Source organism: Serratia sp. CY71090 (assembly GCF_052166845.1).
GTDB lineage: Bacteria > Pseudomonadota > Gammaproteobacteria > Enterobacterales > Enterobacteriaceae > Serratia > Serratia nematodiphila.
The window spans coordinates 115344-171273 of sequence record NZ_JBJNOA010000012.1 but is presented as its reverse complement, the minus strand read 5'-3'; the positions used below and the strand labels follow the sequence as shown (position 1 = coordinate 171273).

Genomic DNA, 55930 nt, shown 5'->3' with positions numbered 1-55930 from the left:
ACGTCGGTGTGCCAGTTGTCGTTGTCCGGCGGATTGTCGTCGTGAGTATCGAGCACGATGATCTCTTCCACGTCGGTGGCGTGCGGATAGACCGGATGGATATGCAGATCGCCGAAGCGCCCGGCCAGATCGCGCTGCTGCAACGGCGTGATCGGCTGGTTGCGGAAGAACAGCACCTGATGCTTGAGCAACGCATGATAAAGCTGTTCAAACTGGCCGTCGCCCAACGGCCGGGCCAATTCGACGTTTTCCACCAGCGCCCCGATGTAAGGCCCCAGCGGGGTGATATTCAGACGTTCGTTCATTGCTGTACTCCATGCCACGGGGTCAATCGGCGCTGCAGGGCGCGCAGCCCCAGCTCCAACCCAAATGCAATCACCGCAATCACGCCGATGCCGGCCAACACCACGTCGGTCGCCAAAAACTCACCGGCGGATTGCACCATAAATCCCAGGCCGCGCGTGGCGGCGATCAGTTCGGCGGCCACCAGCGTCGACCAGCCGACGCCCAGCCCGATGCGAATGCCGGTCAGGATCTCCGGCAGCGCGCTCGGTAGCACCACGAAACGCAGCACCTGCCAACGCGTGGCGCCCAACGCGCGGGCGGCGCGCACTCGTACCTGTGCCACGCTGCGCACGCCGGCCACGGCGGAGAGCGTCACCGGCGCGAAGATCGCCAGATAAATCAGCAAGATTTTCGAGGTCTCGCCGATGCCGAACCAAATCACCATCAGCGGCAGATAGGCCAGCGGCGGCACCGGACGATAGATCTCAATCAGCGGATCGAGGATGCCGCGCACCGTGTCGTTCAGCCCCATGGCGATGCCCACCGGAATGCCGACGATCACCGCCGCCAGCAGCGCCACCAAAATACGCCCCAGGCTGGCCGCCAGATGCTGCCATAGCGTGGCGTCCATAAAGCCTTGCGGGCTGGCGATGGTGATCAACTGATGCAGCACCTGCTGCGGCGCCGGCAAAAACAGCGGGCTGATCAGCTGCAGCGCCGTCACGCCCCACCAGACGATCAACACCGTCAACAACGTGGCGCCGCTCAACCAAACGTTGCGCGGCACGCTGAAACGGCGCGCCGCTTTGCCCTGCGGCTGCGCCGCGGCCTTCAGAGTGGAATGCAGGCTCATAGCAAGGCCTCGCGCTGTTGGAAAACTTTGCCCAGCACGTATTCGCGCTGCGCGATAAATTCAGGATCGGACTTGATGGCGCGGCAGGCTTCGCCGTCGGCATAGCGCTGGCCGAAGTTCAGCGACAGCCGCTCCACCACCTGCCCCGGCCCCGGCGACAGCAGTAACAGTTCACTGGCGAGGAACACCGCCTCTTCGATATCGTGGGTGATCAGCAGCACCTGTTTGCCGGTATCTCGCCAGATGGTCAACAACAACTCCTGCATCTGCTCGCGCGTGAACGCGTCCAACGCACCGAACGGCTCATCCAGCAACAGCAGACGCGGATCGGCGGCCAGGGCGCGGGCAATGCCGACGCGTTGGCGCATGCCGCCGGAAAGCTGCCAGATGAAGTGCTGTTCATAGCCTGCCAGCCCCACGCGCTGCAGCATCTGCTCCGCCACCTGGCGGCGCTGCGCCTTGCCGATGCCGGCCAGCTGCAGGCCGAACTCAACGTTGTCCACCACGTTACGCCACGGCAGTAAGCCCTCATGCTGGAACACCACGCCCCGTTCGGCGCCCGGGCCGTGAACGGGCGTTCCATCCAGCGTGATGCTGCCAGCTGAAGGCTCGATAAACCCGGCGATCAAATTCAGCAGCGTGGTCTTGCCGCAGCCCGATGGGCCGAGCACCACCACCAGTTGCCCGGCGGCGATCTGGAACGACACGTCACGCAGCGCGGGCCGCCCCTGATACTCTGCTGAAAGATGATTGACGTTTAGCATCCTGCTTCCTTACGACTGCGGCGCAGCCTGCACCTGTTTCACAAAACGGTCGGTGACGTAAGCGCTGTAGTCGCTGTCGACCTGCGGGATCTTGCCCTGCTGCTTGAGGAATTCGGCGGTATCGCGGATTGCCTTGTCCACCGGCTGGCCGAGTTGGGCGACCTGATCGGCCACCGGCAGATAACGGTTCCCCTTCACCAGTTCCGGCACCTGCGCTTCCGGCACGCCGCTCAGGCGCGCCAGCGTGCTGAGATGGCTCGGATCTTTAAGCCACTGTTCCGGTGCCGCCAGGTAGGCCTTTTGCGCCTGCAGGGCGCTGGCGGCAAAGGCGGTTACTACGTCGGGATGTTTCTCTGCGAAGTCTTTGCGCACCACCCACACGTCCAGCGTCGGTGAACCCCATTCGCCCACCTGCGCGGAGTCGGTCAGCACCTTGCCCTGTTTGGCCAGTTCGTTGACCACCGGCGCCCAGACGTAAGCGCCGTCGATGTCGCCGCGCTGCCAGGCGGCGGCGATGGCCGGCGGCTGCAGATTGAGGATCTTCACCTGTTCAGGCTTGATGCCCCAATGTTTGAGCGAGGCCAGCAGGCTGTAATGGGTGGTGGAAATAAACGGCACCGCAATGCGTTTGCCGATCAGATCCTGCGGGCTTTTGATGTCATTTTTCACCACCAGCGCTTCGGAGCTGCCGAGCTGCGAGGCGATGAGGAACACTTCGATGGGGAGTTTTTGGCTGGCGGCCACCGCCAGTGGGCTGGAGCCGATATTGCCGATCTGCACATCGCCGGAGGCCAGCGCGCGCAGCACGCTGGAACCGCTGTCGAACTTACGCCAGTCGACGGTCGCGCCGGACTGTTTGGCGAAGCTGTTTTCCGCCTGCGCCACCTTGGCCGGCTCCGCCGACGTCTGGTACGCCACGGTCACGTCCACCGCGTAGGCGCTGGCCGCGCTGAGCGACAACGCCAGCAGCGCCGCGTTGCGTAAAGAAAAGAGTTTGCCCGCCATGTTCCGCTCCGTTGATAAAAATCTGTTCAGTTGCTGACAGTTTTATCTGAGCGATGACGGGCGATAAAAGAATAAAAAAGTCTTCTTTATTACCTTAGGTAATATTAAAACGGATCACAGCGCGATCGTCCCGCGCAAGAACACGTGAGCGTAGCCGCCCAGCAGCGTGCGGTCCCCTTGCAGTTCGCAGAACAGCTCGCCGCCACGCGCCGAAATCTGCCGGGCGTGCAACCGATGGCGGCCGAGACGCGCCGCCCAGTAGGGCATCAGCGTGCAGTGCGCGGAGCCGGTGACCGGGTCTTCACCGCCGTCGAGCGTGAAATAGCGCGAAACGAAGTCCACGGTGTCACCCGGCGCGGTGACGATCACCGCGCGGCCGGCCAATGCGATCAGCGCCGGGATGTCCGGCCGCAGCGCGCGCACCTGCGCCTCGTTTTCAAGCACCACCAGCAGCGCTTTCGCCTGCCACACTTCCTGCGGCTGCACGCCCAGCAGCGCCGCGAGGCCCGCCGGTTCGGCGACTTTCTGCGGCGGCCTGGCGGGGAAATCAAGCACCAGCCGCTCCCCGTCCCGCTCATCGCGCTTGACGAACAGCTCGCCGCCGGCCGATCTGAAGCGAATATCCTTCAGCGCCGGGTTAACCGCGCTGAACATCACATGCGCCGCCGCCAGGGTGCCGTGGCCGCAAAGATCGACCTCGCGTTCCGGGGTAAACCAGCGGATGGCGGTCATGTCGCCGTCATCCCAGACAAAGCTGGTCTCCGACAGGCCGATCTCGTTAGCGATCGCCTGCAGCCGCTCCGCCGGCAGCGGCTGCGTCAGCAGGCAGACCCCGGCCGGGTTGCCGCGCAACCCTTCGCCGGTAAAGGCGACCACGTGATAATAGTTTTCCGCCATCGTTCACTCCTTAATGCCAGATCAGTAACACACAGGCTGCAGTCAACAACCCCATGGAAACGTTGAAGATAACCCAGGCCTTTTTACTGCGCAGCAGGCGGCCAATCAGGGTGCCGAACGCCAGCCAGATAATGCCGGCGACGATGTTCACCACCACAATGCCCAGCGCGATCGCCGCAATGGAACCGTTGTACTTATCGCCCGCCAGGCTGAAGCTCGCCACCGCCCCAAGCGCCATCAGCCAGGCTTTCGGGTTGAGGAACTGCAGCAGCCAGCCCTGATACAGCCGCACCGGCTGCGGTGGCGCCACGTCGGTTTCCAGCTTTTCATAGGCGGCGGTGGCGACTTTCCACGCCAGCCACAGCAGGTACAGGCTGCCGAGGATTTTCAGGATCAGGTGCAGCGACGGGTAGACCAGGATCAGGCTGCCGACGCCGAACGCCACCAGCAGCAAGATGCTTTGCATGCCGAGCATGATGCCGACCATCAGCCACAGCGATCGCATAAAGCCGAAGTTAGCGCCGGAGGTGGTCAGCAGCAGATTATTGGGGCCAGGCGTGATGGCGGCGACCCACAGGAAGCCCAGCATCGAAAGGAATAAACTCGGTTCCATGGCACGGGTGCTCCTCACCCAAGGCGCTTTTTTGCAGTATCATTGATAATTCTTGGTATTGAAGCTAACAGTGCGCTAGGGATCTCACAATAGCCGCCCACAACATTTTACTCAGCCTATGCCTAACACCTTTCGCCCTCTGACAGGGGCCAGTAACCCGCACCTGCAAACGCTGTTGCCGCGGCTGGTGCGCCGCCGCGTGTTATTGAAACCGCATTGGCAACGGCTGGAATTGCCCGACGGCGATTTCGTCGATCTCGCCTGGAGCGAGGATCCGGCGCAGGCGCGCGACAAGCCGCGCGCGGTGCTGTTTCATGGCCTGGAAGGCAGCTTCTACAGCCCCTACGCGCATGGCCTGCTCAACGCCTGGCGCGAGCGCGGCTGGCTCGGCGTGGTGATGCACTTTCGCGGCTGCAGCGGCGTGCCCAACCGCAAGCAGCGTATCTACCACTCCGGTGAAACCGAAGACGCGCGCTTCTTTCTGCGCTGGCTGCGCGATAGCTACGGCGAGGTGCCGACCGCGGCGGTAGGCGTTTCGCTCGGCGGCAACATGCTGGCCTGCTATCTGGCGCAACAAGGCGCCGACAGCCTGCTGCAGGCGGCGGTGGTGGTCTCGGCGCCGCTGATGCTGGAACCCTGCGCCTACCGCATGGAGCAAGGCTTCTCCCGCGTTTATCAGCGCTACCTGCTGGGGCAGCTGAAACAAAACGCCACCCGCAAGCTGTTGCACTACCCGGACACTCTGCCGCTCAAACTGTCACAGCTGAACGGGTTGCGACGCATCCGCGAATTCGACGACGCCATCACCTCGCGCATTCACGGCTTCAGCGACGCCACCGACTATTATCGCCGCTGCAGCGCCCTGCCGCTGTTGCCGTCTATCCAGACGCCGCTGCTGATCATCCATGCGAAGGACGACCCTTTCATGACCCCTGAGGTGATCCCCGACGTCGCCGGCCTGCCGCGCAATATCGAATATCAGCTGACTGAGTTCGGCGGCCACGTCGGCTTCGTCGGCGGCACGCTGAAAAAACCGCACATGTGGCTGGAGCATCGCATTCCGGCCTGGCTTTCCCCTTATCTGGACATTCCGACGTGATTATTCCCTGGCAAGAACTGGCAACCGACACCCTGAACAGCCTGATCGAATCCTTTGTGCTGCGCGAAGGCACCGATTACGGCGAACACGAACGCTCGCTGGAGCAGAAGGTGGAGGACGTGCGCCGCCAGCTGAAAAACGGCGAAGTGGTGCTGGTGTGGTCGGAACTGCATGAGAGCGTCAACATCATGCCGCGCGGCCAATTCCGCGCCGGGCAGGAAGAAATTTAGTGGCGCCCGGTTCTATGACTGACGGAAAAAATCAGGTAACAATGGGACATTGCAAACCAGCGCGCACCATTTTTTCCTGACATAGAGAGCGTCAACAAGAGCCACAATAATCCCCTGACGCCGGCGCATTCAACACGGAGTGACAACCATCATGTCTGCCAAACATCCCGTTATCGCGGTGACCGGTTCCAGCGGCGCCGGCACCACCACCACCAGCGTGGCGTTCCGTAAAATCTTCCAGCAGCTCAATATCCGCGCCGCCGAACTGGAGGGCGACAGCTTCCACCGCTATACCCGGCCGGAAATGGACGCGGCGATCCGCAAGGCGCGCGATCTGGGCAGACACATCAGCTATTTCGGCCCCGAGGCCAACGACTTCGGCCTGCTGCAGCAGAGCTTTATCGACTACGGCAAAAACGGCACCGGCCGTTCGCGCAAGTATCTGCACACCTACGACGAAGCGGTGCCCTACAATCAGGTGCCGGGCACCTTCACCCCGTGGGAGCCGCTGCCGGCGCCGACCGACGTGCTGTTCTACGAGGGGCTGCACGGCGGCGTGGTCACCGAGCACCATGACGTGGCCAAACACGTCGATCTGCTGGTCGGCGTGGTGCCGATCGTCAACCTGGAATGGATCCAGAAGCTGATCCGCGATACCGGCGAACGCGGCCATTCCCGCGAAGCGGTGATGGATTCGGTGGTGCGCTCGATGGAAGACTACATCAACTACATTACGCCGCAATTCTCGCGCACCCACATCAACTTCCAGCGCGTGCCGACGGTGGACACCTCCAACCCGTTCGCCGCCAAGGCCATTCCCTCACTGGATGAAAGCTTCGTGGTGATCCACTTCCGCGGCCTGGACCAGATCGACTTCCCCTACTTGCTGGCGATGCTGCAGGGATCGTTTATCTCGCACATCAATACGTTAGTGGTGCCGGGCGGCAAAATGGGGCTGGCGATGGAGCTGATCATGGCGCCGCTGGTGCAACGGTTGCTGGAAGGCAAGAAGATCGAATAAATGCGTTGAGCGCGGCGCCGGCCGCGCTCCGCCTCAATTACGCCGGTTGGCGGATCTCGAAGCTGTGGGTTACCGTGGCGGCCTTGTTGAGCATCAGCGCCACCGAACAGTATTTCTCCGCCGACAGGTTCACCGCACGTTCGACGATCTTGTCGGTCAGATCCTGGCCGGTCACGATGAAGTGCAGGTTGATATGGGTGAACAACCGCGGGGCTTCTTCGCGGCGCTCGGAGGTCAGCTTCACCTCGCAGTCACGCACGTCGTTGCGCCCCTTTTGCAGAATGGATACCACGTCGATCGCGCTGCAGCCGCCCACCGACATCAGCACCATCTCCATCGGGCTGGGCGCTTTATCACCGGCGTTGCCGTCCATCAGCACCTGGTGGCCGGAGGCCGATTCACCCAAAAACGTTAACCCTTCCACCCACTTAACTCTTGCCTGCATTCTGGTCACTCCGGTTGATTTCTTAAAATCAGAGTACGCTTTCGCATAGAAACAGGCAACGTAACCTGATGCTAATCATGCTGAAGCGAGACAACACGAGACACCCGCCTTACTCTGTGCTACAAACAGAGCCGCAATAAATCTTTCCGGGACACTGAATTTCAGGGAAACGCCCAGAGAAAGGCTCCTTTACCGGTATGTTAACAGAATGTAGCTTGCAGCGCTTACGGCAAGTTAATATGCTAGAGCGACAGCGTATTTTTATGACACGCCTCAAAACTTGCCGGTAGCCCTCGCTCATGACTGCGGCTACAGGCGGGTTTTACAGGGAACTCTGACCCCTGTGACACAAGGCAGCGATAACAACAGAGGATAACAGCGAATGGTTCTCGGCAAACCGCAAACAGACCCTACTCTCGAATGGTTCCTGTCTCATTGCCATATCCACAAATATCCATCGAAGAGTACGCTGATTCACCAAGGTGAAAAGGCCGAAACGCTTTACTACATCGTGAAAGGCTCCGTCGCGGTGCTGATCAAGGATGAAGAAGGTAAAGAGATGATCCTGTCCTACCTCAACCAGGGGGATTTCATCGGCGAGCTCGGATTGTTCGAAGAAGGCCAGGAGCGCAGCGCCTGGGTTCGCGCGAAAACCGCCTGTGAAGTGGCCGAAATTTCCTACAAGAAATTCCGCCAGCTGATCCAGGTGAACCCGGACATCCTGATGCGTCTGTCCGCCCAAATGGCGAGCCGCCTGCAGGTCACCTCCGAAAAAGTGGGCAACCTCGCCTTCCTGGACGTGACCGGCCGCATCGCGCAAACCCTGCTGAATCTGGCGAAGCAACCTGACGCCATGACTCACCCGGACGGCATGCAGATCAAGATCACCCGTCAGGAGATCGGCCAGATCGTCGGCTGCTCGCGTGAAACCGTTGGCCGTATTCTGAAAATGCTGGAAGATCAAAACCTGATTTCCGCCCACGGCAAAACCATTGTCGTCTACGGCACCCGTTAATCCCCGAAGAAACGGCGCAGTCTGCGCCGTTTTTTTATCTGCTCTCTGCCATGTGGCGCCGCCTGATCTACCACCCGGAAATCAACTACGCACTGCGACAAACGCTGGTGTTGTGCCTGCCGGTGCTGTTCGGCTTGTTAATAGGCCAGCTGCAGCTCGGCCTGATGTTCTCTCTGGTGCCCGCCTGCTGCAATATCGCCGGTCTGGACACGCCGCATAAGCGCTTCTTTAAACGGCTGATCGTCGGCGGCTCGCTGTTCGCCTTCAGCAGCGTGCTGCTGCAACAGGCACTGCTGTGGCACGTGCCGCTGCCGGCGCTGATGCTGGGCCTGGCGCTGCTGCTCGGCGTCACCGGCGAAATCAGCCCGCTGCACGCCCGGCTGTTGCCGGCGGCGCTGGTGGCCGCCATTTTCGCCCTCAGCACGGCCGGCACGGTCCCCCTCTGGCAGGCGCCGCTGCTGTACGCGATCGGCACCGTCTGGTACGGCTTATTCACCTGGTTCTGGTTCAAGCTGTGGAAAGAACAGCCAATGCGCGAGACGCTCAGCCAGCTCTATCTGGAGCTGGCGGACTATTTCGAAGCCAAATACTCGTTGCTGACCCAGCACACCGATCCGCAAACCGCGCTGCCGCCGCTGCTGGTACGCCAACAAAAGGTGATGGATCTGATCAGCCTTTTATACCAACAGCTCAATTTCCTGCCGCATGCCAACAACCTCGAACAAAAGCGCCTGCAGCGCGCCTTTCAGGTAGCGATGGATCTGCAGGAGCACATCACCGTCAGCCTGCATCTGCCGGAGGAAGTGCAAAAACTGGTGGAGCAGAGCCAGGCCGAAGCGATCATTCGCCGCAACGCTCAGGTGATCGCCGGCCGGCTGCGCGTGGTGGCGCACGATATTCTCTACCATCAACATTCGAAGCGCTTCTCCATGAGCCACGAACTGGCGGCGCTGGAAAAAATGGCGGCGCAGCATCCCGATAACCCGGTCGGCCAGTTTTGTTATTACCACTTCAGCCGCATCGCCCGCCTGCTGCGCACCCAGCATCCGCTGTATCGCCGCGATCTGATGCCCGGCCAGCACCGCCTGCCGTTTTGGCCGGCGCTGGCCAGCTACCTGTCGTTCAAATCCACCGCCCTGCGCAACGCCGCGCGGCTGGGGGTGACGCTGGCGGTCGGCAGCAGCCTGGGTGCGGTCTTCAACCTGCCGAAGCCTTACTGGATCCTGCTCACCATCATGCTGGTGAGCCAAAACGGGTATAACGCCACCCGGGTGCGTATTCAGCACCGTGCGCTGGGCACGATTGCCGGGCTATTGCTGGCGGCCGGTCTGTTGCAGCTGCAGCTGCCGGAAGGAGAAACGCTGAGCATCATGCTGGTGATCACGCTGCTGGCCTACCTGGTTTCGCGCAAGAACTACGGGCTGTCGGTGATTGGCTTTACGGTCACGGCGGTTTACACCCTGCAGCTGCTGGCGCTGAACGGCTCGCATTTTTTGGTGCCTCGTCTGATCGATACGCTGATAGGCTGCGTGCTGGCGTTCGGCGGCACCATTTGGCTGTGGCCGCAGTGGCAAAGCGGGCTGCTGCGCAAGAATGCCCATCAGGCGCTGGAGAACGATCAAGCCGCGCTGCGGCTGATGCTGAAGCAGCCGGAACCGGATGCCACCGCGTTGGCCTATACCCGCATGCAGGTCAACCAGGCGCACAACGCGCTGTTCACCTCGCTCAATCAGGCGATGCAGGAGCCGGGGTTCGCGTCGAATTATCTGGCGGACATGCGGCTGTGGGTCACGCACAGCCAGTTCATCGTCGAACACCTGAACGCCATGACCATTTTGGCGCGCGAGCACTACATGCTGACGCCGAAACTGGCGCAAGCCTATCTGCAAACCTGTGAAATTGCGCTGCAAAGCTGCCAGCAGCGGTTGGAATACGACGGCCCGAGCAGTGACAACAGCGGCATCATGCAGCCGCCGGATCTGCATCCGGACATGCCCGTCACCGAGATGGAACGTCATTTGCGGCGCATTTTGTCGCACCTGAGCGTGATGCACACCATTTCGTCGCTGGCCTGGCGCCAGCGCCCGCACCACGGCATCTGGCTCAAGCGCAAACTGCGCGATCAATAAGGGCGCGGCATGCCGCGCCCCGTTATTCGCCGCACGGGCTTCAGGCGTTGATCACATCCTGCACCGCCAGCTCGAACAGCACCATGCCAGCCTCGATGTCCTGCAGCTCCACCACCAGCGACGGCGCGAAACGGATCACGTTCGGCCCGGCATTGAGGATCATCAGCCCACGCGCGGCGGCGGCGGTGAGGAAATCGCGCGCTCTGCCGTGATAATGCGGCGTCAGCTCGGCGCCGAGCAGTAACCCCATGCCGCGAATGGCGGTGAAAATACCGTATTTATCGCCGATATCCTGCAAAGCCTGCACATACAGCGCGTGGCGCTGTTCGATGCCGCTCAGCACTTCCGGCGTATTGATCACATCCAACGCCGCCTCCGCCACCGCGCAGGCCAGCGGGTTGCCGCCGTAGGTAGTGCCGTGGGTGCCCACCTGCATCACCGACGCAATCTCTTCGGTGGTCAGCATGGCGCTCACCGGGAAGCCGCCGCCCAGCGCCTTGGCGGTGGTGAGAATGTCCGGCGTCACGCCATAATGCATATAGGCGAACAGCTTGCCGCTGCGCCCCATGCCGCTTTGCACTTCGTCGAACACCAGCAGCGCCTGATGTTGGTCGCACAGTTTGCGCACGCCTTTGAGGAAGCCGGCGTCGACCGGCGTAATGCCGCCCTCGCCCTGAATCGGCTCCATCACCACCGCGCAGGTGTGGTCGTCCATCACCGCTTTCACCGCCGCCAGATCGTTGAACGGCACGTGCACGATGTCGGCCGGCTTCGGCCCGAACCCGTCGGAATATTTGGCCTGCCCGCCCACCGACACGGTGAACAGCGTGCGGCCGTGGAACGCGTTATAGAAAGCGATGATTTTGGTTTTATAGGGGCTGTGGCGGGTGATGGCGTAATGACGCGCCAGTTTGAACGCCGCTTCGTTGGCCTCTGCGCCGGAGTTGGCGAAGAACACCCGATCGGCGAAGGTGGCGTCGATCAGTTTGCTCGCCAGGCGCAGCGCCGGTTCATTGGTAAAGACGTTGCTGGTATGCCACAGAGTCTCACCCTGACGTTTGAGCGCCTCGACCAGCGCCGGATGGCAGTGCCCCAGCGCCGTCACCGCGATGCCGCCGGAAAAATCGATGTACTCTTTTCCCTGCTGATCCCAGACCCGGCTGCCTTGGCCGCGCACCGGCACAAACTGGGCCGGTGCATAAACAGGCAGGATCACCTGGTCAAAGGTGCTGCGGCTCACTGCGGATTTTTCAGTCATTTTCGGCTCCACCCTGAAGGTTTTTCAGCGCTATCGTAATGTTAGATTGAAAACATAATCACGAAATATGCATAAAAAACCAATCAAGCGCAAACGCAAAACGCCTGACGAGCGAAAAAAACGCATCGGGATTAACGGTTGAGGAAGTTATCCAGCAGCTGATGGCCCTGCTCGCTGAGCACGCTTTCCGGATGGAACTGCACCCCTTCCAACGCCAAAGTGCGGTGGCGGATGCCCATGATCTCGTCGCGCACGCCGTCGCGTTCGCTCCAGGCGGTCACTTCAAAACAGTCCGGCAGCGTATCGGCTTTCAGCACCAGCGAGTGATAGCGGGTCACGGTCAGCGGATCGTTCAGGCCGCGAAACACGCCGACGCCCAGATGGCGAATGGCCGAAGTTTTGCCGTGCATCACCGCGCGGGCGCGCACCACCTCGGCGCCGAACGCCTGCCCCAGCGCCTGGTGCCCCAGGCACACGCCAAGGATCGGCAGTTTGCCGGCGAAATGACGAATGGCGGCCAGCGAGATACCCGCTTCGTTCGGGGTGCAGGGGCCGGGGGAAATCACCAGATGCTGCGGCGCCAGCCGCTCGATATCGGCCAGCTGCAGCTCATCGTTGCGCTTCACCACCACCTCGGCGCCCAACTCGCAGAAGTACTGGTAAAGGTTATAGGTAAAGGAGTCGTAGTTATCGATCAGCAGCAGCATGTCAGGTCCGGCAGAGAAAAACGCCGCCATAGTTTACTGATTTAACCCGCCGCTGCCGACGATAATTTCCGCTTACTTTTTACGGCCGCCGGTGATCGAGCCCAGCACGCCGCGCAGGATCTGGCGGCCGAGATCGCGCGCCATGCTCTTGGCGGCGGTCTGGACGATGCCGTCGCGCTTGCCGCCGCGCGGGCCGGTGGAACCGAACAACAGCTCGTTCAAACCATCCATCAGGCCGCCGCCCGCCTGCTGTTGTTGCTGTTGCGTCTGCGGTTGTTGCCCCTGCTGCGGGGTGCCGATGGTGGCGAAACCGCCCGACGACAGCTTCTCGTAGGCGGACTCGCGGTCAATCATGTCTTCATAGCGGCCATACAGCGGCGACTTGTTAATCGCGCTGTTCAGCCCTTCCGCGCCGAGCATGCCCATCTTGGATTCCGGCGCGATGACCATCGCCCGCTCCACCACGTTCGGCCGGCCCTTTTCGTCGAGGAATGACACCAGCGCTTCGCCCACGCCCAGCTCGGTGATCGCCGTTTCGGCATCGAAGGCCGGGTTGGCGCGCAGGGTTTGCGCCGCCGTCTTCACCGCCTTCTGATCGCGCGGGGTAAAGGCGCGCAGCGCATGCTGCACGCGGTTGCCCAACTGGCCCAGCACGCTGTCCGGGATGTCCAGCGGGTTCTGGGTGACGAAGTAAATGCCGACGCCTTTGGAGCGGATCAGACGCACCACCTGTTCAATCTTGGTCAGCAGCGCCGCCGGCGCATCGTTGAACAGCAGGTGCGCCTCATCGAAGAAGAACACCAGCTTCGGCTGTTCAGGGTCGCCCACTTCCGGCAGGTGCTCAAACAGCTCGGCCAGCAGCCACAGCAGGAACACCGAATACAGCTTCGGCTGATTGATCAGCTTGTCCGCCGCCAGCAGATTGATCACGCCGTGGCCGTTGGCGTCGGTTTTCATCAGATCGTTGATGTCCAGCATCGGCTCGCCGAAGAACTGGTTGGCCCCCTGCTCTTCCAGCGTCAACAACCCGCGCTGAATGGCGCCGATAGAGGCGGCTGAGATATTGCCGTACTGGGTTTGGAATTGTTTGGCGTTGTCGCCGACGAACTGCACCATGGCGCGCAGGTCTTTCATGTCCAGCAGCAGCAGCGCATTGTCATCGGCGATTTTGAACACAAGCTGCAGCACGCCGCTTTGCACCTCGTTCAGATCCAACAGGCGCCCCAGCAGCAGCGGCCCGAGATCGGAAATGGTGGCGCGGATCGGGTGACCCTTTTCACCGTAAATATCCCACGGGATAATGGTGCAGGCCTGCGGTTGCCAGTCGGTGACGCCAATCGCCGCCAGGCGCGCCTGCAGTTTTTCGGAAGGCACGCCCTCGGCGCCGATGCCGGACAGATCGCCCTTCACATCCGACAGGAACACCGGCACGCCGATGCGTGAGAACTGTTCGGCCATTTTCTGCAGCGTCACCGTCTTGCCGGTGCCGGTTGCCCCGGTGATCAAGCCGTGGCGGTTGGCCAACGCCGGCAAAATCACCAGATCCTGTTCCGGTTTTCCGTCTTTCATCGCCTTGGCGATAATCCGTGGTTCACTCATTTTCTGTTCCTTTGACGCTGACCGCAGCGCGAAACGCGCCTGTTGATGCAATAAAGCTATAAGCGCCGCGTAACCCCGTCAAGGACAAACAAAAAGGGCGCCGTCGGGGCCTGATGAATTCAGATTGTGCTTAGCGTCAGAGCGTCTTTGCTTGAACAATAAAGCACCAGTGTTATAGTGAGCATTACGCTGTATATACGAGGTAAATACCATGTCTGAATCTACCGTGGTAATCCGCGTGGATGACGAGTTAAAAACCGCTTTCGCCAGCGCGGCAAAGGCCGCCGATCGCACGGCTTCGCAACTGCTGCGCGATTTCATGCGCGAGTTTGTCAGCCGCCAGGCGCAGCAGGAAGAGTACGACCAGTGGTTAAAGGAAAAGGTCGAGGTGAGCCGCAAGGCGTTGCGTGAAGGCAAGTTCGCCGACGATGAAGAGGTGGCTGCTTATTTCGCCGAACGCAGAGCTAAATCAACGCAATAAAACACAAAAGGACTTTTGTGAAACTGACATGGACGGTACCCGCCATCGCCGATCGTCTGGCGATTTATGAATGGTTGGAACTTAAAAATCCGGCCGCCGCCGCAGAAAATGATGCAAAAATCGCTGACGCGGCGGCACGCCTCGTGCATCATCCTACCAGCGGGAAAACGGGTCGGATAGCCGGCACGCGCGAGCTGGTCATCTCCCCGTCCTATCTGTTGGTCTATGAATGGGCGGCTCAACGCGTCATCATATTGGCCATCGTGCATACTCGCCGCCGGTGGCCGCCGGCATAGTCACCCCCGCAGCCCCAGTTGCTCCTTCAGCGCTTTCAAATAGCGCCGGCTGACCGGCACCGGATCGCCGGCGGACATGATCATCTCTGCCGCACCGCCCTCTTCGAAGCGGATCTCGCGCACCTGCTCCAGGTTGACCAGATACTGCCGATGGCAGCGCACCAGCGGCGTACGGCTTTCCAGCGTGCGCAGCGTCAATTCGGTGAAACACTCCATGCCGTCGCTGCGCACCACGAATACCCCACTCAGCTTGGAACGGATCGCCAGCACTTCATCGAACCGCAGCAGATAGATGCGGCTGTGGCCGGTGCAGGGAATGTATTTCAGGTAGCCGGCGCTCTCATCCAGCGCCGTCACGTCTTGCGGCGCACTGCGCTGCCGCAGACGTTGCAGCGTCTTGCTCAGCCGCGTCGGCTCCGCCGGCTTCAGCAGATAATCGAAGGCGTGCTCCTCGAATGCCTGCACCGCGTATTCGTCGTAGGCGGTCAGAAACACGATGTGCGGCATACGGTTGGGATCCAGCATGCCGACCATTTCCAGCCCGCTGATGCGTGGCATCTGGATATCGAGAAACACCACGTCCGGCTGCAGCCGATGGATCTGGCTGATGGCTTCGATGGCGTTGGCGCACTCGCCGATAATCGAGATCCCCGCCTCGGCCTCCAACAGATGGCGCAGGTTGTCGCGCGCGGAAGGTTCATCGTCAACAATCAGTGCGTTTAACATCAGGCTGCCCTCTCCATAGGGACATTAAGCGTAATGCGGGTGTAGGCGTCCGGTCGGCAATCCACCTGCACGCCATAGCCTTCGCCGTAGCGCACGCGAATGCGTTTATCCACCAGGTTCATCCCCAGCCCGCTGCAGTTCGGTTTCGGCTGGAACAGCCCGGCGTTGTCCGTCACCTGCAACAGCAGATGCTCGCCTTCGCAGCAGGCGCCGATTTCGATACGGCCCACGCCCAACAGATGCGAGGTGCCATGCTTGATGGCATTCTCGACGATCGGCTGCAGCGAAAACGCCGGCAGCCGCGCCGCCAGCAGCGCCTCCGGCAGCGATACCGCAATCTCCAGCCGATCGGCGAAGCGCGCTTTCTCTATCTGCAGGTAGGCGTTCACATGTTCAATTTCGTCCGCCAGGCTGACTTCGTCATCCGAACGTTTGAGGTTTTTACGAAAGAAGGTCGAGAGGGACTGCACCAGATCGCAGGCGCGCTCGCCATCGCGGCGGATCACCGCCACCAGGGTATTCAAGGCATTGAACAGGAAATGCGGATTGACCTGCGCATGCAGCAGCTTGATCTCCGACTGCGCCAGCAGCTGCTTGTGGCGCTCGTACTGTCCGGCCATGATCTGCGCCGACAGCAGGCTGGCGATGCCTTCGCCCAGCGTACGGTTGATGGTGCTGAACAGCTGGCTTTTCGGTTCATACAGCTTGATGGTACCGATGACCCGCTGGTTTTCGCCGCGCAGCGGGATCACCAGCGTCGATCCCAGCTTGCAGGCCGGATTGATCGAGCAGCAGTAAGAGAGCTGATTGCCGTCGGCGTACACCACCTCGTTGTTGTCGATGGCGCGATGCGAATGCACCGAGGCGATCGGCGTGCCCGGCAGGTGGTGATCGTCGCCGATGCCGATAAACGCCAGCAGCTTGTCGCGATCGGTGATCGCCACCGCGCCGATGCCCAGCTCCTGATAAATCACCCGGGCGACCTTCATGCTGTTTTCCTGATCAAAGCCCTGCCGCAGGATGCCCTCGGTGCGCTCGGCGATCTTCAACGCCTTGGAAGAGAAAGCGCTGGTGTATTTCTCGAACATCGCGCGCCTGTCCAGCAGGATTTGCATAAACATCGCCGCGCCGACGGTATTGGCGATCATCATCGGCAGCGCGATGTGTTCCACCAGCTGCAACGCCTCGTTATAAGGGCGCGCCACCGCCAGAATGATCGCCATCTGCAGCACTTCCGCCACCAGCGCCACGCCGCCGACGAACAGCGGATTGAACAGCAGCTCGATGCGCCCCCGGCGCATGGCGATGCTGTGTACGATGCCGCCGACCAGCCCTTCCGATACCGTGGAGATCGCGCAGGCCACGTCGGTCATGCCGCCGAGCGTATACCGGTGCAGACCGCCGGTCAGCCCGACCAGAAAGCCCACCGACGGCCCACCCAGCAGCCCGCCCAGGACCGCGCCTATCGCACGGGTGTTGGCGATCGAATCCTGAATATGCAGCCCGAAGTAGGTGCCCATGATGCAGAACACCGAGAAGATCACGTAGCACAGCAGCTTGTGCGGCAAGCGAATGGTCACCTGCATCAGCGGAATGAACAGCGGGGTTTTGCTCAGCAGATAGGCGATAACGAGATAGACGCACATCTGCTGCAACAGCAACAGCACCTGGTTAAATTCATACATGGCAGCAACTCATCCAGAGACAACAAGGGGCGAACGCCGGATTTCCGGTCTGGTTATTGTCTGCCGATTAGAGCATGGGGCGCGGGAGAAAACAGTGATGAAGGCAAGGCTTCGGGAGGAAGGACGGCCGACCCCGGCGGGATCGGCCAAAAAATTTACGGCAGCACCTTGGCCGACAGAATCACCACCGGCTTGGTCGGCACATTCTGGTAAGGGCCGACGTTGCCGGTCGGCACCTGAGCGATCTTGTCCACGACGTCCATACCTTTCACCACTTTGCCGAACACCGCGTAGCCGAAGTCGCGCTGGCCGTGATCCAGGAAGGCGTTATCCGCCACGTTCAGGAAGAACTGGCTGGTGGCGCTGTCCTTGTCGGCGGTGCGCGCCATCGAGATGGTGCCGCGCAGGTTGCGCAGGCCGTTGTCGGCTTCGTTCTTGATCGGCGCCTTGGTGGATTTTTGCTGCATGTCAGCGGTGAAACCGCCGCCCTGGATCATGAAGCCCGGGATCACGCGGTGGAAAATGGTGTTGTTGTAGTACCCGCTGTTCACGTAATCGACGAAGTTCTGGGTGGAAACCGGTGCCTTCTGGCTGTCGAGCGCCAATTCGATATTCCCCGCCGAGGTCGTCAGCATGACATGGGTCTCACCGGCGGCGAGTGCGGCTGGTGCCACTGCGGACAGGGAACACAGCGCGACGAAGGTCACTAAAGTACGTTTGAACATTAACGGGTCCTTTCTCTGAGAGACAAACAACGGAAAAGCGCTTTGATTCTAAAGAGCTGTATCGGCAAGTGCCAGCCATTTACCTATATTTACCCAATTACGGGACATATCCTAGGCGGCCCTGAATTTTGCTGCGGAAAGTATGGGCGCAGAAGGCTTTTTTGCCAACCGCATCACGCATTTTTTGCCCCGTGCCGCCCCGGGGCGGTTTTTGCGATCTGCCTCCCAGTTTGCACACGCATTGTCGTTACTCTATATAAATGAGAGCGCTCTCATTATAAAAAGAACGGATATTGAAGCATCCCACGGCGGCATCGCCGCGCAACCCCTGGAGAAATGACGTGAGTGAATTGATGACTGAAGTCAGCCCCGAGTTTGAAAGCACCATCATGGAACTGCTGGTGTTCTCCGGCAGCGCGCGCAGCAATGCGTTGATGGCGTTGCGACAAGCGCGCGCCGGCGACTTCGCCGCCGCAGCCAAACACATGGCCGAATCCAAAGAGTGGGTGAAGAAAGCGCACCTGATCCAGACCGAGCTGATCGGCCTGGACGAAGGCTGCGGCAAGCTGGCGATCAACCTGATCACGGTACATGCGCAGGATCATCTGATGAACGCCATGGTGATCCAGGATCTGGCCGACGACATGATCGAGCTCTATCGCCGTCAGTCGCTGACGGAGGGCCGCCCATGAGCACGCTCAAAATCGCCGTGATTGGCGGCGGCAGCAGCTACACTCCCGAGCTGGTCGATGGGCTGATCCAGCGCATCGAGGAGCTGCCGGTCACCGAACTAGCGCTGGTGGACGTCGAGCCAGGCCGCCAAAAAGTGGAAACCATCGCCGCCCTGACGCGCCGCATGCTGGCGCGCCATGGGCTGGAACAGGTGAAGGTCAGCGTGCACTTCGCGCTGGACGACGCCATTCGCGGCGCCGCTTTCGTGCTGACCCAGTTCCGTGTCGGGCAACTGCCGGCGCGCGCCGCCGACGAACGGCTGGGCCTCAAATACCAGCTGCTCGGCCAGGAGACCACCGGCGTCGGCGGCTTCGCCAAAGCGCTGCGCACCATTCCGGTGATGCTGGATATCGCCCGTCGGGTGGAAAAGCTGGCGCCGGACGCCTGGATCATCAACTTCACCAACCCGGCCGGTATCGTCACCGAGGCGGTGTCTCGCTTTACCAAAGCGAAGATCATCGGCCTGTGCAACGTGCCGATCAGCATGCATCACATGATCGCCAACATGCTGCAGGCGCCTTACGCCGACGTGCAGCTGCGGTTCGCCGGCCTGAACCACATGGTCTGGGTGCATCAGGTCACGCAGCAGGGGCGCGACGTCACCGGCAAAGTGATCGACATGCTGTGCGACGGCGCGGCGCTGACCATGAACAACATCAAGGAAGAGCCCTGGCAGCCGGACTTCCTGCGCGCGCTCGGCGCGATCCCCTGCCCGTACCACCGCTATTTTTACCAGACCCGCGAGATGCTGGCGGAAGAGATGGCCGCCGCCGGCGAGCGCGGCACCCGCGCCGAGCAGGTGATGCAGGTAGAAAAAGAGCTGTTCGAGCTGTATGCCGATCCGCAGCTGAACACGAAACCGGAACAGCTCAGCTTCCGCGGCGGTTCTTTCTATTCCGAGGTTGCGCTGGAGCTGATTCGTGCTATCCATAATAATCTCGGCACGCAATTAGTGGTCAACACCGCAAACCGCGGCGCAATCCATGGCCTGCCGGACGATGCTGTGATAGAAATCAACTGTATCGTCGATGCCCAAGGCGCGCATCCGCTGACGTTCGGCCCGCTGTCGGAGCCGATGCAGGCGCTGACGCAGCAGGTGAAAGCCTACGAACGCCTGACCATCGAGGCCGCGGTGCACGGCGATCGCCGCAGCGGCTTGCTGGCGCTGATCGCCAATCCGCTGGTGGGCAACGCCAACCTGGCGCAGCCGTTGCTGGACGAGGTGTTGACAATAAACGCGCCGTATTTGCCGCAGTTCAGGTAAGCGCCTGCGCACGGTATGACAGGGGTTCGGCGCGCCGAACCCATTTTTTTATCCGTAATCAGGAGTTGGACGATGGTGACACTGGAAGATGTCGCGGCGCTGGCGGGCGTATCGCGCGCCACCGTATCGCGGGTAGTGAACGGCGACAGCAACGTCAAAGCGCCGACCCGCGAGAAGGTTGAACGCGCTGTCGCCCAGCTCGGTTACACCCCCAACCCGGCGGCCCGCGCGCTCGCCTCCAGCCACAGCAATACCCTCGGGCTGGTGACCACGTCGTATCGCGGCGGCTTCTTCGGCGCGCTGATGGACTTCGTGCAGACCGAGGCCGAATCCCACGGCAAGCAGCTGCTGGTGACCCAGGGACGCAACAGCGCCGAAAACGAATGGCAGGCGGTGCAGCGGCTGTTCAGCCTGCGCTGCGACGGCGTGATCCTGCACGTGCGTTTTCTCAGCGACGATCGGCTGCGCCAGCTGGCGGCGGAGCAACGTCATTTCGTGTTGCTCGATCGGCTGGTGCCGGGGCTGGAAGACCGCTGCGTCACCTTCGATCACCCGCTCGCCAGCCGCATGGCGACCCAGCAGTTGCTCGATGCCGGGCACCGGCGCATCGCCTGCATCAGCGGGCCGCGCGAGCGGCCGTCGAGCCGCCTGCGGCTGCAAGGGTTTGAAGAGGCGATGCAGGCGGCGAATATCGAGCCGGTGGCCTGTCTGGAGGGCGTTTACGATCTGGAAAGCGGTTACCGCTGCGCCGATCGCCTGCTGCAGCAAGCCGCACGGCCCAGCGCCATCTACTGCTGCAACGAAGAGATGGCGATCGGCGCGCTGCTGGCGATCAACGAGCACCGCCTGCGGGTGCCGCAGGATATCTCCTTGATCTGTTACGACAGCGGCGAACGCGCGCCTTTTGTACGCCCGGCGTTGAGCAGCGTACATTTTCCCATCAGCGAGATGGCCCAATACGCGGCGCGCAGGCTGATCGACCCCACCACCCCGGCGCACCAATTTGAACCGACGATCGTCAACCGTGATTCCATTGTGACGGTACGCAAATAGATCACAATAATGCGTACCCTCCCTTCATAGGTTGCATCAAAAAATCGACAACCATCACAAAAAATCCCGTTGTCTGTGCTAGGATCCGCCCCCTGGTGGCCTGATCGGGACTTTTTTCTGCGTTTGCCAGGAAAAGCCAGCGGCCTTATGCCAGCGTTAAAACCTCTAACAGACATATTCAGGCCTATACAATGAATGACAGTAACCGCATACGGCTTACCTGGATCAGCTTCTTTTCGTACGCGCTGACCGGTGCTTTAGTGATCGTCACAGGGATGGTGATGGGAAACATTGCAGAGTACTTTAATCTGCCGGTTTCCAGCATGAGTAACACCTTTACTTTCCTCAACGCCGGTATTTTGATTTCGATCTTCCTCAATGCCTGGCTGATGGAAATCATCCCGCTGAAGCGTCAGTTGATCTTCGGCTTTGTCCTGATGGTGCTGGCGGTCGCAGGGCTGATGCTCGGCAAGAGCCTGACCATGTTCTCGCTGTGCATGTTTATCCTTGGCGTGGTTAGCGGTATCACCATGTCGATCGGCACCTTCCTGATCACCCACATGTATGCCGGCCGCCAGCGCGGTTCGCGCCTGTTGTTCACCGATTCCTTCTTCAGCATGGCCGGGATGATCTTCCCGATCGTCGCCGCGATGCTGCTGGCTCGCCATATCGGCTGGTACTGGGTTTACGCCTGCATCGGCCTGCTGTACGTGGCGATCTTCGTGCTGACCCTGTGCTCCGAATTCCCGGTGCTGGGCAAGAAAGGCGCCGATGCCGGTCAACCGGTCGAGAAAGAAAAATGGGGCGTCGGCGTGCTGTTCCTGTCGATCGCCGCGCTGTGCTACATCCTCGGCCAGCTGGGCTTCATTCAGTGGGTGCCTGAGTACGCCACCAAGTCGTTCAACATGGACATCGGCCAGGCCGGTAAGCTGGTGAGCGACTTCTGGACCTCTTACATGGTCGGCATGTGGGTGTTCAGCTTCATCCTGCGCTTCTTCGATCTGCAGCGCATCGTTACCGTACTGGCCGCGCTGGCTACCGGCGCGATGTACCTGTTCGTCAGCACCGACAATCCGGAACACCTGGGCTACTACATCATGGCCCTGGGCTTCGTTTCCAGCGCCATCTACACCACGCTGATCACCCTCGGCTCGCTGCAGACCAAGGTCTCCTCGCCGAAGCTGGTCAACTTTATCCTGACCTGCGGCACCATCGGCACCATGCTGACCTTCGTGGTCACCGGCCCGATCGTGGCGAAAGGCGGCGCGCACGCGGCGCTGACTACCGCCAACGGCCTGTACCTGGCGGTGTTCGTGATGTGTCTGCTGCTGGGCTTCGTGACCAAGCACCGCAGCCACGGTCACGTGACGCACTGATTTTTTCGCATCAAATACATCAAGGGCGCCCGTAAGGCGCCCTTTTTTTGCGCCTTAGCGCCGAAAATCCACCGTCTCATCCTGCTGCAAATGCAGCGTGGTTTCCGCCGGCCGCGTTTCGGCGATCACCGCCCCCTGGCGAATCGAATAACGCACCGGCGTCTGGCGGCGCACCGCGTCGAAACCGCTTTCCGCCGGCAGGATCACCAGGTTGGCGCTGTTGCCGGCCGCCAGGCCATAGTCGCTGAGATTAAGGGTGCGCGCACTGTGGTGGGTGATCAGCTTCAGCCCATCGTCGATCTGGCCATAGCCCATCAGCTGGCACACGTGCAGCCCCATATGCAGCACCTGCAGCATGTTGGCGGTGCCGAGCGGATACCAGGGATCGAACACGTCGTCGTGGCCAAAGCAGACGTTGATCTCCGCCTCCAGCATCTCCTTCACCCGCGTCACGCCGCGCCGTTTCGGATAGCTGTCGAAACGCCCCTGCAGGTGAATGTTCACCAGCGGATTGGCGACAAAGTTGATGCCGGACATTTTCAGCAGGCGGAACAGCCGCGAGGCGTAAGCGCCGTTGTAAGAGTGCATCGCCGTGGTGTGGCTGGCGGTGACTTTCGCCCCCATCTCCAGCTTCAGCGCCAGCGCCGCCACGGTTTCGACGAAGCGCGATTGCTCGTCGTCTATCTCGTCGCAGTGCACGTCCACCAGCCGATCGTATTTTTGCGCCAGCGCGAACGCCTTATGCAGCGACTCCACGCCGTATTCGCGGGTGAATTCGAAGTGCGGAATGGCGCCCACCACGTCGGCCCCCAGCCGCAGCGCCTCTTCAAGCAGCGCTTCGCCGTTGGGATAAGAGAGGATCCCCTCCTGCGGGAAGGCGACGATCTGCAGCGTCACCCAAGGCGCCACCTCCCGTTTCACCTCCAGCATGGCGCGCAGCGCGGTCAGCGTAGGATCGGAAACGTCGATGTGGGTGCGCACATACTGCACGCCGTTGGCGATCTGCCACTTGAGCGTTTGCCAGGCGCGCTGCTTGACGTCTTCATGAGTCAACAGCGCCTTGCGTTCGGCCCAGCGCTCAATGCCCTCGAACAGCGTGCCGGACTGGTTCCAGGCCGGCTGACCGGCGGTTTGCGTGGTATCCAGGTGGATATGCGGTTCGACGAACGCCGGCAGCGCCAGCCCGCCCTGCGCATCCAACACGTCGCTGCGCCACTCCAGCCCTTCCGGTTGCGGCACCAGATGCGCGATGCGCCCCTGCTCGATCGCCAGTTGCCACAACCCTTCATGCCCGCTTAAACGCAGGTTATCGATAAACTTCAATGGACGTTTCGCCACCCTTCACCTCTGCCGTTGCGCTGGTTTTCTTCATCATACTGGCAGCGGATCGCGCTGACAAAGTCACCGCTTCATGCCTACCCCCTGCGTTTACTCCCTGCGGGGTAATTTGCATGCAAACTGACTCGCTTCAGCTAAAGGTGAATAAAATCCGCAACTTATCAAAAAACGTGAAAAATCATCCATATACCACGTTAGAGGTATATGGGAGTGTGATTGATTTGCATCAATAAATTGCTCATCGGGAGGGATAAGGTAAGCCTAGGAAACCCGAATTTTGAGGCAATAATGAGCAGAGTCAAACTTGCCGTCGTCGGCAATGGCATGGTCGGCCACCGGTTCATCGAAGATCTGTTGGATAAAGCAGACAAAGACCAATTCGACATCACCGTATTTTGCGAAGAGCCGCGCATCGCTTACGATCGCGTGCACCTTTCCTCCTACTTCTCGCACCACACCGCCGAAGAGCTGTCGCTGGTGCGCGAAGGCTTTTACGAAAAACACGGCGTGAAGGTGCTGATCGGCGAGCGCGCTATCACCATCAATCGCGACGAGAAGGTCATCCACTCCAACACCGGCCGCACCGTTTATTACGACAAGCTGATCATGGCCACCGGCTCTTACCCGTGGATCCCGCCGATTAAAGGCTCGGATAGCCAGGACTGCTTCGTTTACCGCACCATCGAAGACCTGAACGCCATCGAAGCCTGCGCGCGCCGCAGCAAGCGCGGCGCGGTAGTCGGCGGCGGGCTGCTGGGGCTGGAAGCCGCCGGCGCGCTGAAAAGCCTGGGGGTGGAAACGCACGTGATCGAGTTCGCTCCGGTGCTGATGGCCGAACAGCTCGACCCGATGGGCGGTGACCAGCTGCGCCGCAAGATCGAGCGCATGGGCGTCAAGGTACACACCGGCAAAAACACCCAGGAGATCGTCAACGGCGGCGGCACGGCGCGCAAAACCCTGCATTTCGCCGACGGCAGCCTGCTGGAAGTGGATTTCATCGTGTTCTCCACCGGCATCCGCGCCCAGGACAAGCTGGCGCGCCAGTGCGGGCTGGAGATTGGCCGCCGCGGTGGCATCGCCATCAACGACAGCTGCCAGACGTCTGATCCGGACGTGTACGCCATCGGGGAGTGCGCCGCCTGGCGCGATCGCACCTTCGGCCTGGTGGCGCCGGGTTACAAAATGGCGCAGGTGGCCGCCGATCACCTGCTGAACCGCGAAAACGGCTTCCAGGGCGCCGACATGAGCGCCAAGCTGAAGCTGCTGGGCGTAGACGTCGGCGGCATCGGCGATGCCCACGGCCGCACCGAGGGCGCCCGCAGCTACGTCTATCTGGATGAAAGCAAAGAAGTCTACAAACGCCTCATCGTCAGCGCCGACAACAAAACCCTGCTCGGCGCGGTGCTGGTGGGCGACACCAGCGATTATGGCAACCTGCTGCAGTTGGCGTTGAACGGCATCGCGCTGCCGGAAAATCCGGACGGCCTGATCCTGCCGGCCCATGCGGGCAGCAAACCGGCCATCGGCGTGGATTCGCTGCCGGAAAGCGCGCAGATCTGCTCCTGCTTCGACGTCAGCAAAGGCGACATCATTCAGGCGGTCAACAAAGGCTGCCACACCGTGGCGGCGCTGAAGGCCGAAACCAAGGCCGGCACCGGCTGCGGCGGCTGCATCCCGCTGCTCACCCAGGTGCTGAACGCCGAGCTGAGCAAGCAAGGCATCGAGGTCAACCATCACCTGTGCGAACACTTCGCCTATTCGCGCCAGGAGCTGTTCCACCTGATCCGCGTCGAAGGCATCAAGTCGTTCGAGGCGCTGCTGACCAAATACGGCAAAGGCTACGGCTGCGAAGTCTGTAAGCCAACCGTCGGCTCGTTGCTGGCTTCTTGCTGGAACGAGTACATCCTCAAGCCGCAGCATACGCCGCTGCAGGATACCAACGACAACTTCCTCGGCAATATCCAGAAAGACGGCACCTATTCGGTGATCCCGCGCTCCGCCGGCGGCGAAATCACCCCGGACGGCCTGCTGGCCATCGGCCAAATCGCCAAGGAGTACAACCTCTACACCAAAATGACCGGTTCGCAGCGCATCGGCATGTTCGGCGCACAGAAAGACGACCTGCCGGCCATCTGGCGCAAGCTGCTCGCCGCCGGCTTTGAAACCGGCCACGCATACGCCAAGGCGCTGCGCATGGCGAAAACCTGCGTCGGCAGCACCTGGTGCCGCTACGGCGTCGGCGACAGCGTCGGCTTCGGCGTCACGCTGGAGCACCGTTACAAAGGCATCCGCACCCCGCACAAAATGAAGTTCGGCGTCTCGGGCTGCACCCGTGAATGCGCCGAAGCGCAGGGCAAGGACGTCGGCATCATCGCCACCGAGAACGGCTGGAACCTGTATGTCTGCGGCAACGGCGGCATGAAACCGCGCCACGCCGATCTGCTGGCCGCCGATCTCGATCGCGAGACCCTGGTGCGCTACCTCGACCGCTTCATGATGTTCTATATCCGCACCGCCGATAAGCTGCAGCGCACCTCGGTGTGGCTGGAGAGCCTGGAAGGTGGCATCGATTACCTGCGCAAGGTGATCGTCGACGACAAGCTCGGCATCAACGCGCAGTTGGAAGCCGAGATCGCCCGCCTGCGCGACGCGGTGGTCTGCGAATGGAAAGAGACCGTCGAGCACCCGGAAACGCAGCTGCGCTTCGCCCACTTCATCAACAGCCCGCTGCGCGATCCGAACGTGCAGGTGGTGGCCGAACGCGACCAGCACCGCCCGGCGCGCCCGGACGAGCGCATTCCCGTCACCCTGATCGATACCGAGGAGAGTCACGCATGAGCCAGTGGATTACCGTTTGTCCCGTCGCCGACATTCTGCCCGGCACCGGCGTGTGCGCCCTGATCGGCGATCGGCAGGTGGCGGTGTTCCGCCCCTATGCCGACGAACAGGTGTTCGCCATCAGCAATATCGACCCGTTCGCCCAGGCCAGCGTGCTGTCGCGCGGCCTCATCGCCGAACATCAGGGCGAATTGTGGGTCGCCAGCCCGCTGAAGAAACAGCGTTTCCGCCTGTACGACGGCCACTGTCTGGAAGATGACAGTCGTTCCGTCGCCAGCTTCACCAGCCGGGTGGTCGACGGCATCGTGCAAGTCGCGGCATAACCTTTCGGGAGGCAACATGTTTACCGATACGATCAACAAATGCGCCGCCAACGCGGCGCGCATCGTCCGCCTGGCGAAGGAGAGCCCGCTCGGCTTTTGGATCAGTTCGGCGATGGCGGGCGCCTACGTCGGCCTCGGCATCATCCTGATCTTCACCCTCGGCAACCTGGTCGACCCAAGCATACGGCCGCTGGTGATGGGCGCCACCTTCGGCATCGCGCTGACGCTGGTGATCATCGCCGGTTCCGAGCTGTTCACCGGCCATACGATGTTCCTGACGCTCGGCGTCAAGGCCGGCACCATCCGCCAAAGCCAGATGTGGGCGGTGCTGCCGCAAACCTGGCTCGGCAACCTGCTCGGCTCGGTGCTGGTGGCGCTGATGTATTACTACGGCGGCGGCAGCCTGCTGCCGGTGGATACCAGCCTGGTACACAGCGCCGCGTTGGCGAAAACCACCGCGCCGGCCGAGGTGCTGTTCTTCAAGGGCGTGCTGTGCAACTGGCTGGTTTGTCTGGCGATTTGGATGGCGATCCGCGTTGAAGGCGCCGCCAGGTTCATCGCCATTTGGTGGTGCCTGCTGGCCTTTATCGCCTCGGGTTACGAACACTCCGTCGCCAACATGACGCTGTTCGCCCTCTCCTGGTTCGGCAACCACAGCGAGGCCTACACCCTCGCCGGCATCGGCCACAACCTGCTGTGGGTGACGCTGGGCAATATCCTTTCCGGCTCGGTGCTGATGGGCCTGGGGTATTGGTACGCCACGCCGCGCGCCGAACGCCCGCAGGCGGCGAAAGCCGCCGCACGTCAGACCGCCTGAGTTTTCGGGGGCGCCTTTCGCCCCCACCCTGATGACCCCGAGGAGTGCCGATGGATTACCTGCCGATTTTCTGCCAACTGCAACACAAAGCCTGCCTGCTGGTCGGCGGCGGCGAAATCGCCGAACGCAAAGCGCGCCTGCTGCTGGACGCCGGCGCGGCGCTGACCGTCAACGCCCTGGACTTCACCCCGCAGTTCCGCCAATGGGCGGAAGAAGGCCTGGTGACGCTGGCCGAGGGCGAATTCAGCCCGGCCCTGCTGGCGGAAAAATGGCTGGTGATCGCCGCCACTGACCGGCTGGAGGTCAACGCGCGGGTGTACCAATGCGCCAACCAGCAGCGGGTATTCTGCAACGTGGTCGACGACCCGAAACGCGCCAGCTTTATCATGCCGTCGATTATCGACCGTTCGCCGATCATGGTGGCGGTGTCCTCCGGCGGCAAAGCGCCGGTGTTGGCGCGGCTGCTGCGCGAGAAGCTGGAAGCAATGCTGCCGCAGCACCTCGGCAAGCTGGCCCAACTGGGCGGCTCGCTGCGGCAGCGGGTAAAACAACGCTTCAGCGGCCTCGGCGCACGCCGTCGCTTCTGGGAACGGTTGTTCGCTCACGATCGGCTGGCGCAATCGCTGGCCAACGGCGACGCCGCGCTGGCCGAACGCCAGCTCGAGCAACTGTTCAGCGAACAGCCGGCAGATCGCGGTGAAGTGGTGCTGGTCGGCGCCGGGCCGGGCGATGCCGGTTTGCTGACGCTGAAAGGGCTGCAACAGATCCAGCAGGCCGACGTGGTGGTTTACGACCGGCTGGTCTCCGAAGAGATCATGGCGCTGGTGCGCCGCGACGCCGAGCGCATCTTCGTCGGCAAACGCGCCGGGCACCACTGCGTGCCGCAGGAACAGATCAACCAAATTCTGCTGCAGCAAGCGCTGCAAGGCAAACGCGTGGTACGACTGAAGGGTGGCGATCCCTTTATCTTCGGCCGCGGCGGCGAAGAGCTGGAGACGCTGGCGGACGCCAACGTGCCGTTCTCGGTGGTGCCGGGCATTACCGCCGCCTCCGGCTGTTCCGCCTACAGCGGCATCCCGCTCACCCACCGCGACCATGCGCAGAGCGTCCGCCTGGTGACCGGCCACGCCAAGGCCGACGGTGGATTGGACTGGGCGACGCTGGCCGCCGGGCAACAGACGCTGGTGTTCTATATGGGGCTGTCGCAAGCGGCGGAAATCCAGCGCCGGCTGATCGCGAACGGACTGCCGGCCGCCACGCCGGTGGCGCTGGTGGAAAACGGCACCTCTTGCCGCCAGCGGGTGATCGAAGGCGAGCTCCACCAACTGGGCGCCTTGTCCCTGCAGGCCGCCAGCCCCAGCCTGATCATCGTCGGCAGCGTGGTCAGCCTGCGCAGCAAGCTCAATTGGTTCGCCAGCGAGGAATCGCCCGCCAGCCTGGCGCAAATGGCATAATACCGACGTAAAAAAAGCGGCCTTAGGCCGCTTTTTTATTTGCGCCGGCGTTACGCCTGCGGCGGTACGAAACCGACGGCCTGATAGACCTTCGCCAGCGTTTCCTGCGCGCGTGCGCGGGCCTTGGCGGCGCCGTCGCGCATGACCTGCTGCAGATAGGCTTCGTCGTTGCGGAAACGGTGGTAGCGCTCCTGCAGCTCAGCCAGCATGCCGGAGACGGCTTCCGCCACCGCGCCTTTCAGGTGGCCGTACATCTGGCCTTCAAACTCGGCTTCCAACTGCGCGATGCTCTTGCCGGTCACGCCGGCGAGGATATCCAACAGGTTGGAGACGCCCGCCTTGTTGACCACGTCGTAACGCACGACAGGCGGCTCTTCCGAGTCGGTCATTGCGCGTTTGATCTTCTTGGTCACCGCTTTCGGATCTTCCAGCAGGCCAATCACGTTGTTGCGGTTGTCGTCCGACTTGGACATCTTCTTGGTCGGCTCCTGCAGCGACATCACGCGCGCGCCGGATTTAGGAATAAACGGCTCCGGCACTTTGAACACGTCGCCGTACAGCGCGTTGAAACGCTGGCCCACGTCGCGGCTCAGCTCCAGGTGCTGTTTCTGATCTTCGCCCACCGGCACCTGGTTGGTTTGATACAGCAGGATGTCCGCCGCCATCAGCACCGGATAGCTGAACAGCCCGGCGTTGATGTTCTCCGCGTAGCGCGCGGATTTGTCCTTGAACTGCGTCATGCGGCTCAGTTCGCCGAAATAGGTGTAACAGTTCAGCACCCAGCTCAGCTGCGTGTGCTCAGGCACGTGCGACTGCACGAAGATGGTGCTTTTTTCCGGATCGATACCGCAGGCCAGGTACAGCGCCAGCGTATCCAGCGTGGCCTTGCGCAGCTTCTCGGCGTCCTGGCGCACGGTGATGGCATGCAGATCGACGATGCAATAGATGCAGTCGTAGTCGTCCTGCATCTGCACCCACTGACGCAGCGCACCCATGTAGTTGCCGATGGTCAGTTCGCCGGACGGCTGCGCGCCGCTAAATACGATGGGCTTACTCATGTTTAAATTTCCTGATTCTCTAAAGATGACAGCCCAAGAGCGGGCAACAAATCGGCGAAGCGCTCCAACACCCGATCGGGGTGGCTCAGGGCGATCGATTCGCCGTAGTTATAACCGTAGGTAAAGCCGACGCTCGGGCAACCGGCGCCCTGCGCGGCTTGAATATCGTTGCGTGAGTCGCCGACGAACAGCAGTTCATGCGCGCGCAGGCCAAGCTTGCCGAGCACCAGGTACAACGGTGCCGGGTGCGGTTTCTTTTCCGTCACGTCGTCGCCGCCGATCACCAGCGAGAAATAGTCGCCAATGCCCAACGATGCCAGCAGCGGCGCCACGAACGGCGTCGGCTTGTTGGTCACCAGCGCCATCGGGTAACCGTGCGCGGCCAGGCGGGCCAGCGTCTCTTGCACCTGTGGGAACAGACGGCTGCCGCTGTCGACGGTCTGCGCGTAGAAATGGTCGAAGCGTTCACGCAGCCGGCTGCACTGCTCCGGCGAGCCTTCCGCCTCCGCCCAACGCAGCGCGCGCTGCACCAGCACGTCGGCGCCGTTGCCGATCCAGGTGCCGACCCGCTCCTCACCCGCTTGCGGCAGGCCCGTCTCTTCCAGCGCCATATCGATGGCGGCCGCCAGACCCAGCGCGCTGTCGACCAGCGTGCCGTCCAGATCGAAGGCCAATGCGCGGATCGCGCCGAAATCAGCCATGGGTAACCTTCGCCAGCTCGCTGCGCATTTCGTCAATCACCTTGCGGTAGTCCGGCTGGCCAAAGATGGCGGAACCGGCGACGAACATATCGGCGCCTGCGGCGGCGATTTCGGCGATGTTATCCACTTTCACCCCGCCGTCGACTTCCAGGCGGATATCGCGACCGCTGTCGTCGATCAGTTTGCGTACCTGGCGCAGCTTGTCCAGAGTGCCGTGGATAAACGACTGGCCGCCGAAGCCCGGGTTGACCGACATCAGCAGGATCACGTCAATTTTATCCATCACGTAATCGAGGTAGCTTAGCGGCGTCGCCGGGTTGAACACCAGGCCGGCCTTACAACCGTGCTCTTTGATCAGCTGAATGGTGCGATCGACATGTTCGGAAGCTTCGGGGTGGAAAGAGATATAAGACGCGCCGGCCTTGGCGAAATCTGGCACGATGCGATCTACCGGCTTGACCATCAGATGCACGTCAATCGGCGCGGTAATGCCGTAGTTGCGCAGCGCTTCGCACACCATCGGACCGATGGTCAGATTGGGCACGTAGTGGTTGTCCATGACGTCGAAGTGCACCACGTCGCCGCCTGCGGCCAGCACGTTAGCGGTATCTTCACCTAACCGGGCAAAATCTGCCGACAGAATGGACGGGGCAATCAAAAACTTTTTCATCCGCTTCTCCAAACGTAGGGTCGAGTTGTTATGCGCCGGGGTGCCCCCGGCTTAGCGATACAGCGCCAAAAGCTCATTCACTTTGCTGCGGCCGAGAATATTGCGGCTGATCGTGCGGCGCGCTTTCACCACATACAGCGCAGCATGCTGGTACCAGTCGCGCGTCAGCTCGGTATCGTGATTGGAGATCAATACCGGTACCTGGCTCTCTACCGAGAGCTGGTGCGCCAGATGCGCCAAACTCTGCTGATCGGCGATGCTGAAGCTGTTGGTGTGGTAAGCGGTGAAATTCGCCGTCGCCGACAGCGGCGCGTAAGGCGGATCGCAATACACCACGGCACCGGCCACGGCCTTCGCCATGGTATCGCGGTAATGCTCGCAGACAAAAGTGGCATTGCGCGATTTTTCGGCAAACCAGTAGAGCTCTTCTTCCGGGAAGTACGGTTTCTTGTACCGGCCAAACGGCACGTTAAACTCGCCGCGCAGGTTATAGCGGCACAGGCCGTTATAGCAGTGACGGTTCAGGTACAGGAACAGCAGCGCCCGGCGGTAAGGCTCGGTACTAGTATTGAACTCTTCTCGCAGCAGGTAAAACTGATCCGAGTTATTGAATTCATCGGCGAAAAGCGTGCGGGCATCGCGCACGAAGTCATCCGTGCGCAGCTTAACGATGTTATACAGGTTGATAAGATCGCTATTGATGTCGGCGAGAATGTAGGCGTCGTAATCCGTATTCAGAAAGACGGATCCCGCACCCACGAAGGGCTCGATTAAGCAGTCTCCCGCCGGCAGATGGCGACGAATCTCATCTACCAGCGGGTATTTTCCACCAGCCCATTTTAAAAAAGCGCGGTTTTTCTTCATGCCGTCAATTAGCTACTTATACAATTCAGAGCGGCGGATTGTACTCTGTTTCAGACAGCACATCAGCGCACAAATTTAAATGATTTATTTTTTAAGATCTTGCTGCACTTGGTGTACAGGTCGGACCCATGGTTTTTTCGCCTGCACATCCGCCGGCAACGAAGCAATGGCGCGCTTCGCTTCTGCGGAAGAAGCATAGTTGCCGCTCACCAGCACGTACCACGGCTTGCCGTCACGCTTGGTGGCGTACACCAGGTAATTCTGCAGCTTCTGCTGTTTGGCGTAGGCGTTCAGCGTATCGGAACGCGAAGCGCTGCTCAGCTGCAAGGTATAGTGGCTGCCCGGCGCAGACTGCACAGAACTGCCGCTGCTGGCGACCGCTCCCGCTTTCGCGGTGGAAGACGGCTTGGCCGGCGGCGTATACACCGTGGTCGGTGATTTATGCTGCGTTGCGGCCGGTTTGGCGGCGGCAGTTTTCGCCGGCGTTTTATGCTGTTGCGGCGCGGTTCCCTGCACAGGACGCGTCGCTTCGCGCGCTGCGGCGCCGCTCATCACCGTCGCCGGTGCGGTCGGCAACGTCGACGCTGCGCCGGTCATGCCTTGGGTCGCCGCATCCACCTGCCCCTGCTGCTGCGACAACGCATCCGCCATGTTGCCCGGCAAATCGACGCGCTGCTGCGCACCGCCCTGCTGAGGCTGCGTTTGCGCTTCGGTCGGCGTGCCGGAGATCGGCGGAACACTGACGTTCTGCGGTTGCTGCGGCTGAGTCGCGCTCACGCCGTTGTTATCGTGGGTATCCGTGGTACCGCCCGGCACGCCGTTGTTGGCGGTAGTCAGCGACGAAGAACCGGACAGGTTGATATCGCGGGCTCCGCCGTTTTGCGCGCCGTTCTCCTGAGCCGCTTCATGTTTGGTCGGCGCCTTCAGGGCGGAACCGATGCCGATAATCAGCAGCAGCAGCACCAAAATGCCGATGCCAATCATCAAATGTTGGCGCGAAACGGCGAAGCGCGGCGCGGCGGCCGGCTTGCGCGAGCGCGTAGGGCGACGATCGCTGCTATCAGGTCTGAGATCGTCTTCCGGTTTAAACTCGTCCATCTGAAACCCTCCAACTAGAGGCAAAAGCCCACCACCGTAGACCTACCGTGGCACGGGCAGATTAACCCGATGATGGCAAAGCGACACCCGTCGTGCTCTGCTCACTGTATTAATATAGATGCAAATGGCGGCTAAGCCACTGTTACTTAGTCCGATTTAATTACGCGTCTGCTCAGGCAGGCAGGCGGCGATCGACGCCAACACCAGCTCATGCCCTACGCCGCCGCGCACTTCCGCCGCACCGATCGCGGTCGGCAGCACCAGGCGCAGTTCACCCGCCAGCACTTTCTTGTCGCGCAGCATGTGCGGCAGATAGGATCCCGGCGTCATTTCCTGCGGCCCGCAGACCGGCAAGCCGGCGCGCAGCAGCAGCGTTTTGATGCGTTCGATATCTTCAACGGAGAACTGGCCGAGACGGTGCGCGGTTTCCGCCGCCATCACCATGCCGGCAGCCACCGCTTCGCCGTGCAGCCATACGCCGTAGCCCATTTCGGCTTCGATGGCGTGGCCGTAAGTATGGCCCAGATTCAGCAAGGCGCGCAGGCCGCTTTCGCGTTCGTCGGCAGCCACCACCTCGGCCTTGAGCTCACAGCAGCGGCGGATACAGTAGGCCAACGCCTGCATATCCAGCGCCATCAGCGCATCGATGTTGTTTTCCAACCAGACGAAGAACTCGCGATCGAGGATGATCCCGTATTTGATGACTTCTGCCAGGCCGGAAGAGAGTTCACGCGTCGGCAAGGTTTCCAGGCAATCCAGATCAACCACCACCGAAGCGGGTTGATAGAAAGCGCCAATCATGTTTTTGCCGAGCGGGTGGTTGACGGCGGTCTTGCCGCCCACGGAAGAGTCCACCTGCGACAACAACGTGGTGGGAACCTGAATAAAGCGCACGCCGCGTTGGTAGCACGCGGCGGCAAAGCCGGTCAGATCGCCGACAACGCCGCCGCCGAGGGCGATCAGCGTGGTATCACGCCCGTGCGGTTTTTCCAGCAGCGCCGAAAACACCTGCTCCAACACCGCCAGAGATTTGTACTGCTCACCATCGGGAAGGATCACCTGATCCACCACGACGCCGCCCTGCTCCAACACCTGCCGGACACGCTCCAGATAAAGCGGCGCCAGGGTCTGGTTGGTGACCAACATCGCTTGCTCACCCGCCTTCAACGGCATAAAAGAAGCCGGATCGTTAAACAATCCGGCGGCGATGGTAATCGGGTAGCTGCGCTCCCCAAGCGTTACAGTAATTCTCTCCATGTCGCGCTCAGTTCTCTGTATGGTGCGGCGGTGGTTGATCCCCGCTGCGGCGGGGAACACAAATCAGTTTTCCGCATTGGCCGACGGCGAACGCGGAAAGCGGCAATCAGTTGCTTTCCAGCATGTTGATGATCTGGTTGGCAACCACTTTAGCGCTCTGATCGTCGGTGCGGATGGTGACATCGGCAATCTCTTCATACAACGGATTGCGCTCTTTCGCCAAGGCTTCCAGCACTTCACGCGGCGGAGAATCGACCTGCAGCAGCGGGCGTTTTTTATCACGCTGGGTACGAGCAAGCTGCTTCTCGATCGTGGTTTCCAGATAGACCACCACACCGCGCGCGGACAGACGGTTGCGCGTTTCGCGCGACTTCACCGAACCGCCGCCGGTCGCCAACACAATCCCTTGTTTTTCCGTCAGTTCATTAATGACTTTTTCTTCACGATCGCGGAAACCTTCTTCCCCTTCCACGTCGAATACCCAGCCCACGTCAGCTCCGGTACGTCGCTCAATTTCTTGATCGGAGTCGAAGAACTCCATATTGAGTTGCTGAGCTAACTGACGGCCAATAGTGCTTTTGCCGGCACCCATAGGCCCAACCAGAAAGATATTGCGTTTCTCTGCCATGTTTTTCGGTATTACTAAGACAATTCGTTAATGTTAACCCGCCCCGCCAATCAAATCAGCGGCGGGACCTAAACTGAAACCTCATGAGCGATAGTGCGAGATCAGACGAAAAATTATCTCAACACTCTTGGTAGTTTGGCAACCGAATAAATCGCAATCCACGCCGCGGGAGGGAAACCATATGTTTTTAACGGCGTCTTGACGCTAACAAAAAACCTCGGTGCTCAATTCGGTAACCCTTGTAAGCTAAATCGGCCGCAGCGTCAAACGCAGATCCCCCCAAGGAGATAAAAAAGTGTATCTGCTCATCAACTTTAGGAGATTTGCCGCCCGGCCGACAGGCCGCCGCTTATCCCTTAATCAGGGTCGGCGTAATGAAGATCACCAGCTCGCGTTTTTTCTGTTGTGCGCCGCTTTGTCGGAACAAGCCTCCCAATAACGGCACATCCCCCAACCCCGGCACCTTGTCCGCCGTCTTGCCGCTATGCCGTTGAAAAATACCGCCGAGCACCAGGGTTTCACCGTTTTTCACCGTGATCTGCGTCTTAATCTCCTGTTTATCGATGGTCAGTGCCTCACCCGCCCCGCGGCTGATGGCGCGCCCCGGCATATTTTGGCTGATGTGCAGCGTCAGCGTGATGCGCCCGTCCGGCAACACTTTCGGTGTCACCTCCATGCCCAGCACCGCCTCTTTGAACTCGATGGCAGTCGCACCGCTGGCGCCGCTTGACACTTCGTAAGGGATCTCGGTTCCCTGCTTGATACTGGCGGTTTGCAGGTGCGCCGTCAGCAGGCGTGGACTGGCGATGATCTCCACCTGATTCTCCTGCTCCAGCGCCGTCAGCTCCAGGCTCAGCAAACGCCCGCTGATGCGCGCCAGATGGAAACCGGCGTTCACCGCGCTGCGCTCCAGCGGCAGGTTGACACCGACATTGCCCGGCCGCAACGGCCGCGCCGGCCTGTCGTCGGGCGCCAACCCCCAACGCACGCCAAGCTCACGCAGGCTTTCGCGGTTGATGGTCACGATATGCGCCGCCAGTTGCACCTGCGCCAGCGGCGCGTCCATTTCCGTTATCCGCTTTTTCAACTGCGTCAGGATTGGCGCGGTGTCGCGCAGCAGCAGCGTATTGGTGCGTTTATCCGCCAACACGCTGCCACGCTCGCTCAGCAACGCGCCACGTTGGGCGTTGAGGCTTTCGGCAATTTCCGCCGCATCGCCGTTCTGTAACGTCAAGGTCAGGCTATGCAGCGGTTGCCGCTGCGCCAACGCCTCTCGCTGCTGCCTTTTTTCCTGTGCGTCCGGCTCCGGCGAGATCAGTATCACGTTGCCTTCCCGCGTCATCGCCAGTTTGCCCATGCGCAGGGTCAACGCCAGCGCCTGCGGCCAGGGCACATTCTCCAGCCGCAGCGTCAGGTTGCCGCTCACGCCGGGCGCGGCGATCAGGTTCATCTGCCGATAATCCGCCAACGCCTGCAGGATGACCGTGACCGGCGCATCCTGAAATTCCAGGGAAACCCGCTGCTTATCCTGCGCCTGCGCGGTGCCGAGCGCCAGGCACCACAGCGCCAAGCCCAATCCAACACATCCTTTCATGGTTTGCCATCCTTGTTGTCCATCATGAGCGAGACGTCGCCCTGGCTCGCCGGGCAATCTGGTTCGGCCGTCAGCGCCGTTAACGTCAGGCTACGCGCCTGCACCTGCGTCACCTGCCAGCGCTCGGACAGCACCCGTTGCTGCGGCCGCAGGCGCAACCATTGCCCCGCCGGCGTCACCACCCAGCCATAGCGCAGCGTCGGTTGCCCGATGACGCCTTTCAGTCGCCAGCCCGCCGGCGACGCCTCCGTTTGGGCACAAGCAGGCATCGGCAGCGGCGCAAACGGGTCGCGCGGCTCAGCGCACAATGCCCATGGCCATAGCAACCACCACCAACGGCAGGGCCTTTTACTCATTGGGCTGATCCTCGGTGGCATCCTGCAAAACCAACCGCGCCGTCATGCCAAGGGACGGCGTCTCCACGCTCAGCTGCTCAAGGCGTACATCGGTGGGCAGCGTCTCCAGCAGCGCCAGCAAACCGGCGTAGTCAATGCGCAAGCTCAGCGTTTGCCGCGGCGGTTTTTCCTGCCGCTGCCAGCGCAACAACGCGCCTCCCGCCCGTTGCAGCACGCTCGCCAGATCGCCGGTGGTGGACGGAGGTAGCGGCGCCGCCGGGATAGCGGTTTCCGGCACCTCGTCCAGTTGGCGTTGCACCATGGCGATCTGTTGCAACAGACGCTGTTGCCGCTCCGCCGCGCTTTCCCGCTGACGCCATTCGTCTTGCAACATCCAGCCGCCGCCCAACAGCGCCAACGTGCCGATACCCAACCCTTGCGACAGCAGTAATAGCCAGCCCGGCAAGCTCAGCCAGAGACGCAGCCCGGATGACAAACGGTTATCCATCACGCCCCCACTGCGCCGCCAGATGAAAGGTGTACAGGCCGTCGTCGCGTTGCGCCACCTCAGCCAAACGCAACCGCGGCAACGCAGGCATCCCCGCCAGCCGCCGTTCGAACTGCGTGATGGCCGCAGGAGAGCGGCTCAATCCACGCAGCCGCAGGCCGTTCACCGCATCACTCTCCATCGCCGTAAGCCACAGCGGTGGAGGAATGCTGGAGGACAATTGCTGCAGCAGCTGAAAATAACGCCGGTTATGTTGGGCGTTGCTCGCCTGCCGTTCGGCGCGGGCGCGGTGCAGCGCCCGCTGCGCCCGCTCTTGCTGTTGCTGACGGGCGAGCAACGTCAGTGCCGCCAGCTCTTCACCCAGCATCGCCAGCCGCGCCTGCCGCTGCGCCTGTTGGTGACGCAACTGGCCGGCGACCAGGAACAGCGCCAGCAGCAGTGCCGTTAGCTGCAACAGCAGCACGCCCAACCAAAAATAGCCGCGTCGCCGCTCGCGGCGTTGTCGCCAGGGCAGAAAGTTGACCTGATACATCAGCGATCCTCCTCGCGCAGCGCCAGGCCACCGGCCAACGCGAACGCCGAAGGATGCGCAGGCAACGGCGGACGCAGCTGCGTGAAGGCGCTGAGCGGCGACCAGGCAAGGCAACCGGCGGGCAAGGCACCTGCCAGCACGCTGCCGGCATAGATGGGCCGATCGTCGCCCGCCGGCATCTGGGCTTGCAGCGCCCGCAGCGCCTGCGCGTCATCGTCGCCCGGCGCCAGACCAAAGGCGAACGCGCCGTCAGCCGGCGCCACCCACAGCCATTCTCGTTCGAGACGGTGCATTAGCCCCGCGGCGGGCGGCACGCCTGCCGCCGTCGCCATCATCCGCAGCGCGCAGGGGGTGATATCGACCGCTTGCGGATGCAGGCCAGCCTGACGCAGACAATGCAGCCACTGCTGCAGCTCCTGCCGCCGCGCGGCGGTCAGCAACAGCGCCGCCTCATCCGCCGGCGCGGTGCGATAGTCGAGCGCCAGCGTCTGGCCGTCGAGCGGAAACTGCTTCACACCGTGGCCGCCGATATAGTCGCTGCGTTCCGGCTCGCGCAGCCGCGCGTCCGGCTGCGCCATGCGTTGCTGCAACACGCGCTGCGCCGGCAGGGCAATGCGTAAGGAAATATGTCGCGGCAGTTGGACGCGCCATTGCCGCAGCGCCCGGATAAGAAATTCGGAAGGTTCCAGACAGCCATCGCGTAAAACCGCCTGCGGCAGCGCCTGCTGCCACCAGTGGCGCAACTGCCAGCCGTTGCGGCGGCGTTGAGCCGCCACCGCCCGCACGCAGTCGATTTGTATATCCAGCCCCACCTGCCATGCTTGAGGGAACATGTTTCGCAAGCCTCCATAACATCAGATGATAAAAGAACATATCCATGTCGCAGGCTTGCCTTTATACTACCGCGCGGTTGTTTATAAACTGCCCAAATGACTTAGAAATGGGAAATCTCAGGTGAAGTTCGTAAAGTATTTACTAATCCTTGCAGTATGTTGCATCGTGCTGGGAGCAGCCTCGATTTTCGGCTTGTACAAATATGTCGAGCCGCAGCTGCCCGACGTCGCAACGCTGAAAGATGTGCGGCTGCAGATACCGATGCAGGTCTACAGCGCCGATGGCGAACTGATCGCCCAATACGGCGAGAAACGCCGCATTCCGCTGAAACTGGATCAAATTCCGCCGGTGATGGTGCACGCATTCATCGCCACCGAAGACAGCCGTTTCTATGATCACCATGGCGTCGATCCGGTCGGCATCTTCCGCGCCGCCTCCATCGCGTTGGTCTCCGGCCACGCTTCGCAGGGGGCCAGTACCATTACCCAACAGCTGGCGCGTAACTTCTTCTTAAGCCCGGAACGCACCCTGATGCGTAAAATCAAGGAAGCCTTCCTGGCGGTGCGCATCGAGCAGATGCTCACCAAGGATGAAATCCTTGAGCTGTATCTGAACAAGATCTATCTGGGTTACCGCGCCTACGGCGTGGGCGCCGCCGCGCAAGTCTATTTCGGCAAAGACGTCAGCCAGCTGACCCTGAGCGAAATGGCGACCATCGCCGGCCTGCCGAAAGCGCCATCCACCTTCAACCCGCTCTATTCGCACGATCGCGCCGTTGCCCGTCGCAACGTGGTGCTGTCGCGCATGCTGGACGAACACTACATCACGCAGGCGCAGTACGATCAGGCGCGCTCCGAAGACCTGGTCGCCAATTACCATGCGCCGGAAATCAGCTTCTCCGCGCCGTATCTCTCCGAGATGGTGCGTCAGGAGATGATCAAGCGTTACGGTGAAAACGCCTATACCGATGGTTACAAGGTTTACACCACCGTCACCAAACGGCTGCAGCTGGCGGCGCAGGAGTCGGTACGCAACAACGTGCTGGCCTATGACATGCGCCACGGTTACCGCGGCCCATCCAACGTGTTGTGGAAAGTCGGCGAAGCGGCCTGGGATCGCAAACAGATTGTCGATTCGCTGAAAAACCTGCCGAACTACGGCCCGCTGGCGCCGGCGGTGATCACCGCCGCCAACCCGCAGGAAGCGACGGCGATGCTGGCCGACGGCAGCAGTATTGCCCTGCCGATGGCGACCATGCGCTGGGCACGCCCATACCGTTCGGACACTCAGCAAGGCCCAACGCCGAAACGCGTCACCGACGTAGTGCAGGCCGGCCAGCAAGTGTGGGTGCGTAAAGTGAACGAAGCCTGGTGGTTGTCGCAGGTGCCGGACGTCAACTCGGCGCTGGTCTCTATCAACCCGAACGACGGCGCGGTGAAAGCGCTGGTTGGCGGCTTCGACTTTAATCAGAGCAAGTTCAACCGCGTCACGCAGGCCCTGCGTCAGGTGGGCTCGAACATCAAACCGTTCCTGTACACCGCCGCGATGGATAAAGGCCTGACGCTGGCCACCATTCTGAATGACTTGCCGATTACCCGTTGGGATGCCGGCGCCGGCACCGACTGGCGGCCGAAGAACTCGCCGCCGACCTACGACGGCCCGATTCGCCTGCGACAGGGGTTGGGGCAATCGAAGAACGTGGTGATGGTGCGTGCGATGCGCGCGATGGGCGTCGACTACGCGGCGGAATATCTGCAGCGCTTCGGCTTCCCGGCGCAGAATATCGTGCATACCGAATCGCTGGCGCTGGGGTCCGCCTCCTTCACCCCGATGCAGCTGGTTCGCGGCTACGCGGTGCTGGCGAACGGCGGTTACCTGGTCGATCCGTACTTCATCACCAAAATTGAAGACGATAACGGCAATACGGTGTTCGAAGCCAAACCGAAAGTGGTGTGCGGCAGCTGTAACCTGCCGGTGATCTACGGCGATACCCACCGTTCGGCGGTGCTGTCCGACGACAACATCGAAAACGTCGCCACCTCGCAGGAAGGCAACAACAGCACGGTGCCGATGCCTCAGCTGGAGCAAGTCACCCCGGCTCAGGTACAGCAGGACGGCGACCAACAGTATGCGCCGCACGTCATCAGCACACAGCTGGCCTTCCTTATCCACGACGCGCTGAACAGCAACATCTTCGGCGAACCGGGTTGGATGGGTACCGCCTGGCGCGCCGGCCGCGATCTGAAACGTCATGATATCGGCGGCAAAACCGGTACCACCAACAGTTCCAAGGACGCCTGGTTCTCCGGCTATGGCCCGGATACCGTGACCTCGGTGTGGATCGGTTTCGACGATCACCGCCGCGACCTGGGCCGTTCGACGGTATCCGGCGCCATCCCGGATCAGATTTCCGGCGGTGAAGGCGGTGCCAAGAGCGCCCAGCCGGCGTGGGACGACTTTATGAAAACCGCGCTGGAAGGCATCCCAGAGCAGAAAGTCACGCCGCCGCCGGGCATCATCAGCGTCACCATCGACAAGAGCAGCGGCAAGCTCTCTGGCGGTGGCGGCGGCAGCCGTTCCGAATACTTCATCGAAGGAACGCAGCCGACGGATTACCCATCGCGCGATACCGGCACCACGTTGACCGATCCGGGCGGCGAAAGCCACGAGCTGTTCTGATCGAAAAGGGCCAGAGAAATCTGGCCCTTTTTTTATTCGGCGTGAAGCGTATCAGCGCGACGCGCGCAAAAATGCCTCGGAAAGGAACAGCGCGCTGACGTTGCGCGCCTCGCGGAAATCCGGTTCCGCCAGCAGCGCCATCATGTTGGCGATCGGCCAGCGCACCTGCGGCAAGGGCTCCGGTTCATCCCCTTCCAGGCTCTGCGGATAGAGATCGTGCGCCAGCACGATATTCATTTTGCTGGAAAAGTAGGACGGCGCCATCGTCAGCTTACTGAGAAAATCAAAGCGTTTCGCGCCGTACCCCACCTCTTCCATCAGCTCGCGGTTGGCCGCCTCCAGCACCCCTTCACCGGGATCGATCAGCCCTTTCGGGAACCCCAGCTCATAGGATTCGGTGCCGACCGCATATTCGCGGATCAGCAGCAGGTCATCGCCAATCACCGGCACGATCATCACCGCTTCGCGATCCGAAGGCCGCATGCGCTCATACACCCGCCGAACACCGTTGCTGAATTCCAAATCGACCGACTCGACGTTAAATAAACGCGAACGCGCGACCGTTTCCACTTTCAGAATTTTAGGTTTTTGCAGGTGTTTATCCATGATTGCCTCAAAGAGGTTACCCAGGCGCGGACGGGGCAACCGAAAAAATGATTGGCGTAACGCACGGCTCATTGGCGCTCAAACGCTGACCAAATTCGATCCTGATCACATTGTGCGTTAAGGGCAAGCTCCGCCGCAACGCGCATGAACAGTAATTTACTTTCTTTTAACAAGCGTAGCCAGCGGCCGGCGATTTTCCGTACTGATTCAGCAAACAGCGCGCAAGAAAATAGGATAATACCGATATCGACGACAGAGGCCGGTTGCTAGTATCACGCAGGCAAGAATCAGTGATAAAATGGCCTTGCGTCATGAAGGAATGAGATCCAGAGCGAGAATCTGTTTGTTCCCTCATTAGTTCTGGGTGCCTCCTGGCGGTTTACTCCGTATAATATTCAGCTTTTCATCAGGTTGGCGAAATTCACGGGTGTGAGATGGGGATTGCATGAGCACAATAGTGTTGATATTGGCCTTAGTGCTTGTCTGCCTGATTGCCGCCGGCCTGTACCTGTGGTTCAAGGCCCGCAACCCGTCGGCGCTGGCGCACGCATTGCCGTTTATCAAGCCTGCCCACCGCAAGCTGACCGACGAAGAGCGCGCCGCGGTCGAGTTCTATCTCAGTCAGCAAAACAAACTGAGCAACAAACTGTTGCCCGGCGGCGGCGCTACGCTGCCCGCGGCCAAGCTGGCGCTCACCCCGCAAAGCGATAACGTATATCCGGTCACGCACGCCATCACCCGCTACGGGCTGGCCAGCGACGATCCCAATAAATGGCGCTATTACCTCGACGCGGAAGAGGTGCATCTGCCGCCGTTTTGGGAACCCTATATCACCGCCGACAACCATGTGGAAGTGATCAGAACCCAGACGCTGCCGCTGGTGATTTCGCTCAACGGGCACTCGCTGAAAGATCACATTCACGACCGGCCGCAGCCGCCGGTGGTGGCCGCCACGCCGACCAAAAACGCGTCCATCCGCAAGGAAGAGAGCGAGCATGTCGAGCTGGTCAATATTCGCAAGGAAACGCCGGAAGAGCATGCGCTGAACCGGCCGAACGGCATCCGCGAAGCCGTCATCATCTCCGCCGCACTGCTGCTGCTGTTCTTCAGCCTGATAAGCCCGGTGCTGGTTATCCCCTGGATGATTTTTGTGGCGGTGCTGATGATCGCCTGGGGATGCTGGAACCTGTTCCGCCGTCCGGCATCGCGTGAGCTGAAAGAGATCCACTGCCTGCGCGGCACGCCGAAGCGCTGGGGCCTGTTCGGCGAGTCCGATCAGGGGCAGATCAGCAACATTTCGCTCGGCATCATCGATCTTATCTACCCGCCGCATTGGCAGCCGTACCTGACTCAGGATCTGGGCAAGACCACCGATGTGGACGTCTACCTCAATCGGCAGGTAGTGCGCCAGGGGCGCTTCCTCTCGCTGCATGACGAAGTGAAGAATTTCCCGCTGCAGCAGTGGGGCCGCAACGCGGTGCTGGTCGCCAGCTCGGCGCTGGTACTGCTGTTGCTGTTGATCTATATCCCGCTCAACCTGCCGCTGACCCTCAGCATGGCCTGGCTGCAGGGTGCGCAAAAAGTGGAAGTGACCAGCGTGCAGGCCCTGGAAGCCACGCCGCTGCGCATCGGCGACACGCTGAAAGTGCGCGGCAGCGGCATGTGCTATGTGCCGCCGCCGGCCAACGGTGGCGGCACCGTCAATTTTGCGCCGTTCGACTGCTCCGGCATCTATTGGAACAACGCCGCCCCGCTGCCGCAGCCGGAATCGGAAGTCATAGACAAAGCGACGGCCCTGCTGGCCACGGTCAACAGCCAGCTGCATCCGAGCGGCGCCGATCAGAAGGTCAACCCGCAGCTGGCCAGCGCCATCGAGAAATCCGGCATGATCCTGTTGGATGACTTCTCTGATATCGTTTTGAAAACGCAGGATTTATGTCAGGCAGAAAACGACTGCGTGCGGTTAAAAAACGCCTTGGTCAACCTGGGCAACGCCAAAAACTGGAGCGGCCTGATGAAACGCGCCAGGTCCGGCGCGCTGCAAGGCGTCAACGTCCTGCTGCGCCCGGTGAGCGCCGAGTCGCTGGAAAGCCTGACCAAAGTGGCCACGTCATCGTTCATCTTCAATGAAACGCGCCTGGCCGCCGCGGCGCTCAACAGCCCGCCACCGGGCGGTTTCCTGATCCGCAGCGACGAAGGCCGCCAACTGGTCAGCCACCCGCAATCCTCGGTGCCGCAAAGCGAATACAACGCCCTCGACCAGTGGAATGAACTGCAGCGCCTTTCCACTCTGCTGTTGCATACCCCGTTCCAGGCCCAGGGGGTGATCACCAGCCTCAGCGTCGATGCCAACGGCACCCGCCACGTGGCGCTGCACAGCGAACCGGACATGATCACCCTGTGGCGCTACCTCGGCACCAGCCTGCTGTTGCTGGCGGTGGTCGTCAGCCTGGGCTATAACGCCTGGCGGCTGGTGCAGCGTCGGCGCATAAATCAACACCGCGTCGCCGATATCCAGCGTTACTACGACAGCTGCTTCAACCCGCAGCTCAATCCGATGTCGATGCGGCCGATGCCCTGAACCTGACGCCGGGGCCTCCGCCCTGTCATCTGCTTATGCTACGCTAACGCTATTATTCTCATCTGCGGACCGCCCGTCGGTTCGCCCGTGGAGTTTTTATGGTTCCCGAGTTTGATTGGCCGCAGATCGATACCGTGCTGCTGGATATGGACGGCACCTTGCTGGATCTGGAATTCGACAGTCACTTTTGGCTCAGCCTGGTGCCGCAAGCGCTGAGCGAAAGGCGCGCCATTCCGTTTGATGAAGCCCGCAATATTATTGAGCGGGAATATCAGGCGGTGCAGCACACCATGAATTGGTATTGCTTCGATTACTGGAGCGAGCGGTTGGATCTGGATATCTACCGCATGACCAGCGAAGTGGGCAGCCGCGCCCGGCTGCGCGAGGACACCGAGCCATTTTTACGGGCGCTGCGCGGTGCCGGCCTGCAAACCATTTTGCTGACCAACGCCCATCCGCACAGCCTGGCGGTGAAAATCGAGCATACCGGTCTGGATCGGCACCTTGATTTATTGTTTTCCACCCACACATTTGGTTATCCGAAAGAAGATCAGCGTCTGTGGCAGGCGGTGCAACAGCACACCGGGTTCAACCCGCAGCGCACGCTGTTCGTCGACGACGGCGAGCCGATCCTCGACGCGGCGCGCACTTTCGGCATTCGTTACTGCCTGGGCGTGCAAAACCCGGACTCCAGCACGGCGGAGAAAAGCTTCCAGCGCCATCCGTCGATGCGCGACTATCGCCTGCTGATACCGGCGCTGGCCAAGGGGGAAGCATGAAGGAAAAAGCGACGCGCGACGACGCGGTCCGGCTGGATAAGTGGCTGTGGGCCGCACGCTTCTACAAGACCCGCGCGCTGGCGCGCGAAATGATCGACGGCGGCAAGGTGCATTACAACGGCCAGCGTGGCAAGCCGAGCAAGATTGTCGAACTTAACGCCGAGCTCAAGCTGCGGCAGGGCAACGAAGAACGTACGGTGATCGTGCTGGCGCTGACCAGCCAACGCCGCGGCGCCAGCGAGGCGCAGCAAATGTATCAGGAAACCGAAGCCAGCATCGCCAACCGCGAAAAAATGGCGCTGGCGCGCAAGATGAACGCGTTGACCATGCCGCATCCGGACCGTCGTCCGGACAAAAAGGAGCGGCGCGACCTGATGAAATTTAAATTTGGTGAGCCGGAATAACCCCTCACCGCAATGAGAGAAGATTATGTCCAACCATGACCAATTGCACCGTTACCTGTTTGAAAACTACGCGGTGCGCGGCGAGCTGGTTACCGTCAGCGAAACCTATCAGCAGATCCTGAATAACCACGACTACCCGGCGCCGGTGCAAAAGCTGCTGGGTGAACTGCTGGTCGCCACCAGTCTGCTGACCGCCACCTTGAAGTTCGACGGCGACATCACCGTTCAGCTGCAAGGCGACGGCCCGCTGAAGCTGGCGGTGATCAACGGCAACAATCGCCAGGAGATGCGCGGCGTTGCGCGCACCCAGGCGCCTATCGCCGACGACAGCACCTTGCATCAGATGATCGGCAACGGCGTCATGGTCATCACCATTTCCCCGACGGAAGGCGAGCGCTATCAGGGCGTTGTCGGCCTGGAAGGTGAAACCCTGGCCGAATGCCTGGAAGCCTACTTCCGCCAGTCCGAACAGCTGCCAACCCGCCTGTTCATCCGCACCGGCGAAGCGGAAGGCAACGCCGCGGCGGCCGGCATGCTGCTGCAGGTGCTGCCGGCGCAGGGCGGCAACCTCGATGATTTCGATCATCTGGTGCAACTGACCAACACGGTCAAAAGCGAAGAGCTGTTCGGCCTGCCGGCCAACGAAGTGTTGTACCGCCTGTACCATCAGGAAGAGGTCACCTTGTACGAACCGCAGGACGTGCAGTTCCGCTGCACCTGTTCTCGCCAGCGTTGCGCCGACGCGCTGCTGACCCTGCCGACCGACGAAGTGGCGGACATGCTGGAGCAGGACGGCAATATCGACATGCACTGCGACTACTGTGGCAGCCACTATGTCTTTGACCCGGTTGATGTTGCCGCGCTGTATGCGGGTAACACCGGCGAAAGCGACCAGTTGCACTAAGTTACACCCTTTCGGCGGGCGCGCCCGGCGCCCGCCAACGCCCGCCGTTTGCACGTTTGCTTTTTTCCGTGTGCTATCTCTCAGATCGTAACGAAATACCGCCTAAAACGTTAAATATTTGATACCCATCGCGGTTACGCACCGTTAGATCCCTACAATTGCCGCCAGAAATTCTGTGACCAAGGAGTAGTAACATGCGCGTTAAAGGTATAACCCCTCAGGATCTGGCCGCTTACGGCATTCACGACGTCAGCGAAATCGTTCACAACCCGAGCTATGAACTGCTGTTTAAGGAAGAAACAGACCCATCTCTGGAAGGTTTTGAGCGTGGGGTAGTCACCAAGCTGGGTGCCGTCTCCGTCGATACCGGCATCTTCACCGGCCGCTCGCCGAAAGACAAATACATCGTCCGCGACGACATCACCCGCGATACCGTGTGGTGGGCCGATCAGGGCAAAGGCAAGAACGACAACAAACCCCTCAGCCCGGAAGTGTGGGCCGATCTGAAACACCTGGTCACCGAACAACTGTCCGGCAAGCGCCTGTTCGTGGTGGATACCTTCTGCGGCGCCAACGCCGACTCGCGCCTGAAAGTGCGCTTCATCACCGAGGTGGCCTGGCAGGCGCACTTCGTGAAAAACATGTTTATCCGCCCGAGCGACGAAGAGCTGGCTGACTTCGAACCGGACTTCGTGGTGATGAACGGCGCCAAATGCACCAACCCGAACTGGCAGCAGCAAGGCCTGAACTCGGAGAACTTCGTCGCCTTCAACCTGACCGAGCGCATGCAGCTGATCGGCGGCACCTGGTACGGCGGCGAAATGAAGAAAGGCATGTTCTCGATGATGAACTACCTGTTGCCGCTGAAAGGCATCGCCTCGATGCACTGCTCGGCCAACGTGGGCGAGAAAGGCGACGTGGCGGTGTTCTTCGGCCTGTCCGGCACCGGCAAGACCACCCTCTCCACCGATCCTAAGCGTCAGTTGATCGGCGATGACGAGCACGGCTGGGACGACGACGGCGTGTTCAACTTCGAAGGCGGCTGCTACGCCAAGACCATCAAGCTGTCTGAAGAAGCCGAGCCGGACATCTACCACGCCATCAAACGCGATGCGCTGCTGGAAAACGTCACCGTGCTGGCCGACGGCAGCATCGACTTCAATGACGGTTCGAAAACCGAAAACACCCGCGTTTCTTACCCGATCTATCATATCCAGAACATCGTCAAGCCGGTGTCCAAGGCGGGTCACGCCACCAAGGTGATCTTCCTGACCGCCGACGCTTTCGGCGTGCTGCCGCCGGTATCGCGTCTGACCGCCAACCAGACTCAGTACCACTTCCTGTCCGGCTTCACCGCCAAACTGGCCGGCACCGAGCGCGGCGTAACCGAACCGACGCCAACCTTCTCCGCCTGCTTCGGCGCCGCGTTCCTGTCGCTGCACCCGACGCAGTACGCCGAAGTGCTGGTGAAACGCATGCAGGCCGCCGGCGCCCAGGCTTACCTGGTCAACACCGGCTGGAACGGCACCGGCAAACGCATCTCGATCAAAGATACGCGCGGCATCATCGACGCCATCCTGAGCGGTGAGATCGACAAGGCGGAAACCGTCACTCTGCCGATCTTCGATCTGGCGATGCCGACCGCGCTGCCGGGCGTGAATCCGGAGATCCTCGATCCGCGCAATACCTACGCCAGCCTCGAGCAGTGGCAGGAAAAAGCGCAGGATCTGGCCGAGCGCTTCATCACCAACTTCGACAAATACACCGACACGCCTGCGGGCGCCGCGTTGGTCAGCGCCGGCCCGAAGCTGTAATTCGGTAGCATTACCTCTTCAGCTAAGGCGCGGATCCCGCGCCTTTTTTTATTTCAATTGATTGCTTTTTAATCGGCAAGACGAGAAAATAAGTCAATGCAATCATTGATAGCAAAGGAGGTTTAAATGGCGACTATCACCGTCAGAAATCTGGACGACGAAATCAAAGAGCTGCTGCGTATCTCAGCGGCGAAAAACGGCCACTCCATGGAAGAGGAAGCGCGCATGATCCTGAAACAGGCGCTGGTGAAAAAGCCGCCGCGCTATGGATTGGGTACCTGGATGCATCAGCACTTCGCCGAATTCGGCGGCGTTGAGCTGGAGATCCCACCGCGTGACGCCGTGCCGCCACGCATCGTCACCTTTGATGATGAAGATGACAACGCATGATCATTATCGACACCAACGTCATTTCAGAAACGCTGCGTCCCAGCCCGTACTACAACGTCATTAACTGGTTAAATGAAAAGGACAATGACGAGCTCTATCTCAGCGCCATTGTCCTCGCCGAACTGTTCAGCGGCGTGGCCTGCATGCCTGACGGCAAGCGCCAGCGGGATCTCAAGCTGAAATTGGCAGACGCCATTGAATTGAAGTTCGAGGGGCAGATATTGCCGTTTGATGGGCTATGCGCGATGCAATACGCGGAATTGACGGCAAGGAATCGGCTGCTGGGTAAAGCGATGAGCATGCCGGATACCCAAATCGCCGCCACCTGCCTGCATTACGGCGCCGCCCTGGCCACCCGCAATACTAAAGACTTCCTCCACTGCGGCATCGAGTTAATCGATCCGTGGCAGGCGCCGACCGGCCGTCGGTTGCATGAAGATGCGGCGGAATACTACGTGATGAGCAGAAAGTCCTGACGGGGCCGCAGCGGCGCGGCCCACACCAGAGGTCAGGCGTTTTCCCTGGCCGTTTGATGGCCGTTGGTCGACTCTTTTTTCTCCATCGGCAACGGAATATACGCGCGGATCAACAGCCCGCCGCGCTCGCTGGTGCCGATATCCAGTTCGCCGTCATGCGCGTCGATAATGCGCTGCACGATCGCCAGCCCCAGACCGGTGCCGCTGGTGCTGCGCGCGCTGTCACCGCGTACGAACGGCTGCAACAGGTGCTTCAACTCGTCCGGCTTGATGCCCGGTCCGTCATCTTCCACCTGGAACCAACCGCGCTGCAGCTCACGGCCGCTGCTGACCTTGATCCAGCCGTTGCCGTAACGCGCCGCGTTCACCACCATATTCACCGCCGCCCGCTTAATCGACAGCGGATGCACATTCATCATCAGCTCGCCCGGCGACAGCGCGGTTTCAATCACCCGCTCATAGCCGCTCTCGGCCGCGACCACTTCGCCTAAAATGGCGTTCAGATCGCTGCTTTCGGTCGGCATTTCCTGCCCGGTGCGCAGATAATCGATGAACTGCTCGATGATGGCGTTGCACTCTTCGATGTCTTTATTGATCGACTCGGCCAGATAGCCGTCTTCGGCGCTCATCATCTCCGTCGCCAGCCGGATGCGCGTCAACGGCGTGCGCAGGTCGTGGCTGACCCCGGCCATCAGCAACGTGCGGTCATCCGCCAGCTGCTTGACGCCCGACGCCATCTGATTGAATGCGCGAGTCACCGACCGCACTTCGGAAGCGCCATACTCGCGCAGCGGCGGCGGAATAATGCCCTTGCCCACCTGCAGCGCCGCATGTTCCAGCTCCACCAGCGGGCGGTTTTGAATACGAATAAACAGCCAGGCGCCGCCGATCGCCAGCAGCATGATCGCCAGCGTATAGCGGAACAGCGGCGAGAAGTCGCCCTGGTGGATTTCCGTCAGCGGCACGCGCACCCAGATATCGGGCTGCAGCCAGGTTTTCAGCCACACCACCGGGGAGTTCTTGTTCACCTCCACCCGCACATCGGTCGGCCCGCCGAGCTGCTGCGCCATCTGCTGGCTGAGGAACTGGTAGTGCTGCGCCCAGCGCAGGCCGCTCTCCTCCGCCGCCGAGTTGGTGTAGAGAGAGATGCCCAGTTCGCGGTAGATCTCACGGCGGAACGCCGGCGGCACTTCCAGCAACGTGCCGTCTTCCAGCTGCAGCCGATCGGTCATCAGCATACGCACTTCGTAGGCCAATACCTTGTTGAACTGCTGCAGGCTGGGCAGGATGGCGAAGTTCAGCACCACCAGATAGGTCGTCACCAGGCTGACGAACAGCAAGGTGACGATCAACAACAGGGTTCGGGCAAACGAGCTACGCGGTGAAAAGCGCAATCGCCTCATGCCTTGCTGCCGTCCGGTACGAAGACATAGCCGAGACCCCACACGGTCTGGATATAACGCGGATGCGCCGGATCTTCTTCAACCATGCGGCGCAGGCGAGAGATCTGCACGTCGATGGAACGCTCCATGGCGCTGTATTCGCGGCCACGCGCCAGGTTCATCAGCTTATCGCGCGACAGCGGTTCACGCGGGTGGCTGACCAGCGCCTTCAGTACCGCGAACTCGCCGCTGGTCAACGGCATCGGTTCGTCTTCGCGGAACATCTCGCGCGTGCCGAGGTTCAGTTTGAATTTGCCGAACGCGATCACCGCCTCTTCCTGCGAAGGCGCGCCCGGCAGTTCGTTCGCCTGGCGGCGCAGCACCGCGCGGATACGAGCCAACAGCTCACGCGGGTTGAACGGTTTAGGAATGTAGTCGTCGGCGCCGATTTCCAGCCCCACGATGCGATCGACCTCTTCGCCTTTGGCGGTGACCATAATGATTGGCATCGGGTTGCTCTGGCTGCGCAGGCGGCGGCAGATGGACAGGCCGTCTTCGCCCGGCAACATCAGATCGAGCACCATCAAATGGAAGGATTCACGAGTCAGCAAGCGATCCATTTGCTCAGCGTTGGCAACGCTGCGAACCTGGAAGCCCTGCTCGGTTAAATAACGTTCTAAAAGCGCGCGCAGGCGCATGTCATCATCGACAACCAGGATCTTATGATTCTCTTGCATGGTATTACTCCCAAAGGCTTTATTGCCTGACTCGAATATTGTTAGAAAACCTTGCCATTTGAGACAGCGTTTAATGGTATGTATTCTAGACGAAATTGTTACAAAGCTTATTCTTTTCCCCATTTATCAACAATTTTCAGTGAATGTCGACGGGGGTTCGTTAAAATTTCGCCCTTTATCGGCGCAATGTGGGGTGACGGCCCAATTTTGCACAATTTCGCCACCGGCGAATCGACCGGTGGCGTTTAGCTGTCGGATCAGGAAGTCTGCAGGAAACGCGCCAGCTGCCGGCGCAACTGCCGGTTCTCTTGCTGTAGGGCGTCAACCCGGTCGAGCAGCGTTAGCGCCATGGCGATCCCCGGCCAATCCAGATCCAGCTCGGCCCGCAGCCTGCGTGCGCGCTGCAGATGGCTCAGCGCCGGATAATCAAACTCCCAGCGCGGCTGCGCCGGCTCCAGCGGCACGATAACGCCCAGGCCGACGATCTCGACCAATTCATCCTCTGAAATCTCCACCCGCTGGCACAGTTCCACCACGGTGAATGTGATCTCTTTTTTCATCATGTGCTTTACTCCCATTCCGCGCGCGGGTTGAACGCCGCCTGTTCAGCCAGTTCTCGCCACAGGGCGCTGGCCTTCTCGTTCGGCTTCGGCGGCATCACCACCTTGAGAATGACATACAGATCGCCGGGCTCTTTCTTGCCCGCCAGCCCTTTGCCCTTGACCCGCAGCCGTTTGCCGCTCTGGCTGCCGGCCGGCACGGTCAACGCGATTTTGCCGGTCAGCGTCGGCACCTCGATGCTGGCCCCCAGCGCCGCTTCCCACGGGGCGAGCGGCGCCACGATGCTCAGGTTGTGGCCGTCGATCTCAAACAGCGGGTGCGGCGCGAGGCGGATAACCAGATACAGGTCACCGTTCTGGCCGCCGCCCACGCCGGCAACGCCCTGCCCCTTGAGGCGAATGCGCTCGCCGTCGCCCACGCCGGCCGGAATTTTCACGTTCAGCGTCTTGCTGGCTTCGCTTACCTGCCGCCCCAGTTCGTCGTACACCGGCAGCGTGTAGGAGATCTCGCGGCTTTGACCATGCAGCGTTTCCTCGAGGAACAGCGGCACCTCCATCTCCAGATCCTGGCCGCGGAAGCCATGCCCGCCGTGCGAGTGCGAAGCAGAGCGATGCCCGCCCGCCGCCCGCCCGCCGAACATGCTTTCGAAGAAATCGGAGAAGTCTTGCGCGTCGGCGCCGCCGCCGTGCCATGAAGCGCTCTGCTGATAGCCGCCGCGATCGCCGCGCGCCTGGCGGCCAAAGTTCGGATCGTTGCGGTGCAGCCGGATCTGATCGTACTCGGCGCGGCGCTCCTCGTCCTTCAGCACCTCATAGGCTTCGGCCACTTCCTTGAACTTGCTTTCGGCATCGTCTTCAGTGCTCACGTCAGGGTGATATTTACGCGCCAGCCGACGGTAGGCCGTTTTGATGGTTTTCAGATCGGCGTTGGGCTCAACGCCCATCGTGGCGTAGTAATCTTTAAATTCCATGCGGTAATACCTTCAATGTGTTGGGTTGTGCGCCAAAATTCCTTGTCTCTCTCACCAGATATCCTCCTTTCGTCACATTCCTTTTCCGCTACGCTAAGCATACTCCCGATCGTTAAAAGCTGTGCAAACTGAATAAAAACCGTGCGACAAGGCACAGACCCGCGCGCCATTTCTAAAGCCCCCCGCATTCACGTACACTGTGGCGGTGGCCCCATAAAGATAAATCACGATGAGAACTCAACTGATAACCCGTGAAGGGTATGACAAGCTCAAACAAGAGCTGGATTACCTCTGGCGCGAAGAACGCCCCGAGGTGACCAAGAAAGTGACCTGGGCCGCCAGCCTGGGCGACAGAAGCGAAAACGCCGATTACCAGTACAACAAGAAGCGGCTGCGCGAGATCGATCGCCGCGTCCGCTATCTGACCAAATGCCTGGAGCAGTTGAAGATCGTCGATTATTCACCGCAGCAGGAAGGCAAAGTGTTCTTCGGCGCCTGGGTCGAGGTGGAGAACGAAGACGGCGAAACCAAACGCTTTCGCATCGTCGGTTACGACGAGATTTTCGGCCGCAAGGATTACATCTCCATCGATGCGCCGATGGCGCGCGCCCTGCTGAAAAAAGAGGTCGGGGACGTCGCCACCGTCAATACCCCGCTGGGCGAGGCGCAGTGGTACGTTAACGAGATAAACTACCCGAAGTAAGCTTTCAGCTTTTTCCTAACCGCCGCCAACGCCGCCGTCTGCGCTGTTCTCCATGCCGCGGCCGCGCGGCGGCGGCCCGCTTCGCTGGCATTTTCCCCGATCAATCCGTATAACTGTCCCCTGTTTATTCACCGATCTCAATACAGATACCAGACCTATGAATGACCCACTGAGCCGCATTATTGCAACAGAACTGCAGGCCCGGCCGGAGCAAGTCGACTCCGCCATCCGTCTGCTGGATGAAGGTAATACCGTGCCCTTTATTGCACGCTATCGTAAGGAAGTCACCGGGGGCCTGGACGACACCCAACTGCGCCAGCTGGAAACCCGCCTGGGTTATCTGCGTGAACTGGAAGATCGTCGCCAGACCATCCTGAAGTCGATCGATGAACAGGGCAAACTGACTGAACAATTGGCGGGGGCGATCAACGCCACGCTGAGCAAGACCGAACTCGAAGACCTCTACCTGCCGTACAAACCGAAGCGCCGCACCCGTGGCCAGATCGCCATCGAAGCCGGCCTGGAACCGCTGGCGGATACGCTGTGGCAGGATCCGCAACAGCAGCCGGAACAACTGGCTGAACGCTACGTCGACGCCGACAAGGGCGTGGCGGACGTGAAAGCCGCCCTCGACGGCGCGCGCTATATCCTGATGGAGCGCTTCGCCGAAGACGCCGCGCTGCTGGCCAAGGTGCGCGACTACCTGTGGAAAAACGCCCATCTGGTGTCCAAAGTGGTCGAAGGCAAGGAAGAAGAAGGCGCCAAGTTCCGCGACTATTTTGATCACCACGAACCGATTTCTCAGGTGCCTTCACACCGCGCGCTGGCGATGTTCCGCGGCCGCAACGAAGGCGTGCTGCAGCTGGCGCTGAACGCCGATCCGCAGTTTGAGGAAGCGCCGCGCGAAAGCCAGGCGGAGCTGATCATCATCAATCACCTCAACCTGCGCCTGAACAACGCCCCGGCCGACGCCTGGCGCAAGGCGGTGGTTAACTGGACCTGGCGCATCAAGGTGTTGCTGCACCTGGAAACCGAGCTGATGGGCACGGTGCGCGAGCGCGCGGAAGATGAAGCAATCAACGTTTTCGCCCGCAACATGCATGATCTGCTGATGGCCGCGCCGGCCGGCATGCGCGCCACCATGGGCCTCGATCCGGGCCTGCGCACCGGGGTGAAAGTCGCCGTGGTCGACGCGACCGGCAAACTGGTCGCCACCGACACCGTCTACCCGCACACCGGGCAAGCGGCGAAAGCCGCCGCCATCGTCGCGGCGCTGTGCATCAAACACAACGTGGAGCTGGTGGCCATCGGCAACGGCACCGCTTCACGTGAAACCGAGCGCTTCTATCTCGACCTGCAAAAGCAGTTCGGCGACGTCCGGGCGCAAAAAGTGATCGTCAGCGAAGCGGGCGCGTCGGTGTATTCCGCGTCTGAACTGGCGGCGCAGGAATTCCCGGATCTCGACGTATCGCTGCGCGGCGCGGTGTCCATCGCTCGCCGCCTGCAGGATCCGCTGGCGGAGCTGGTGAAGATCGACCCGAAATCCATCGGCGTCGGCCAGTATCAGCACGACGTCAGCCAGAGCCAGCTGGCGAAGAAACTGGACTCGGTGGTGGAAGACTGCGTAAACGCCGTCGGCGTCGATCTGAACACCGCGTCGGTGCCGTTGCTGACCCGCGTGGCCGGCCTGACGCGCATGATGGCGCAGAACATCGTCAACTGGCGCGACGAGAACGGCCGCTTCAGCAACCGTGAACAGCTGCTGAAGGTCAGCCGTCTGGGGCCGAAGGCCTTCGAACAGTGCGCCGGCTTCCTGCGCATCAACCACGGCGACAAC

The 55930-nt window shown here is 60.9% G+C and carries 56 protein-coding genes (2 of these 56 only partly in view); 25 read left to right on the top strand and 31 right to left on the bottom strand.

Annotated features, from left to right (window positions below; genetic code table 11):
* The 6 genes from tauD to ACJ8OK_RS20545 form a co-directional block, all read right to left on the bottom strand.
* Nucleotides 1-305 carry the 5' portion of a taurine dioxygenase gene (tauD, locus tag ACJ8OK_RS20570; RefSeq protein ID WP_004930389.1) on the bottom strand. 544 nt of this gene lie to the left of the window's left edge, so the window shows 305 of its 849 coding nt (coding positions 1-305); its start codon is at nt 303-305; its stop codon lies beyond the left edge, outside the window.
* Nucleotides 302-1138, bottom strand: coding sequence for a taurine ABC transporter permease TauC (tauC, locus tag ACJ8OK_RS20565; RefSeq protein ID WP_033631937.1), 837 nt, complete (start codon nt 1136-1138; stop codon nt 302-304). Before tauC ends, tauD begins: the two co-directional genes overlap by 4 nt.
* The gene (tauB, locus tag ACJ8OK_RS20560; protein ID WP_004930385.1) at nt 1135-1902 is read right to left on the bottom strand and encodes a taurine ABC transporter ATP-binding subunit; all 768 of its coding nucleotides are present in this window, start codon (nt 1900-1902) and stop codon (nt 1135-1137) included. The genes tauC and tauB overlap by 4 nt, the downstream gene beginning before the upstream one ends.
* Nucleotides 1903-1911: 9 nt before the next feature.
* Nucleotides 1912-2907: a taurine ABC transporter substrate-binding protein gene (gene tauA, locus ACJ8OK_RS20555; protein WP_004930383.1), complete on the bottom strand. Its 996-nt coding sequence runs from the start codon at nt 2905-2907 to the stop codon at nt 1912-1914.
* 114 nt (nt 2908-3021) lie between these two features.
* Complete coding sequence (locus tag ACJ8OK_RS20550) at nt 3022-3804, bottom strand: PhzF family phenazine biosynthesis protein (protein WP_442530926.1); 783 nt, start codon at nt 3802-3804, stop codon at nt 3022-3024.
* Nucleotides 3805-3814: 10 nt separating this feature from the next.
* A complete protein-coding gene (locus tag ACJ8OK_RS20545) occupies nt 3815-4417 on the bottom strand; it encodes a LysE family translocator (RefSeq protein WP_015379281.1) in 603 nt (200 codons plus the stop codon).
* Between the two features lie 118 nt (nt 4418-4535).
* Between ACJ8OK_RS20545 and ACJ8OK_RS20540 the strand changes: the two genes are divergently transcribed.
* The 3 genes from ACJ8OK_RS20540 to ACJ8OK_RS20530 all read left to right on the top strand — a co-directional run bounded on the left by ACJ8OK_RS20540 (nt 4536) and on the right by ACJ8OK_RS20530 (nt 6767).
* The gene (locus tag ACJ8OK_RS20540; protein ID WP_015379282.1) at nt 4536-5516 is read left to right on the top strand and encodes a hydrolase; all 981 of its coding nucleotides are present in this window, start codon (nt 4536-4538) and stop codon (nt 5514-5516) included.
* Entirely contained in the window at nt 5513-5746 is a 234-nt protein-coding gene (locus tag ACJ8OK_RS20535; RefSeq protein ID WP_004930376.1) for a YheU family protein, read from the top strand. Before ACJ8OK_RS20540 ends, ACJ8OK_RS20535 begins: the two co-directional genes overlap by 4 nt.
* 151 nt (nt 5747-5897) lie before the next feature.
* Nucleotides 5898-6767: a phosphoribulokinase gene (locus ACJ8OK_RS20530; protein ID WP_004930374.1), complete on the top strand. Its 870-nt coding sequence runs from the start codon at nt 5898-5900 to the stop codon at nt 6765-6767.
* A 37-nt stretch (nt 6768-6804) separates the two neighbouring features.
* Here the strand turns inward: ACJ8OK_RS20530 and ACJ8OK_RS20525 are convergent, their stop codons facing one another.
* Nucleotides 6805-7212 (bottom strand): OsmC family protein, encoded by a 408-nt coding sequence (locus ACJ8OK_RS20525; protein ID WP_004930372.1) that lies wholly within the window; start codon nt 7210-7212, stop codon nt 6805-6807.
* Nucleotides 7213-7594: 382 nt separating this feature from the next.
* Here ACJ8OK_RS20525 and crp point away from each other — a divergent pair, with 382 nt between their 5' ends.
* Nucleotides 7595-8227, top strand: a complete 633-nt coding sequence (gene crp, locus ACJ8OK_RS20520) for a cAMP-activated global transcriptional regulator CRP (RefSeq protein ID WP_004090925.1) — start codon at nt 7595-7597, stop codon at nt 8225-8227.
* Between the two features lie 50 nt (nt 8228-8277).
* Nucleotides 8278-10356, top strand: a complete 2079-nt coding sequence (locus ACJ8OK_RS20515; RefSeq protein WP_033631934.1) for a YccS/YhfK family putative transporter — start codon at nt 8278-8280, stop codon at nt 10354-10356.
* Between the two features lie 40 nt (nt 10357-10396).
* Here ACJ8OK_RS20515 and argD read toward each other — a convergent pair whose 3' ends face one another.
* From argD to ACJ8OK_RS20500, 3 genes are all read right to left on the bottom strand, one after another.
* The gene (argD, locus tag ACJ8OK_RS20510; protein WP_033631933.1) at nt 10397-11614 is read right to left on the bottom strand and encodes a bifunctional acetylornithine/succinyldiaminopimelate transaminase; all 1218 of its coding nucleotides are present in this window, start codon (nt 11612-11614) and stop codon (nt 10397-10399) included.
* A gap of 131 nt (nt 11615-11745) precedes the next feature.
* On the bottom strand, nt 11746-12321 hold the full coding sequence (locus ACJ8OK_RS20505) for an aminodeoxychorismate synthase component II (protein WP_076741292.1): 576 nt from the start codon (nt 12319-12321) through the stop codon (nt 11746-11748).
* Nucleotides 12322-12393: 72 nt separating this feature from the next.
* Nucleotides 12394-13920 carry a helicase HerA-like domain-containing protein gene (locus ACJ8OK_RS20500; protein WP_004930359.1) on the bottom strand — a complete coding sequence of 509 codons (1527 nt, stop codon included), beginning with the start codon at nt 13918-13920 and terminating at the stop codon, nt 12394-12396.
* 211 nt (nt 13921-14131) lie between these two features.
* Between ACJ8OK_RS20500 and ACJ8OK_RS20495 the strand changes: the two genes are divergently transcribed.
* Complete coding sequence (locus ACJ8OK_RS20495; RefSeq protein WP_004930356.1) at nt 14132-14401, top strand: hypothetical protein; 270 nt, start codon at nt 14132-14134, stop codon at nt 14399-14401.
* A 17-nt stretch (nt 14402-14418) separates the two neighbouring features.
* Complete coding sequence (locus tag ACJ8OK_RS20490) at nt 14419-14697, top strand: type II toxin-antitoxin system RelE/ParE family toxin (protein WP_033631928.1); 279 nt, start codon at nt 14419-14421, stop codon at nt 14695-14697.
* Here the strand turns inward: ACJ8OK_RS20490 and btsR are convergent, their stop codons facing one another.
* From btsR to ppiA, 3 genes are all read right to left on the bottom strand, one after another.
* A complete protein-coding gene (gene btsR / locus ACJ8OK_RS20485; protein ID WP_004930351.1) occupies nt 14698-15423 on the bottom strand; it encodes a two-component system response regulator BtsR in 726 nt (241 codons plus the stop codon).
* Complete coding sequence (locus ACJ8OK_RS20480; RefSeq protein ID WP_004930349.1) at nt 15423-17108, bottom strand: sensor histidine kinase; 1686 nt, start codon at nt 17106-17108, stop codon at nt 15423-15425. The genes btsR and ACJ8OK_RS20480 overlap by 1 nt, the downstream gene beginning before the upstream one ends.
* A gap of 155 nt (nt 17109-17263) precedes the next feature.
* Entirely contained in the window at nt 17264-17833 is a 570-nt protein-coding gene (gene ppiA, locus ACJ8OK_RS20475; protein ID WP_015379288.1) for a peptidylprolyl isomerase A, read from the bottom strand.
* Between the two features lie 353 nt (nt 17834-18186).
* Between ppiA and ACJ8OK_RS20470 the strand changes: the two genes are divergently transcribed.
* From ACJ8OK_RS20470 to tsgA, 4 genes are all read left to right on the top strand, one after another.
* Nucleotides 18187-18525: a PTS lactose/cellobiose transporter subunit IIA gene (locus ACJ8OK_RS20470; protein ID WP_004930342.1), complete on the top strand. Its 339-nt coding sequence runs from the start codon at nt 18187-18189 to the stop codon at nt 18523-18525.
* Nucleotides 18522-19829: a 6-phospho-beta-glucosidase gene (locus ACJ8OK_RS20465; protein WP_166730408.1), complete on the top strand. Its 1308-nt coding sequence runs from the start codon at nt 18522-18524 to the stop codon at nt 19827-19829. Before ACJ8OK_RS20470 ends, ACJ8OK_RS20465 begins: the two co-directional genes overlap by 4 nt.
* A 72-nt stretch (nt 19830-19901) precedes the next feature.
* Nucleotides 19902-20882 carry a LacI family DNA-binding transcriptional regulator gene (locus ACJ8OK_RS20460; protein ID WP_004930339.1) on the top strand — a complete coding sequence of 327 codons (981 nt, stop codon included), beginning with the start codon at nt 19902-19904 and terminating at the stop codon, nt 20880-20882.
* A gap of 191 nt (nt 20883-21073) precedes the next feature.
* Nucleotides 21074-22258 (top strand): MFS transporter TsgA, encoded by a 1185-nt coding sequence (tsgA, locus tag ACJ8OK_RS20455; RefSeq protein ID WP_033631923.1) that lies wholly within the window; start codon nt 21074-21076, stop codon nt 22256-22258.
* Nucleotides 22259-22312: 54 nt separating this feature from the next.
* On the opposite strand, the gene ACJ8OK_RS20450 is transcribed toward tsgA, so the two are convergent.
* Nucleotides 22313-23581, bottom strand: coding sequence for a cytosine deaminase (locus ACJ8OK_RS20450; RefSeq protein WP_373365198.1), 1269 nt, complete (start codon nt 23579-23581; stop codon nt 22313-22315).
* A gap of 303 nt (nt 23582-23884) precedes the next feature.
* On the opposite strand from ACJ8OK_RS20450, the gene nirB reads away from it, so the two are divergent.
* From nirB to cysG, 4 genes are read left to right on the top strand one after another with little or no spacing between them, the layout of a single operon-like run.
* Complete coding sequence (gene nirB, locus ACJ8OK_RS20445; protein ID WP_082997493.1) at nt 23885-26434, top strand: nitrite reductase large subunit NirB; 2550 nt, start codon at nt 23885-23887, stop codon at nt 26432-26434.
* Nucleotides 26431-26757 carry a nitrite reductase small subunit NirD gene (gene nirD / locus ACJ8OK_RS20440; protein ID WP_015379293.1) on the top strand — a complete coding sequence of 109 codons (327 nt, stop codon included), beginning with the start codon at nt 26431-26433 and terminating at the stop codon, nt 26755-26757. Before nirB ends, nirD begins: the two co-directional genes overlap by 4 nt.
* 16 nt (nt 26758-26773) lie before the next feature.
* The gene (gene nirC / locus ACJ8OK_RS20435; protein WP_021504771.1) at nt 26774-27574 is read left to right on the top strand and encodes a nitrite transporter NirC; all 801 of its coding nucleotides are present in this window, start codon (nt 26774-26776) and stop codon (nt 27572-27574) included.
* A gap of 50 nt (nt 27575-27624) precedes the next feature.
* Nucleotides 27625-29028: a siroheme synthase CysG gene (cysG, locus tag ACJ8OK_RS20430; RefSeq protein WP_033631919.1), complete on the top strand. Its 1404-nt coding sequence runs from the start codon at nt 27625-27627 to the stop codon at nt 29026-29028.
* 50 nt (nt 29029-29078) lie between these two features.
* Here cysG and trpS read toward each other — a convergent pair whose 3' ends face one another.
* From trpS to pilM, 12 genes are all read right to left on the bottom strand, one after another.
* Nucleotides 29079-30086 carry a tryptophan--tRNA ligase gene (trpS, locus tag ACJ8OK_RS20425; RefSeq protein ID WP_004930324.1) on the bottom strand — a complete coding sequence of 336 codons (1008 nt, stop codon included), beginning with the start codon at nt 30084-30086 and terminating at the stop codon, nt 29079-29081.
* 2 nt (nt 30087-30088) lie between these two features.
* Nucleotides 30089-30787, bottom strand: a complete 699-nt coding sequence (locus ACJ8OK_RS20420) for a phosphoglycolate phosphatase (protein WP_442530918.1) — start codon at nt 30785-30787, stop codon at nt 30089-30091.
* The gene (rpe, locus tag ACJ8OK_RS20415) at nt 30780-31457 is read right to left on the bottom strand and encodes a ribulose-phosphate 3-epimerase (protein ID WP_004930320.1); all 678 of its coding nucleotides are present in this window, start codon (nt 31455-31457) and stop codon (nt 30780-30782) included. Before rpe ends, ACJ8OK_RS20420 begins: the two co-directional genes overlap by 8 nt.
* A gap of 51 nt (nt 31458-31508) precedes the next feature.
* Nucleotides 31509-32321, bottom strand: a complete 813-nt coding sequence (dam, locus tag ACJ8OK_RS20410; protein WP_004930319.1) for an adenine-specific DNA-methyltransferase — start codon at nt 32319-32321, stop codon at nt 31509-31511.
* Between the two features lie 84 nt (nt 32322-32405).
* Nucleotides 32406-33419, bottom strand: coding sequence for an SPOR domain-containing protein (locus tag ACJ8OK_RS20405; protein ID WP_033631917.1), 1014 nt, complete (start codon nt 33417-33419; stop codon nt 32406-32408).
* A gap of 156 nt (nt 33420-33575) precedes the next feature.
* Nucleotides 33576-34676 (bottom strand): 3-dehydroquinate synthase, encoded by a 1101-nt coding sequence (aroB, locus tag ACJ8OK_RS20400; RefSeq protein WP_442530916.1) that lies wholly within the window; start codon nt 34674-34676, stop codon nt 33576-33578.
* Between the two features lie 106 nt (nt 34677-34782).
* Nucleotides 34783-35304, bottom strand: a complete 522-nt coding sequence (gene aroK / locus ACJ8OK_RS20395; protein ID WP_004391482.1) for a shikimate kinase AroK — start codon at nt 35302-35304, stop codon at nt 34783-34785.
* A gap of 349 nt (nt 35305-35653) precedes the next feature.
* A complete protein-coding gene (gene hofQ / locus ACJ8OK_RS20390) occupies nt 35654-36898 on the bottom strand; it encodes a DNA uptake porin HofQ (RefSeq protein ID WP_074469418.1) in 1245 nt (414 codons plus the stop codon).
* Complete coding sequence (locus tag ACJ8OK_RS20385) at nt 36895-37254, bottom strand: HofP DNA utilization family protein (protein ID WP_442530915.1); 360 nt, start codon at nt 37252-37254, stop codon at nt 36895-36897. The genes hofQ and ACJ8OK_RS20385 overlap by 4 nt, the downstream gene beginning before the upstream one ends.
* A complete protein-coding gene (locus tag ACJ8OK_RS20380; RefSeq protein WP_033631914.1) occupies nt 37247-37741 on the bottom strand; it encodes a hypothetical protein in 495 nt (164 codons plus the stop codon). The genes ACJ8OK_RS20385 and ACJ8OK_RS20380 overlap by 8 nt, the downstream gene beginning before the upstream one ends.
* Nucleotides 37734-38273, bottom strand: a complete 540-nt coding sequence (locus ACJ8OK_RS20375) for a PilN domain-containing protein (protein WP_004930306.1) — start codon at nt 38271-38273, stop codon at nt 37734-37736. The genes ACJ8OK_RS20380 and ACJ8OK_RS20375 overlap by 8 nt, the downstream gene beginning before the upstream one ends.
* Nucleotides 38273-39106 carry a pilus assembly protein PilM gene (gene pilM, locus ACJ8OK_RS20370; protein WP_033631912.1) on the bottom strand — a complete coding sequence of 278 codons (834 nt, stop codon included), beginning with the start codon at nt 39104-39106 and terminating at the stop codon, nt 38273-38275. The genes ACJ8OK_RS20375 and pilM overlap by 1 nt, the downstream gene beginning before the upstream one ends.
* 121 nt (nt 39107-39227) lie before the next feature.
* On the opposite strand from pilM, the gene mrcA reads away from it, so the two are divergent.
* Nucleotides 39228-41786 (top strand): peptidoglycan glycosyltransferase/peptidoglycan DD-transpeptidase MrcA, encoded by a 2559-nt coding sequence (mrcA, locus tag ACJ8OK_RS20365; protein WP_031300057.1) that lies wholly within the window; start codon nt 39228-39230, stop codon nt 41784-41786.
* A 51-nt stretch (nt 41787-41837) separates the two neighbouring features.
* Here the strand turns inward: mrcA and nudE are convergent, their stop codons facing one another.
* Nucleotides 41838-42392, bottom strand: a complete 555-nt coding sequence (gene nudE, locus ACJ8OK_RS20360) for an ADP compounds hydrolase NudE (protein WP_015379304.1) — start codon at nt 42390-42392, stop codon at nt 41838-41840.
* Nucleotides 42393-42837: 445 nt separating this feature from the next.
* Here nudE and ACJ8OK_RS20355 point away from each other — a divergent pair, with 445 nt between their 5' ends.
* From ACJ8OK_RS20355 to ACJ8OK_RS20325, 7 genes are all read left to right on the top strand, one after another.
* Nucleotides 42838-44973: an intracellular growth attenuator family protein gene (locus ACJ8OK_RS20355; RefSeq protein ID WP_015379305.1), complete on the top strand. Its 2136-nt coding sequence runs from the start codon at nt 42838-42840 to the stop codon at nt 44971-44973.
* A 98-nt stretch (nt 44974-45071) separates the two neighbouring features.
* On the top strand, nt 45072-45752 hold the full coding sequence (yrfG, locus tag ACJ8OK_RS20350) for a GMP/IMP nucleotidase (RefSeq protein ID WP_004930298.1): 681 nt from the start codon (nt 45072-45074) through the stop codon (nt 45750-45752).
* Complete coding sequence (gene hslR, locus ACJ8OK_RS20345) at nt 45749-46156, top strand: ribosome-associated heat shock protein Hsp15 (protein WP_004930296.1); 408 nt, start codon at nt 45749-45751, stop codon at nt 46154-46156. Before yrfG ends, hslR begins: the two co-directional genes overlap by 4 nt.
* Before the next feature lie 25 nt (nt 46157-46181).
* Nucleotides 46182-47060: an Hsp33 family molecular chaperone HslO gene (gene hslO, locus ACJ8OK_RS20340; protein ID WP_442530913.1), complete on the top strand. Its 879-nt coding sequence runs from the start codon at nt 46182-46184 to the stop codon at nt 47058-47060.
* A 194-nt stretch (nt 47061-47254) separates the two neighbouring features.
* Nucleotides 47255-48874 (top strand): phosphoenolpyruvate carboxykinase (ATP), encoded by a 1620-nt coding sequence (pckA, locus tag ACJ8OK_RS20335; protein ID WP_015379308.1) that lies wholly within the window; start codon nt 47255-47257, stop codon nt 48872-48874.
* Between the two features lie 126 nt (nt 48875-49000).
* Nucleotides 49001-49264 carry a FitA-like ribbon-helix-helix domain-containing protein gene (locus ACJ8OK_RS20330; RefSeq protein ID WP_004930730.1) on the top strand — a complete coding sequence of 88 codons (264 nt, stop codon included), beginning with the start codon at nt 49001-49003 and terminating at the stop codon, nt 49262-49264.
* On the top strand, nt 49261-49740 hold the full coding sequence (locus ACJ8OK_RS20325; RefSeq protein ID WP_004930733.1) for a type II toxin-antitoxin system VapC family toxin: 480 nt from the start codon (nt 49261-49263) through the stop codon (nt 49738-49740). The genes ACJ8OK_RS20330 and ACJ8OK_RS20325 overlap by 4 nt, the downstream gene beginning before the upstream one ends.
* Nucleotides 49741-49772: 32 nt before the next feature.
* Here ACJ8OK_RS20325 and envZ read toward each other — a convergent pair whose 3' ends face one another.
* From envZ to cbpA, 4 genes are all read right to left on the bottom strand, one after another.
* Complete coding sequence (gene envZ, locus ACJ8OK_RS20320; RefSeq protein ID WP_031300055.1) at nt 49773-51143, bottom strand: two-component system sensor histidine kinase EnvZ; 1371 nt, start codon at nt 51141-51143, stop codon at nt 49773-49775.
* Entirely contained in the window at nt 51140-51859 is a 720-nt protein-coding gene (gene ompR, locus ACJ8OK_RS20315) for an osmolarity response regulator transcription factor OmpR (protein WP_004709363.1), read from the bottom strand. The genes envZ and ompR overlap by 4 nt, the downstream gene beginning before the upstream one ends.
* Nucleotides 51860-52116: 257 nt before the next feature.
* Nucleotides 52117-52422 (bottom strand): chaperone modulator CbpM, encoded by a 306-nt coding sequence (locus tag ACJ8OK_RS20310; protein ID WP_004930739.1) that lies wholly within the window; start codon nt 52420-52422, stop codon nt 52117-52119.
* 5 nt (nt 52423-52427) lie between these two features.
* Nucleotides 52428-53390, bottom strand: a complete 963-nt coding sequence (gene cbpA, locus ACJ8OK_RS20305) for a curved DNA-binding protein (protein ID WP_015379312.1) — start codon at nt 53388-53390, stop codon at nt 52428-52430.
* A 229-nt stretch (nt 53391-53619) separates the two neighbouring features.
* Between cbpA and greB the strand changes: the two genes are divergently transcribed.
* Together greB and ACJ8OK_RS20295 are read left to right on the top strand one after the other, a co-directional pair.
* Nucleotides 53620-54093 carry a transcription elongation factor GreB gene (greB, locus tag ACJ8OK_RS20300; RefSeq protein ID WP_004930745.1) on the top strand — a complete coding sequence of 158 codons (474 nt, stop codon included), beginning with the start codon at nt 53620-53622 and terminating at the stop codon, nt 54091-54093.
* 157 nt (nt 54094-54250) lie between these two features.
* Nucleotides 54251-55930 carry the 5' portion of a Tex family protein gene (locus ACJ8OK_RS20295; RefSeq protein WP_033631907.1) on the top strand. Its footprint extends 654 nt past the window's final position, so the window shows 1680 of its 2334 coding nt (coding positions 1-1680); the start codon lies at nt 54251-54253; its stop codon lies off the right edge, out of view.

Coding starts and splice junctions, on each gene's coding strand:
- tauC (WP_033631937.1), bottom strand. CDS start 1,138: ATGAGCCTGCATTCCACTCTGAAGGCCGCGGCGCAGCCGCAGGGCAAA.
- tauB (WP_004930385.1), bottom strand. CDS start 1,902: ATGCTAAACGTCAATCATCTTTCAGCAGAGTATCAGGGGCGGCCCGCG.
- tauA (WP_004930383.1), bottom strand. CDS start 2,907: ATGGCGGGCAAACTCTTTTCTTTACGCAACGCGGCGCTGCTGGCGTTG.
- ACJ8OK_RS20550 (WP_442530926.1), bottom strand. CDS start 3,804: ATGGCGGAAAACTATTATCACGTGGTCGCCTTTACCGGCGAAGGGTTG.
- ACJ8OK_RS20545 (WP_015379281.1), bottom strand. CDS start 4,417: ATGGAACCGAGTTTATTCCTTTCGATGCTGGGCTTCCTGTGGGTCGCC.
- ACJ8OK_RS20540 (WP_015379282.1), top strand. CDS start 4,536: ATGCCTAACACCTTTCGCCCTCTGACAGGGGCCAGTAACCCGCACCTG.
- ACJ8OK_RS20530 (WP_004930374.1), top strand. CDS start 5,898: ATGTCTGCCAAACATCCCGTTATCGCGGTGACCGGTTCCAGCGGCGCC.
- ACJ8OK_RS20525 (WP_004930372.1), bottom strand. CDS start 7,212: ATGCAGGCAAGAGTTAAGTGGGTGGAAGGGTTAACGTTTTTGGGTGAA.
- crp (WP_004090925.1), top strand. CDS start 7,595: ATGGTTCTCGGCAAACCGCAAACAGACCCTACTCTCGAATGGTTCCTG.
- ACJ8OK_RS20515 (WP_033631934.1), top strand. CDS start 8,278: ATGTGGCGCCGCCTGATCTACCACCCGGAAATCAACTACGCACTGCGA.
- argD (WP_033631933.1), bottom strand. CDS start 11,614: ATGACTGAAAAATCCGCAGTGAGCCGCAGCACCTTTGACCAGGTGATC.
- ACJ8OK_RS20505 (WP_076741292.1), bottom strand. CDS start 12,321: ATGCTGCTGCTGATCGATAACTACGACTCCTTTACCTATAACCTTTAC.
- ACJ8OK_RS20500 (WP_004930359.1), bottom strand. CDS start 13,920: ATGAGTGAACCACGGATTATCGCCAAGGCGATGAAAGACGGAAAACCG.
- ACJ8OK_RS20495 (WP_004930356.1), top strand. CDS start 14,132: ATGTCTGAATCTACCGTGGTAATCCGCGTGGATGACGAGTTAAAAACC.
- btsR (WP_004930351.1), bottom strand. CDS start 15,423: ATGTTAAACGCACTGATTGTTGACGATGAACCTTCCGCGCGCGACAAC.
- ACJ8OK_RS20480 (WP_004930349.1), bottom strand. CDS start 17,108: ATGTATGAATTTAACCAGGTGCTGTTGCTGTTGCAGCAGATGTGCGTC.
- ppiA (WP_015379288.1), bottom strand. CDS start 17,833: ATGTTCAAACGTACTTTAGTGACCTTCGTCGCGCTGTGTTCCCTGTCC.
- ACJ8OK_RS20470 (WP_004930342.1), top strand. CDS start 18,187: ATGACTGAAGTCAGCCCCGAGTTTGAAAGCACCATCATGGAACTGCTG.
- ACJ8OK_RS20465 (WP_166730408.1), top strand. CDS start 18,522: ATGAGCACGCTCAAAATCGCCGTGATTGGCGGCGGCAGCAGCTACACT.
- ACJ8OK_RS20460 (WP_004930339.1), top strand. CDS start 19,902: ATGGTGACACTGGAAGATGTCGCGGCGCTGGCGGGCGTATCGCGCGCC.
- tsgA (WP_033631923.1), top strand. CDS start 21,074: ATGAATGACAGTAACCGCATACGGCTTACCTGGATCAGCTTCTTTTCG.
- nirB (WP_082997493.1), top strand. CDS start 23,885: ATGAGCAGAGTCAAACTTGCCGTCGTCGGCAATGGCATGGTCGGCCAC.
- nirD (WP_015379293.1), top strand. CDS start 26,431: ATGAGCCAGTGGATTACCGTTTGTCCCGTCGCCGACATTCTGCCCGGC.
- nirC (WP_021504771.1), top strand. CDS start 26,774: ATGTTTACCGATACGATCAACAAATGCGCCGCCAACGCGGCGCGCATC.
- cysG (WP_033631919.1), top strand. CDS start 27,625: ATGGATTACCTGCCGATTTTCTGCCAACTGCAACACAAAGCCTGCCTG.
- trpS (WP_004930324.1), bottom strand. CDS start 30,086: ATGAGTAAGCCCATCGTATTTAGCGGCGCGCAGCCGTCCGGCGAACTG.
- ACJ8OK_RS20420 (WP_442530918.1), bottom strand. CDS start 30,787: ATGGCTGATTTCGGCGCGATCCGCGCATTGGCCTTCGATCTGGACGGC.
- rpe (WP_004930320.1), bottom strand. CDS start 31,457: ATGAAAAAGTTTTTGATTGCCCCGTCCATTCTGTCGGCAGATTTTGCC.
- dam (WP_004930319.1), bottom strand. CDS start 32,321: ATGAAGAAAAACCGCGCTTTTTTAAAATGGGCTGGTGGAAAATACCCG.
- ACJ8OK_RS20405 (WP_033631917.1), bottom strand. CDS start 33,419: ATGGACGAGTTTAAACCGGAAGACGATCTCAGACCTGATAGCAGCGAT.
- aroB (WP_442530916.1), bottom strand. CDS start 34,676: ATGGAGAGAATTACTGTAACGCTTGGGGAGCGCAGCTACCCGATTACC.
- aroK (WP_004391482.1), bottom strand. CDS start 35,304: ATGGCAGAGAAACGCAATATCTTTCTGGTTGGGCCTATGGGTGCCGGC.
- hofQ (WP_074469418.1), bottom strand. CDS start 36,898: ATGAAAGGATGTGTTGGATTGGGCTTGGCGCTGTGGTGCCTGGCGCTC.
- ACJ8OK_RS20385 (WP_442530915.1), bottom strand. CDS start 37,254: ATGAGTAAAAGGCCCTGCCGTTGGTGGTGGTTGCTATGGCCATGGGCA.
- ACJ8OK_RS20380 (WP_033631914.1), bottom strand. CDS start 37,741: ATGGATAACCGTTTGTCATCCGGGCTGCGTCTCTGGCTGAGCTTGCCG.
- ACJ8OK_RS20375 (WP_004930306.1), bottom strand. CDS start 38,273: ATGTATCAGGTCAACTTTCTGCCCTGGCGACAACGCCGCGAGCGGCGA.
- pilM (WP_033631912.1), bottom strand. CDS start 39,106: ATGTTCCCTCAAGCATGGCAGGTGGGGCTGGATATACAAATCGACTGC.
- nudE (WP_015379304.1), bottom strand. CDS start 42,392: ATGGATAAACACCTGCAAAAACCTAAAATTCTGAAAGTGGAAACGGTC.
- ACJ8OK_RS20355 (WP_015379305.1), top strand. CDS start 42,838: ATGAGCACAATAGTGTTGATATTGGCCTTAGTGCTTGTCTGCCTGATT.
- yrfG (WP_004930298.1), top strand. CDS start 45,072: ATGGTTCCCGAGTTTGATTGGCCGCAGATCGATACCGTGCTGCTGGAT.
- hslR (WP_004930296.1), top strand. CDS start 45,749: ATGAAGGAAAAAGCGACGCGCGACGACGCGGTCCGGCTGGATAAGTGG.
- hslO (WP_442530913.1), top strand. CDS start 46,182: ATGTCCAACCATGACCAATTGCACCGTTACCTGTTTGAAAACTACGCG.
- pckA (WP_015379308.1), top strand. CDS start 47,255: ATGCGCGTTAAAGGTATAACCCCTCAGGATCTGGCCGCTTACGGCATT.
- ACJ8OK_RS20330 (WP_004930730.1), top strand. CDS start 49,001: ATGGCGACTATCACCGTCAGAAATCTGGACGACGAAATCAAAGAGCTG.
- ACJ8OK_RS20325 (WP_004930733.1), top strand. CDS start 49,261: ATGATCATTATCGACACCAACGTCATTTCAGAAACGCTGCGTCCCAGC.
- envZ (WP_031300055.1), bottom strand. CDS start 51,143: ATGAGGCGATTGCGCTTTTCACCGCGTAGCTCGTTTGCCCGAACCCTG.
- ompR (WP_004709363.1), bottom strand. CDS start 51,859: ATGCAAGAGAATCATAAGATCCTGGTTGTCGATGATGACATGCGCCTG.
- ACJ8OK_RS20310 (WP_004930739.1), bottom strand. CDS start 52,422: ATGATGAAAAAAGAGATCACATTCACCGTGGTGGAACTGTGCCAGCGG.
- cbpA (WP_015379312.1), bottom strand. CDS start 53,390: ATGGAATTTAAAGATTACTACGCCACGATGGGCGTTGAGCCCAACGCC.
- greB (WP_004930745.1), top strand. CDS start 53,620: ATGAGAACTCAACTGATAACCCGTGAAGGGTATGACAAGCTCAAACAA.